This window comes from Arcticibacter sp., from assembly GCF_045629565.1.
Classification (GTDB): Bacteria; Bacteroidota; Bacteroidia; order Sphingobacteriales; family Sphingobacteriaceae; genus Arcticibacter.
Genome location: NZ_JAZQRL010000115.1, coordinates 1 through 57,671, shown reverse-complemented (window position 1 = coordinate 57,671; position 57,671 = coordinate 1). Strand labels below are relative to the sequence as shown.

At 44.5% G+C, this 57,671-nt stretch carries 49 protein-coding genes (1 of these 49 running past the window's edge); 40 read left to right on the top strand and 9 right to left on the bottom strand.

Annotation, left to right across the window (positions count from 1 at the left end; translation table 11 throughout):
* From ACKI5J_RS16145 to ACKI5J_RS16120, 6 genes are all read left to right on the top strand, one after another.
* On the top strand, positions 1-2,958 hold the 3' portion of the coding sequence (locus tag ACKI5J_RS16145; RefSeq protein WP_407430520.1) for a SusC/RagA family TonB-linked outer membrane protein. It extends 219 nt beyond the left edge of the window; 2,958 of the gene's 3,177 nt are visible here — the last part of the coding sequence; its start codon lies off the left edge, out of view; the stop codon is at positions 2,956-2,958.
* Between the two features lie 13 nt (positions 2,959-2,971).
* Positions 2,972-4,744 carry a RagB/SusD family nutrient uptake outer membrane protein gene (locus ACKI5J_RS16140; protein ID WP_407430519.1) on the top strand — a complete coding sequence of 591 codons (1,773 nt, stop codon included), beginning with the start codon at positions 2,972-2,974 and terminating at the stop codon, positions 4,742-4,744.
* A 73-nt stretch (positions 4,745-4,817) separates the two neighbouring features.
* A complete protein-coding gene (locus ACKI5J_RS16135; protein ID WP_407430518.1) occupies positions 4,818-6,071 on the top strand; it encodes a polysaccharide lyase family 1 protein in 1,254 nt (417 codons plus the stop codon).
* Between the two features lie 54 nt (positions 6,072-6,125).
* Positions 6,126-8,267: a hypothetical protein gene (locus ACKI5J_RS16130; protein WP_407430517.1), complete on the top strand. Its 2,142-nt coding sequence runs from the start codon at positions 6,126-6,128 to the stop codon at positions 8,265-8,267.
* Positions 8,268-8,592: 325 nt separating this feature from the next.
* The gene (locus tag ACKI5J_RS16125) at positions 8,593-11,820 is read left to right on the top strand and encodes a SusC/RagA family TonB-linked outer membrane protein (RefSeq protein WP_407430516.1); all 3,228 of its coding nucleotides are present in this window, start codon (positions 8,593-8,595) and stop codon (positions 11,818-11,820) included.
* A 12-nt stretch (positions 11,821-11,832) separates the two neighbouring features.
* Positions 11,833-13,647 carry a RagB/SusD family nutrient uptake outer membrane protein gene (locus ACKI5J_RS16120; RefSeq protein WP_407430515.1) on the top strand — a complete coding sequence of 605 codons (1,815 nt, stop codon included), beginning with the start codon at positions 11,833-11,835 and terminating at the stop codon, positions 13,645-13,647.
* 24 nt (positions 13,648-13,671) lie between these two features.
* Here the strand turns inward: ACKI5J_RS16120 and ACKI5J_RS16115 are convergent, their stop codons facing one another.
* Together ACKI5J_RS16115 and ACKI5J_RS16110 are read right to left on the bottom strand one after the other, a co-directional pair.
* Positions 13,672-14,112, bottom strand: a complete 441-nt coding sequence (locus tag ACKI5J_RS16115) for a hypothetical protein (protein ID WP_407430514.1) — start codon at positions 14,110-14,112, stop codon at positions 13,672-13,674.
* A 55-nt stretch (positions 14,113-14,167) separates the two neighbouring features.
* On the bottom strand, positions 14,168-14,899 hold the full coding sequence (locus tag ACKI5J_RS16110) for a DUF481 domain-containing protein (protein ID WP_407430513.1): 732 nt from the start codon (positions 14,897-14,899) through the stop codon (positions 14,168-14,170).
* Between the two features lie 159 nt (positions 14,900-15,058).
* On the opposite strand from ACKI5J_RS16110, the gene ACKI5J_RS16105 reads away from it, so the two are divergent.
* The gene (locus ACKI5J_RS16105; protein ID WP_407430512.1) at positions 15,059-15,511 is read left to right on the top strand and encodes a hypothetical protein; all 453 of its coding nucleotides are present in this window, start codon (positions 15,059-15,061) and stop codon (positions 15,509-15,511) included.
* Here the strand turns inward: ACKI5J_RS16105 and ACKI5J_RS16100 are convergent.
* Positions 15,508-15,681: a hypothetical protein gene (locus ACKI5J_RS16100; RefSeq protein WP_407430511.1), complete on the bottom strand. Its 174-nt coding sequence runs from the start codon at positions 15,679-15,681 to the stop codon at positions 15,508-15,510. The genes ACKI5J_RS16105 and ACKI5J_RS16100 overlap by 4 nt on opposite strands.
* A gap of 269 nt (positions 15,682-15,950) precedes the next feature.
* Here ACKI5J_RS16100 and ACKI5J_RS16095 point away from each other — a divergent pair, with 269 nt between their 5' ends.
* The 3 genes from ACKI5J_RS16095 to ACKI5J_RS16085 are packed head-to-tail and all read left to right on the top strand — an operon-like array spanning position 15,951 to position 20,076.
* A complete protein-coding gene (locus ACKI5J_RS16095) occupies positions 15,951-18,437 on the top strand; it encodes a TonB-dependent receptor domain-containing protein (RefSeq protein ID WP_407430510.1) in 2,487 nt (828 codons plus the stop codon).
* Between the two features lie 31 nt (positions 18,438-18,468).
* Entirely contained in the window at positions 18,469-18,963 is a 495-nt protein-coding gene (locus tag ACKI5J_RS16090) for an ABC transporter substrate-binding protein (RefSeq protein ID WP_407430509.1), read from the top strand.
* 42 nt (positions 18,964-19,005) lie between these two features.
* Positions 19,006-20,076, top strand: coding sequence for an NADH:flavin oxidoreductase/NADH oxidase (locus tag ACKI5J_RS16085; RefSeq protein WP_407430508.1), 1,071 nt, complete (start codon positions 19,006-19,008; stop codon positions 20,074-20,076).
* A 3-nt stretch (positions 20,077-20,079) separates the two neighbouring features.
* On the opposite strand, the gene ACKI5J_RS16080 is transcribed toward ACKI5J_RS16085, so the two are convergent.
* Positions 20,080-20,910 (bottom strand): murein L,D-transpeptidase catalytic domain family protein, encoded by an 831-nt coding sequence (locus ACKI5J_RS16080; RefSeq protein WP_407430507.1) that lies wholly within the window; start codon positions 20,908-20,910, stop codon positions 20,080-20,082.
* A 579-nt stretch (positions 20,911-21,489) separates the two neighbouring features.
* Here ACKI5J_RS16080 and ACKI5J_RS16075 point away from each other — a divergent pair.
* Positions 21,490-23,991: a glycosyl hydrolase 115 family protein gene (locus ACKI5J_RS16075; RefSeq protein WP_407430506.1), complete on the top strand. Its 2,502-nt coding sequence runs from the start codon at positions 21,490-21,492 to the stop codon at positions 23,989-23,991.
* 125 nt (positions 23,992-24,116) lie between these two features.
* On the opposite strand, the gene ACKI5J_RS16070 is transcribed toward ACKI5J_RS16075, so the two are convergent.
* Both ACKI5J_RS16070 and ACKI5J_RS16065 read right to left on the bottom strand, forming a co-directional pair.
* A complete protein-coding gene (locus tag ACKI5J_RS16070; protein ID WP_407430505.1) occupies positions 24,117-25,349 on the bottom strand; it encodes an exo-beta-N-acetylmuramidase NamZ domain-containing protein in 1,233 nt (410 codons plus the stop codon).
* A gap of 181 nt (positions 25,350-25,530) precedes the next feature.
* The gene (locus ACKI5J_RS16065) at positions 25,531-27,009 is read right to left on the bottom strand and encodes a glycine--tRNA ligase (RefSeq protein ID WP_407430504.1); all 1,479 of its coding nucleotides are present in this window, start codon (positions 27,007-27,009) and stop codon (positions 25,531-25,533) included.
* Between the two features lie 141 nt (positions 27,010-27,150).
* Here ACKI5J_RS16065 and ACKI5J_RS16060 point away from each other — a divergent pair, with 141 nt between their 5' ends.
* The 11 genes from ACKI5J_RS16060 to ACKI5J_RS16010 all read left to right on the top strand — a co-directional run bounded on the left by ACKI5J_RS16060 (position 27,151) and on the right by ACKI5J_RS16010 (position 36,818).
* The gene (locus ACKI5J_RS16060; protein WP_407430503.1) at positions 27,151-27,867 is read left to right on the top strand and encodes an ATP-binding cassette domain-containing protein; all 717 of its coding nucleotides are present in this window, start codon (positions 27,151-27,153) and stop codon (positions 27,865-27,867) included.
* Between the two features lie 70 nt (positions 27,868-27,937).
* Positions 27,938-28,522: a hypothetical protein gene (locus tag ACKI5J_RS16055; RefSeq protein WP_407430502.1), complete on the top strand. Its 585-nt coding sequence runs from the start codon at positions 27,938-27,940 to the stop codon at positions 28,520-28,522.
* Positions 28,523-28,619: 97 nt separating this feature from the next.
* Complete coding sequence (locus tag ACKI5J_RS16050; protein ID WP_407430501.1) at positions 28,620-29,243, top strand: sterol desaturase family protein; 624 nt, start codon at positions 28,620-28,622, stop codon at positions 29,241-29,243.
* Between the two features lie 68 nt (positions 29,244-29,311).
* Positions 29,312-29,821, top strand: coding sequence for an outer membrane beta-barrel protein (locus ACKI5J_RS16045; protein ID WP_407430500.1), 510 nt, complete (start codon positions 29,312-29,314; stop codon positions 29,819-29,821).
* A 3-nt stretch (positions 29,822-29,824) separates the two neighbouring features.
* Complete coding sequence (gldF, locus tag ACKI5J_RS16040) at positions 29,825-30,553, top strand: gliding motility-associated ABC transporter permease subunit GldF (RefSeq protein WP_407430499.1); 729 nt, start codon at positions 29,825-29,827, stop codon at positions 30,551-30,553.
* On the top strand, positions 30,547-32,226 hold the full coding sequence (gene gldG, locus ACKI5J_RS16035; protein ID WP_407430498.1) for a gliding motility-associated ABC transporter substrate-binding protein GldG: 1,680 nt from the start codon (positions 30,547-30,549) through the stop codon (positions 32,224-32,226). Before gldF ends, gldG begins: the two co-directional genes overlap by 7 nt.
* Before the next feature lie 128 nt (positions 32,227-32,354).
* Complete coding sequence (gene dnaN / locus ACKI5J_RS16030; RefSeq protein WP_407430497.1) at positions 32,355-33,479, top strand: DNA polymerase III subunit beta; 1,125 nt, start codon at positions 32,355-32,357, stop codon at positions 33,477-33,479.
* 298 nt (positions 33,480-33,777) lie between these two features.
* Positions 33,778-34,467 (top strand): DUF4397 domain-containing protein, encoded by a 690-nt coding sequence (locus ACKI5J_RS16025; RefSeq protein WP_407430496.1) that lies wholly within the window; start codon positions 33,778-33,780, stop codon positions 34,465-34,467.
* A gap of 140 nt (positions 34,468-34,607) precedes the next feature.
* Positions 34,608-35,327: a DUF4397 domain-containing protein gene (locus ACKI5J_RS16020; protein WP_407430495.1), complete on the top strand. Its 720-nt coding sequence runs from the start codon at positions 34,608-34,610 to the stop codon at positions 35,325-35,327.
* Positions 35,328-35,435: 108 nt separating this feature from the next.
* Positions 35,436-36,113: a DUF4397 domain-containing protein gene (locus ACKI5J_RS16015; protein ID WP_407430494.1), complete on the top strand. Its 678-nt coding sequence runs from the start codon at positions 35,436-35,438 to the stop codon at positions 36,111-36,113.
* 69 nt (positions 36,114-36,182) lie between these two features.
* The gene (locus ACKI5J_RS16010) at positions 36,183-36,818 is read left to right on the top strand and encodes a DedA family protein (protein WP_407430493.1); all 636 of its coding nucleotides are present in this window, start codon (positions 36,183-36,185) and stop codon (positions 36,816-36,818) included.
* Here the strand turns inward: ACKI5J_RS16010 and ACKI5J_RS16005 are convergent.
* Positions 36,742-37,680: a zinc dependent phospholipase C family protein gene (locus ACKI5J_RS16005; RefSeq protein WP_407430492.1), complete on the bottom strand. Its 939-nt coding sequence runs from the start codon at positions 37,678-37,680 to the stop codon at positions 36,742-36,744. The two genes, ACKI5J_RS16010 and ACKI5J_RS16005, sit on opposite strands and share 77 nt — an antisense overlap.
* A gap of 187 nt (positions 37,681-37,867) precedes the next feature.
* On the opposite strand from ACKI5J_RS16005, the gene ACKI5J_RS16000 reads away from it, so the two are divergent.
* The 13 genes from ACKI5J_RS16000 (at position 37,868) to ACKI5J_RS15940 (ending at position 52,140) form a co-directional block, all read left to right on the top strand.
* On the top strand, positions 37,868-38,101 hold the full coding sequence (locus tag ACKI5J_RS16000; protein WP_245925502.1) for a zf-TFIIB domain-containing protein: 234 nt from the start codon (positions 37,868-37,870) through the stop codon (positions 38,099-38,101).
* Positions 38,102-38,196: 95 nt separating this feature from the next.
* On the top strand, positions 38,197-38,451 hold the full coding sequence (gene rpsT, locus ACKI5J_RS15995; protein WP_106293664.1) for a 30S ribosomal protein S20: 255 nt from the start codon (positions 38,197-38,199) through the stop codon (positions 38,449-38,451).
* Between the two features lie 175 nt (positions 38,452-38,626).
* Positions 38,627-39,325: a DNA repair protein RadC gene (radC, locus tag ACKI5J_RS15990; protein ID WP_407430491.1), complete on the top strand. Its 699-nt coding sequence runs from the start codon at positions 38,627-38,629 to the stop codon at positions 39,323-39,325.
* 54 nt (positions 39,326-39,379) lie between these two features.
* Entirely contained in the window at positions 39,380-41,779 is a 2,400-nt protein-coding gene (gene pheT, locus ACKI5J_RS15985) for a phenylalanine--tRNA ligase subunit beta (protein WP_407430490.1), read from the top strand.
* Between the two features lie 42 nt (positions 41,780-41,821).
* Complete coding sequence (locus tag ACKI5J_RS15980) at positions 41,822-42,130, top strand: hypothetical protein (protein WP_407430489.1); 309 nt, start codon at positions 41,822-41,824, stop codon at positions 42,128-42,130.
* A gap of 23 nt (positions 42,131-42,153) precedes the next feature.
* Positions 42,154-42,444 carry a cell division protein ZapA gene (locus tag ACKI5J_RS15975; protein WP_407430488.1) on the top strand — a complete coding sequence of 97 codons (291 nt, stop codon included), beginning with the start codon at positions 42,154-42,156 and terminating at the stop codon, positions 42,442-42,444.
* Positions 42,445-42,664: 220 nt separating this feature from the next.
* Complete coding sequence (gene rny / locus ACKI5J_RS15970; RefSeq protein ID WP_407430487.1) at positions 42,665-44,218, top strand: ribonuclease Y; 1,554 nt, start codon at positions 42,665-42,667, stop codon at positions 44,216-44,218.
* 57 nt (positions 44,219-44,275) lie between these two features.
* The gene (locus ACKI5J_RS15965; protein ID WP_407430486.1) at positions 44,276-44,791 is read left to right on the top strand and encodes an Mpo1-like protein; all 516 of its coding nucleotides are present in this window, start codon (positions 44,276-44,278) and stop codon (positions 44,789-44,791) included.
* Between the two features lie 95 nt (positions 44,792-44,886).
* Positions 44,887-47,727, top strand: a complete 2,841-nt coding sequence (locus ACKI5J_RS15960) for a TonB-dependent receptor domain-containing protein (RefSeq protein ID WP_407430485.1) — start codon at positions 44,887-44,889, stop codon at positions 47,725-47,727.
* Between the two features lie 76 nt (positions 47,728-47,803).
* A complete protein-coding gene (locus ACKI5J_RS15955; protein ID WP_407430484.1) occupies positions 47,804-49,156 on the top strand; it encodes a hypothetical protein in 1,353 nt (450 codons plus the stop codon).
* 320 nt (positions 49,157-49,476) lie between these two features.
* Positions 49,477-50,352 (top strand): LiaF transmembrane domain-containing protein, encoded by an 876-nt coding sequence (locus tag ACKI5J_RS15950; protein WP_407430483.1) that lies wholly within the window; start codon positions 49,477-49,479, stop codon positions 50,350-50,352.
* Between the two features lie 10 nt (positions 50,353-50,362).
* Positions 50,363-51,400 carry a sensor histidine kinase gene (locus ACKI5J_RS15945; protein WP_407430482.1) on the top strand — a complete coding sequence of 346 codons (1,038 nt, stop codon included), beginning with the start codon at positions 50,363-50,365 and terminating at the stop codon, positions 51,398-51,400.
* A complete protein-coding gene (locus ACKI5J_RS15940) occupies positions 51,397-52,140 on the top strand; it encodes a LytR/AlgR family response regulator transcription factor (protein ID WP_407430481.1) in 744 nt (247 codons plus the stop codon). The genes ACKI5J_RS15945 and ACKI5J_RS15940 overlap by 4 nt, the downstream gene beginning before the upstream one ends.
* Positions 52,141-52,195: 55 nt before the next feature.
* On the opposite strand, the gene ACKI5J_RS15935 is transcribed toward ACKI5J_RS15940, so the two are convergent.
* A complete protein-coding gene (locus ACKI5J_RS15935) occupies positions 52,196-52,720 on the bottom strand; it encodes an NADPH-dependent FMN reductase (protein WP_407430480.1) in 525 nt (174 codons plus the stop codon).
* Between the two features lie 166 nt (positions 52,721-52,886).
* On the opposite strand from ACKI5J_RS15935, the gene ACKI5J_RS15930 reads away from it, so the two are divergent.
* The 5 genes from ACKI5J_RS15930 to lepB are packed head-to-tail and all read left to right on the top strand — an operon-like array spanning position 52,887 to position 57,496.
* Positions 52,887-53,693 carry a ParA family protein gene (locus ACKI5J_RS15930; RefSeq protein ID WP_407430479.1) on the top strand — a complete coding sequence of 269 codons (807 nt, stop codon included), beginning with the start codon at positions 52,887-52,889 and terminating at the stop codon, positions 53,691-53,693.
* Complete coding sequence (locus ACKI5J_RS15925) at positions 53,690-54,589, top strand: ParB/RepB/Spo0J family partition protein (RefSeq protein ID WP_407430478.1); 900 nt, start codon at positions 53,690-53,692, stop codon at positions 54,587-54,589. The genes ACKI5J_RS15930 and ACKI5J_RS15925 overlap by 4 nt, the downstream gene beginning before the upstream one ends.
* Complete coding sequence (locus ACKI5J_RS15920) at positions 54,590-55,282, top strand: DUF5683 domain-containing protein (RefSeq protein WP_407430477.1); 693 nt, start codon at positions 54,590-54,592, stop codon at positions 55,280-55,282.
* Between the two features lie 21 nt (positions 55,283-55,303).
* The gene (gene dapB / locus ACKI5J_RS15915) at positions 55,304-56,047 is read left to right on the top strand and encodes a 4-hydroxy-tetrahydrodipicolinate reductase (RefSeq protein ID WP_407430476.1); all 744 of its coding nucleotides are present in this window, start codon (positions 55,304-55,306) and stop codon (positions 56,045-56,047) included.
* Positions 56,048-56,059: 12 nt separating this feature from the next.
* The gene (lepB, locus tag ACKI5J_RS15910; RefSeq protein WP_407430475.1) at positions 56,060-57,496 is read left to right on the top strand and encodes a signal peptidase I; all 1,437 of its coding nucleotides are present in this window, start codon (positions 56,060-56,062) and stop codon (positions 57,494-57,496) included.
* Between the two features lie 69 nt (positions 57,497-57,565).
* On the opposite strand, the gene ACKI5J_RS15905 is transcribed toward lepB, so the two are convergent.
* Positions 57,566-57,671: IS3 family transposase (locus tag ACKI5J_RS15905; RefSeq protein WP_407430524.1), on the bottom strand; the 106-nt coding region annotated here is incomplete at its 5' end.

The following is a 57,671-nucleotide window of genomic DNA, read 5'->3' as shown; positions in this document are numbered from 1 at the left end:
GAGTTTAAAATCAACGTACCTCATCTTGAAAGCGTATTATTCGTTTCAGGAGCAGGGTACCAGTCGAAACACAGCCCACTAAAAGGAAGGAGCAACCTGACCATTTCCTTAAATGAAGGAGCATTCAAATCGATATATGACGAAGCATCTGGTTCTCTTGTTGCCGGCAAGACTTCAAAAGTCTATCTGACGGGCGCCGCTTCAAGTATGAATGTGAACGATACCTGGAATCGTTCCTTTGAAACTGTAGATAATTATCTCCAGGGTCAGGTGGCAGGCTTAAATGTAGTCAGGAGATCCGGTACTCCCGGCATCGGAGCCAATATGTCTGTCAGAGGGTTCTCTTCTTTGTATACATCCAACCGTCCGCTTATAGTGGTAGACGGGATGATCTACGATTCGGAGACCTACGGAACCTCATTGATAAACGCTCATGTAAATAACCCGTTGTCGCTTCTGGATATTAAAGATATTGAAAACGTAACGGTTGTTAAAGATGCTACGTCCCTTTACGGTACAAAGGGAGCTAACGGAGTGATTTTCATCACGACCGCGCATGCCAGCGAACTGGCTACAAAAATCGATTTTTCGGCATATGGTGGAGTTAATTCAGCACCAGCAGACCTCCCCGTGCTGGATGTATCTGGTTACAGACTTTATCTTTCAGAGCTGATGAGAAGCTCCGGTATACCTGCTTCCCAGATCGCGTCACTTCCCTATCTGAATGACGACAAGTCATCCCCCGACTATTACCGGTACCACTATAATACCAATTGGCAGAATAAAACGCTGTCAAACAGTTTGGATCAGAACTATTATCTTAAAGTATCAGGGGGAGATAATATTGCGAAATACGCACTTTCCATCGGATACCTCGATAATAAAGGTGTAATAGACAATACTAATCTGAATCGCTATACCGCACGCTTTAACGCTGATTTCCATCTAAGCACAAAGCTAACTGCTGTGACTAATATTGCTTTCACATCGAGTGAGCAATTGTTGAAGGACCAGGGCTTGAACACGCGTACCAATCCGGTGCTATTAGGCCTGATTAAATCTCCGTTCCTGCCTGCCTATCTGGTAGATGATAATGGTATAGAATCCCCTAACCTGGCTGATACGGATATTTTCAATATCAGCAACCCTGCTGCTGTTACCGAAACAATGAGCGCCAGTAATAAAAACTCCAGGTTTTTTGGCTCTGTCCGATTTAACTACGAGCTGGGTAAATATGGTAATGTAGGATCATTGATAGGCCTGACCTATGACAAGGTTCGGGAAAATACATTTCTTCCGCGACTGGGAGTGGCGCCTGAAACATTAAACAATGCAGTGGCGTACAGCACCCTCGGAAGCAGGGTTCAACGCTATCGCTCTTTGTACAATGATACCTACTATTCATACAAAAGAAAATTTACAGGCGATCATTCATTTGAAGGCAATATAGGATTCCGCTATCAGGATTCCGAAAGTGAGCAGGACCGCGCGTTGGGATATAACTCACCATCTGATGATTTTGTGACGATAGGCTTTGGTACGAATTCTTTAAGACAGATTGGTGGAGATATTGGAAAGTGGCGGTGGCTCAACACCTACCTGGGCATGAACTATGCATTCAAAAGTAAATATCTGCTCTCTTTTAATCTCTCGGCCGATGGATCTTCCCGCTTTGGAAAAAATGTGGAGGACGTATTGAACATTGCCGGTAATAAATATGCTGTGATGCCTTCTGCAGCCGCGGCCTGGCTTATCTCATCGGAGAATTTCATGGCCGATCTGGATGCTGTTGAACTTCTGAAAGTGAGAGTGAGCTATGGCTTAACCGGAAATGACGATCTGGGAAACTATTCGGCAAGAAGATACTATGTATCACAGAACCTGCTTGGAGCGCAGGGCTTCATACGCGGCAATATCGGTAATCCTTATTTGCGCTGGGAGACCGTAAAAAAACTGAATGCCGGCATAGACCTGAGCCTCTTCAACGAACGTCTTTCATTCAGTGTAGACGCTTACCGGAATACGACATCAAATATGGTTGTTTACGATGAACTGCAAACTGGGGCCGGCTTTGATTTCGTTGTATCCAATGGAGGCGGAATGAAGAATGAAGGTGTGGAGGCATCTTTAAACGCCCGGTTGGTTAACAAGAGCATAAAGTGGGACATAGGAGCAACTATTTCATCTTACAGAAATAGAATAACTTCTCTCCCTGGAAATAGAAGTTTAGTGACCAGCATCGGCGGCGCCACTGTCTTAACGGAGATGAACGGCCCCGCTAGTCAATTCTACGGCTTTAAAACAGAGGGCGTATTTGTATCTGACGCCGAAGCAGCAGCTGCCAATCAGCGGGTGAGGACTGCTGATGGAAGCTTGATGACCGCTACAGGAGGCGATATCCGCTTCGTTGATCTGAATGACGATGGAATAATTGATGATCAGGACAGAACAGTGATCGGCAATCCGAATCCCGACTTTTTCGGAGGCGTCAATACCAACTTATCCTGGAAGGGATTGTCGCTGAACGCGCTGTTTACCTTTAGCGTAGGGAATGATCTGTATAATGGTACACGAGCTATACTCGAGTCGGTGTCCCAGCCCATGAACCAAACGCAGAATGTGCAAAACCGTTGGCATTATGACGGGCACATTACGGATATGCCCAAAGCAAGCTATGGAGACCCGCTGGGAAACAGCCGGTTTTCAGACAGGTGGATCGAAAAAGGATCGTATCTGAGACTCAGAACGGTGTCGCTTTCCTATAGCCTTCCTATCAAACCACAGTTTATGAAATACGCGACACTCTATGCGACGGGAAACAACCTATTCACCATCACCAAATATCTGGGTTATGATCCGGAAATGAGTTCTTCAGGAAGTGTGCTCTCTCAAGGATTTGATACTGCACAAGAGCCACAGTTTAAATCAGTTCAGTTAGGTGTACGTATCGGCTTGTAATAGTTCTAAACATATGAAAAGTAAAAAAATATCAATATCTGTCAGAGTTCTGGTACTCGTATTTTGTCTGTTGAACATCACAGCCTGCCGGGACATGTTCGATGTTTTGCCGGAAGACACGATCGACCATACGAAAGCTTACCAGAACATTTATGACGCAGACGCAGCTGTCCTCGGCGTCTATGGTCAGTTGCTGAACATAGCCAAACAATATGAAGTGTTAAATGAGCTGAGAGCCGACCTTGTAGACGTAACAGGAAACGCTGACACTTATCTCAAGGAGATCAATAACCATCAGGTAAGCAGTGCTAACCCTTATGCTAATCCGAAGCCTTTTTATGCCGTCATCCTGAACTGTAACGACGTATTGAAAAATCTTCAGATTATGTATGAAAATAAGAGGATCAATAAGTCGGAGTTCGATCAAAGGTATTCTGATATAGGGGCATTGCGCAGCTGGATCTATTTTCAGGTCGGTGTCCACTACGGAGAAATTCCTTATGTTACAGAAGCAATCGAGAATATCGACGATGTGAAAGACGCTTCTAAGTTCCCAAGGATAAAGCTCGATGAACTGGTAAGTAAACTAATTGCGTTTATGGAGTCTCTTCCTTACAAGGATGTTTATGCAGTGGGAAATTCGCTTAACACGCAACTTGATGGCTATCCCAGCAAACTTTTCTTCGTTAACAAATATTGTGTGCTGGGTGATTTATATCTGTGGAGTGATAACTACGCAAAGGCCGCTCATAATTATAAGAACGTTCTGGAGACTACTACACCATTAGGTGAGTCGGCGGGAGACAACTACTATAACGCGTATGTAGGCAGTAGCGGTGATGTAGACGAAATAAAACCGGGATCATGGCAAACTTTCTTTTCCCGCTCTCCGCAGGATAATCAGTACCAATGGGAGTGGGTATGGAGTATGGTATTCGATTCACAATTTCAACCTAAAAATCCGTTTATAGATCTGTTCTCTAATGCAGGCGGCAGCTATCTGCTGAAGCCTTCAACTGCTGCCATCTCCAACTGGATGCAGCAGGACCAAACGGATAATACTCCTTACGATCTTAGAGGTTTGGATAATAGCTATAAGATTATAAACGGGCAACCTGTAATTATGAAATTCCTTTATAACTATCTGAATGCCACAACAGGAGTGCCGGGTAAGTTGCTCGAAAGGAATGGTAAATGGTTTCTGTACCGTGCAAGCCTGGTACATCTCCGTTATGCAGAAGCTGCTAATCGCGAGGGTCATGACAAGATTGCCTATGCACTTATCAATCAGGGAATAAAAACCACTTACGCATATAATCCAAACACCACGGACGCGACTCAAAAGCAGGCTACCTTTCTTGACTGGCCTTACGATCTGGATGCCCGAAAAATTGATGCTCCGCGATTGAGAGGTAAGTATCACAGGAATCTCGGAATCAGGGGCAGGATGAGAATTAAAGTATCCGGCCTGTCTAAGAGTGATTCATCTGCATATTTCAATGGTGTTGATGAAAATGCAAGTGATTTCGAGCCCTTGTACACCAACCGCACCGTTAAAGACCGCGCCGGATTGACCCAATTCATGGAAAACAAGATCATCGATGAAGCTGCTCTTGAACTGGCGTTTGAAGGGAACCGGTGGCAGGACTTGTTCCGTATTGCCAGGAGAATGGAAAAAGAGGGAAAGAACGGATTAGGTTTCCTCAACGGAAAATTGAAAACTAAAAATCCGGGCTTCTCCGCAAAAGGATCGATGAACGACTGGTTTCTGCCTTTTACCTGGTAGAAAAGATGACTTAAATAGATGCTCTAAGAATCCACACGCACAGACACACTTAACATACTAAACAACATTACCAATGACACGATCATTCATTATTGCCACTCTTATAACTGCGTTTCTGTCCTCCGCCTCCGCTCAGCAGCTCGCCTTTCCCGGCGCTCAGGGCTTCGGAAAATACGCCTCCGGGGGCAGAGGAGGAACAGTTTACCATGTCACAAACCTCAACGACTCCGGTGCCGGCTCCTTCAGGGATGCGGTTAGCGCCCCAAACAGAATCGTCGTTTTTGACGTGGGAGGGGTCATCAAAGTAAATTCGCGAATATCGGTGTCTTCTAATATTACTATCGCCGGGCAAACTGCTCCTGGCGAAGGTATCGCCATCTACGGCCACGGACTGTCGTTCTCTAAGCAAAAAAATGTCATCGTCAGGTACCTCCGGCTCAGGGGTAGCATCGGTATGGCCAGGGGATCGTGTACTTTGACCGCCGATGATGCGGATAATATGATCTTTGATCATGTCTCCGTTCAATGGGGGCGTTGGGATAATCTTCATATCCAGAACAGTACCAATATGACCCTGCAGTACTGTATCATTGGCGAGGCGATTGATCCTCAACGTTTTGGAGCAATTCTGGAACGTCCGGAAAAACTCACCATCCATCATAGCCTTTGGATAGATAATCAGAGTCGTAATCCCAAGGCCAAGGCCGGAATTGAATACGTCAACAACGTAGTCTACAACTGGGGAAAAATTGGCTTTGTAGGCGGACACTCAAGTGCGCATCACAGACAGGATATCATCAATAACTACTTTATTGCCGGACCGATTTCATCAGATGATTTCATCGCCATGTTTTCTGCTACAGATCATGTCTACCATAGCGGGAATAAGGTTGACCTGAATAAGGACGGCGTCCTCAACGGTCGAGTCGTTACTGATGAAGATTTTATTAAGAGAAAAGCGACCCTTGAATCAGCCCGACAGAATGTTTCCATGACGGCAGAAGAGATCCAGAGTGCTGATGAGGCTTACGAAGTAGTTCTGCGCTCAGCGGGTGCCTCTTTGAAGCGCGATGCCGTGGATAAGCGGCTTATAGGTTATCTTGCCAGCTTAGGCAAAAAGGGTGAAATCTTCCATAAGGAAGAAGATGCAGGAGGCCAGTTACCTTTAAAGGGAGGAAAAGTATGGAAAGATACGGATCAGGATGGTATGCCCGACAAGTGGGAAAAGAAAAACCGGCTTAACCGACGCACGCAGGACGGCAATACGTTGAGAAGTGACGGTTACAGCAACCTGGAGTATTATCTGAACAGTCTCGTCCCCCAGTAACGGATTCCAGGATTAAAACAGTTTCGCCATTGCCTATTTTTTTAATAAAGGAGAATGAAAAGAAGTCTAATATTATCAGCCATATTAATAACAGGGTTTGCTGCATCGGCGCAGCAAACAAGCCCTAAGCAAGTACCCATCAACCGGAAAGAACTTGTAAGCAGGCATAATGTGATGCTTGATAAGGCGGATGCTTTCGCGCCACTTACAGTAGGTAATGGTGATTTTGCCTATACTGCTGATGTAACAGGAATGCAGTCTTTTGGAGATTACTACCATCAGCATGGCATTCCCCTTGAGACACTCTCTACCTGGGCATGGCATTCCTTTCCTAACAGCAAAGGCCTCAGAATGGAGGATGCAACGAAAATAAGCGACTTCCACGGCCGGAAAATAGCATACGCCAGTATAGAAAAGAGTGAGGCAGGTGAGTATTTTCGTAAGAATCCTCATCCCGTAGCACTCGGACAGATCGGCTTACGAAGGAAAAACGGAGAAGAACTTCAGCTGAAAGAAATTGCTCATATCCAGCAGAAACTGGATCTATGGACCGGATTAATAACAAGTAAGTATGAGGTCGACGGTCAGCCTGTATCGGTGGAAACCGTTAGTCATCCGGAATTAAGTCTTGTCGCTTTTAAAATAAAGTCGCCTTTGATAAAGTCGGGCAACCTGAAACCAAACTTTCGCTTTCCATATTCCTACGACCTCCGTGTAAAAAACAAACCTCCCTTCGACTGGCAGAGTGTGAAAAAGCATCAGACAAAGGTTGTAAGCCAGGAACCCGGCAAGGTACTTCTCGAGCGTACTATCGACGATACCCGTTATCATGTAGACGTTCAGTGGGAAGGCCACGCAAAATGGGAAGATAGGGGTGCCCATCATTATTCAGTTGACGGCACGGGATCTGACAGTTTGTTGCTCATTGTGCGCTATACCCAGGATGCAAAGAGTGATAAATCGCCTGACTTCGCCGGTACAAGAGAATCAAGTGCCCGCTCCTGGAAGAACTATTGGACAAAAGGGGGCGCAATTGAATTAGCGGGGAGCAAAGATCCGAGGGCATTTGAGTTGGAAAGGCGAATTGTCTTGTCCCAGTACTTGATGAAAGTACATTATGCAGGATCTTTTCCTCCACAGGAAACCGGACTGGCTCAGATAAGCTGGTATGGAAAGCACAACTCAGAGGTTTATTGGCTACATTCCGCTCAATTCTATTTATGGAACCGAACCGAATTACTGGAAAAAGGTTTTCAGTGGTATAACAAGATATTGCCGGTGGCTGTTGCGGATGCAAAATCAAAAGGATTTAAGGGCGCGCGCTGGCCAAAGATGGCTGCGCCCGACGGAATAGAAAGCCCTGGAGGGATCAATCCATTCATCATCTGGAACCAACCAAACCCTATATATCTTTCGGAACTGGTATACAGGGCGAATCCCGATAGCCACACGCTTAGCAAATACAGGGATATAGTATTCGAGACTGCTGAATTTCTGGCATCCTATGCTTTCTATGATGCTTCCACAGATCGTTACATACTGGGCCCTCCTATAAAGAGCGTGAACGAATCTACCGAGGAAAACACCACGCAAAACCCCAGTTTTGAGCTTGCCCAATGGTATCACGGGCTGAGCATTGCGCAAACCTGGAGAGAAAGGCTCGGCATGGAACGGGACCGGCATTGGGATGACATTCTGAAGAAATTATCCAGAATTACCATCAGTGATGGAAAATATGTGGAAATAGAAACAGATCCGCAGATGTATACACGTGAAGGGGGATATCCCTCAGCGATCATCATGGCTCTCGGTTATCTCCCTCAAACCCCGATGGTGGATAAGAAGATTATGGAAGCAACGTTCGACGCCATTGTTAAGAGAAACGGCCCCGGTACTTTCAGTAGCTGGAGTATGGGTAAATGGGCGTTGGCTGCTGCTCGGCTGGGCAAGCAGGCGACTGCTGTTGACATCATATGCAATGAACTTCCCGCGGCCAGGTTCCACAAAAGCGGGTATGTCCAACGACCAAAAGAGCCTCTTGGATGTCCGGCCTACCTGCCTGTAAACAGTTCTTTCCTTGCGGCGGTTGCTTTAATGGCAGCAGGCTGGGATGATGCCCCGAAGATAAATGCACCCGGTTTTCCGCAGGACGGTTCCTGGGATGTGCGCGTGGAGAATCTGAACAAACTCCCCTGACGAAATTGTAAAAACGACTCTCATAGCCGTTTTTAAGCCTATACCGTCAATATTTGAAAGATTTCTGACAATTATTAGAACTATCCTGGACCTATCTTCAAATACATTTGCAAGCAAAGTAACCAAATCATTGACAGATATTATTAAGGGAAAAGTACTAATAGGCCTGTTCCTCGGGATAGTTTAAAAGGAGTTCCGATCTCGGAGATATCACCTCCCAGAGCCTGGACACATCCCGGAATAGCGATCAAACTGATTCGGCCTGAAAAAAGCGCATGAGCAGCCTTGCTCTTGACTAAGCAATTATTAACTAACAAATTTCATTATGGTAAAAATTAATTTACTAATCTGTTGTCTGCTTTTCTGTTTGTTTAACACCTCCGTGGGCCAGGTCAAAGAGGTCACAGGCGTTGTAAAAGAGAAGAGCAATGGTATGCCCATGGTGGGAGTAACCGTTATGGTAAAAGGTACCAAACAGGGAAGTCAGACTGACGTACAGGGAAGGTATAGAATTCCTGTGGCGGGTAATTTTCCAGTGGTAGTTACTTTCAGTTCCCTCGGTTTCAAAACAATCGAAAGGACTGCCACTTCCCCTCAAATTATAAACGTTACGCTTGAAGAAGATATCAGTAGTCTGGAGCAAGTAGTCGTAATAGGCTATGCCAACGTCAAGCGTAAGGATCTGACCGGCGCGTCCGTCTCAGTAGGTGCCGACGAACTCAGCATTGCTCCTGTGACCACTGCCGCGCAGGCCCTTACCGGAAAAGCCGCCGGTGTAAACGTCGTCACTCAAAGCGGTGCACCAGGAGCGGATATCAACATCACGATCAGAGGGGGTACTTCCATTACACAAAGCACCGAGCCGCTGTATATCGTCGACGGATTTCAGATGGACAATGCACTGCGCAATGTTGATATTAACGATATAGAAAGCATCGATGTGATGAAGGATGCATCTTCAACGGCTATTTACGGTGCCAGAGGTTCAAATGGAGTGGTGCTTATAACTACAAAGTCCGGAAAATCAGGTAAAACCGAGGTTAACTACAACGCTTATATGGGTGTTGAAAAGCTGGGCAAAAAGCTTAATGTCCTTGGACCTGAAGATTATGCAAAGTATCAGTATGAATTCCAGTCTTTAGCTGGACGGGAATCAAGCTGGGCTAATTATTTTGGCGGAGATATGGCCTCTCCCGACTTCTATACCGGCGCCTATAGCCGCATAGCCAGTGAATATGGTAGCAGAGAAGGCATAGACTGGCAAGATATTGTCTTTGGCGGCTCTGCAATGAACCAGAACCACAATATCAACATAAACGGAGGTAATGAAAAAACAAGGTTCATGTTAAGCTATAATAATACCGGTCAGGATGGTATTATGGAAAAATATGGCTATAACAAAAATGGCGTGCGCCTTAAACTAAACCACGAACTTTTCAAAGGAGTGAGGTCAGATTTTAGCCTCAACTTCCAGGATACACGTATTGATGGTGGCGGCTCACTGGGAGGTGCGTTAAAAATGACTATTCTGCAACCTTCTACCGGTGGCAGTATGTATACCAATGACCAATTGATTGGGACAGATATCAGTGAGGATATGCTTGCCTATGATTCTCAATATGATGTGTACAACCCGATCATTACGAATGATGCCGTTACTAATATTAACAGAAACCGTCAGTTTACAGGAAACGCCGGGTTGGAGTTCGATCTTGCAAAAGATCTGACCTTCCGCACAGCGGGTAGTTACCTGTGGAGGCAGGTGCGAAGGGATGTTTGGGATGACGGAAGAACCAGAAGCGCTCAGAATAACGGCGGGCCTTATGGATCAAGGGACAACAGTGAGAGATTCACCTGGCAGATCACCAATACATTAAACTGGGGACATGATTTCAACGATCACCGGGTCAATGCGTTAGTAGGTCAGGAAACCTATTACAATGAAGGGATGAATCTGGATAATACCTACTATGAGTTCCCGCGGAACAACTTCGGCCTAAACGATGTGGGCATGGCGACTAAGAACAAAAATGCGTATGACTCCGGGCTAAGTTCCAATGGTCTGTTATCTTTCTTCGGTCGCGGTTCATACAGTTATAAAGGAAAATATATCGCGAACTTTACGCTCCGCGCTGACGGATCCTCTAAATTCTCAAAAGGTAATAAATGGGGTTACTTCCCATCGGCCTCTGCCGCATGGCGTATCTCTGACGAGAATTTCATGGCCGGGCAAACAGTAATCAACAATCTGAAACTTCGCGTAGGTTTCGGTACGTCCGGAAACAACGCGATCGACAATAATATGTACGCTACAGATTATGGATCTGGTTTCTATGCGATCGGTAATAACACATTTCCGACCCTCGTTCCGGGAGAGACTGTGGGCAATCCAAGGTTGGTTTGGGAGAAGACAGTCTCCACTAACTTAGGTCTCGACATCGATTTATTCAAAAGCCGCATCAGTATGGGTATTGACGTTTATAACAATGAATCAAACGATCTTCTCATCAGGAACAGCATTCCTACATCAACCGGTTACCGTTACCAGTTCCAGAATATCGGTGCGGTAAGGAACCGGGGTTTGGAAGTAGTGTTGAACACTGCAAACGTTCGGTCTAAAAACTTTAGATGGAATACCAATTTTAACATCGGTATGAACCGCTCCAAAGTTCTTTCCATCTATGGCAGGGAAGAAAATGATTACTTCTACCAAAATTATGATAGCCGTATCGATTTTAAGCTTGAAGCCGGAAAGCCACTTGGACAAATGTTCGGCTATAGGTATGACGGAGTTTACACCACAGATGACTTCATTCAGAACGCCAATGGAACCTACACACTTAAAGACGGAATACCTCGCCTGAAAGGTGGGAATGTCGCTAATATCAAGCCGGGCGATGTGAAGTATAAAACGTCAGGAGAAGCTGTTGACGCAAATGGTAATCCTGTCTGGTCAACTGACGACCGTACGGTTATCGGAAATGCTCAACCTAAGTTTCAGGGTGGTATGTCCAATACTTTCGCATACAAAGGCTTCGACCTGACTGTGTTTATGAATTTTACAGTTGGTAACGATATCTTCAATATGAGTTCTCAGCGTTTTATCGGTCCGTATCTTCCTAACCAGAATACTATGGAAGTGATGAACAGCAGGTTCACCCTCATCGATCCTCAAACCGGGCGTGAGACCACGGATCTGGCCAGACTAGCAGCGATAAATCCTCAGCAAAATAATGCCGATGCGATGTGGAGCCTCCATTCAACGAACAAGATCGCTATCACCGATGCGCTGGACTATTATGTTGAAGACGGTTCGTTCCTGCGGCTCAGTACGGTAACCCTGGGTTATACCCTACCCAAGCTGACCCTTAGCAAAGTCAAGATCAAGAATGCCAGGGTTTATTGCACAGTAAACAACCTGCATACTTTTACCAACTATAGCGGTTATGATCCGGAAGTTTCCGCAACATCCAGTCCGCTAACCATGGGCGTCGACAACTCGGCTTTCCCGCGTGCAAAAAGCGTTGTATTCGGTGTCAACTTAACATTTTAATCAAGCCCGATCATGAAAAGAATATTAAACATTACCTGTATAGCCGCGGCAACACTCCTTGTATCTTCTTGCAAAGATTTTCTTGAGATGCCGTCTGAGACCAAATTTGATAGTGAGACCATTTTTGAAACAGTAGACCGGGCCGAGATGGTCGTTGTGGGAGCTTATTCCCAAACGTTTAACCGGGAGTTTTACTACCAACTGGGTATGGGAACGGATGAGTGTTACTCTACAGAAGGCGAAACAAACAGTAAAAACCAGGTGGCAAACTACGTTTACACCACATCGAACACACCGACGTCGACTTATACAGCCATGTATACCGGCATTGAATATGCAAACGTGGCTATCAAGGGTCTTCAGGGCATGGATGTCTCTTCTGATGCTGAAAAACGAAAAGTCAACATGTTGCTAGGAGAGGTTTACGCTATTCGTGCGATGAACTACCTGAATGTGGTCCGTTTCTTTGGCGATGTACCCTATTCTACAGAGCCTGTTGCCGAGACGGGAATTTTTACTTCTTCACGGGTAAGTCGCGATACCATCTACGACGGCTGCGTAGCCGACCTGCAGAAAGCTATTGAACTGTTGCCATGGAAAAGCGAGGGAGCAGTAAGCACTCCTGAGCGATTTACCAAGAATGCGGCTTACGGTATGCTTTCCAGGGTGGCGCTGTATGCTGCCGGTTATTCATTGCGCTGGGATTTGAACAGCTATGCACCAGGATCGGTAACCATTTCAAGGCGCTCAGATGCGGCCCGCGTAAAGGAGCTTTATAAAATAGCAGCAGATGCTGCAAAAGCAGTAATAGATAGGGGAGAAAATGCCCTTGTGCCCAGCTATGAAGCTGTTTTCAGAGATCTTATTAATGGACGGTATAATTCGGAATCTATGCTCGAATATGGCCAGTATGGTGCCGACGTCAATGGATCCGCAGCTGGATACACTAACGGTATTTTCGCGCATACAAACGCCATGTTTGGTAAAAGTCAACCAGCTATGGCGGTCACGCCAACCTATTGGTTTGACTTCGGAACGGGAGATACCCGTCGGGATGTAACGATCTGTAACTATGGAATTGGCGCTGATAATAGCCGCCAGATGAATTCTTATACCAGCAATACCATTGGCAAATTCAGGGTAAACTGGGCAAGCCAGGTAGGCACGGCAATCAACAAACGCGATATTAACTGGCCTGTCTTACGCTACTCGGATGTCCTGCTCATGTATGCCGAAGCCCTTAATGAATACAATAACGGTCCTACCACCGAGGCAATTGCAGCCTTTGAAAAAGTACGGGCACGCGGATACGCAGGAAATACCACCGCTATGGGGGAAACGCCCGGTGACTATAAAGGGTTCAAGGACGCGATAATTAACGAGCGGAAGCTTGAACTTGGTTTTGAGTCATGGAGAAGAACAGATCTGACACGCTGGGGAATCTTGTACGAAACGCTGTCTGAAACAAAGAAAAAGCTTATAAAAATGGCAGGAAGGACAGACGAATTCGCAGATATAGACGCATATCGTGTGTACAAACCATCCGTGGCTACTTCTTTCCAGGACCCCGTGGTCGCCGTGCCGTTTACGGGCTACAAACAGATCACTAGTGCCGACTCTACTCAGCTGGTAAAGGATGGTAACGTCGTGCTTCGCATGCATGGCGCCTCACCGCTTGGATCCCAGGGAGTGCTTACGCCGAATGCCGCACTGGTGACGAATCTTTTCCGCGGCCTTGAGAAGAATAAAGTCGAACTTCTTCCTTTAGCTATATCCATCATCGATGTCAATTCAGGCCTTCAGGGGCAACAACATCCTGGTTACTAATAGTCTTGAGAGCTAGAGGCCAAATCAGGCCTCTAGCTTTTTTTGCATTTCCGCTAGTGTGATGGCATATATGATATGTGCCAGCAATAGTTGCCCATAAAACCGTTTGTACGGTATCACAGGCTCGCGCGGATGTAATCTAAACGTCAATTCCCACACCATGATTCCGCCCAGGCCTGCAACGGTGCCTGCCAGGATCCCGTTCCAGACAGACCGCTTCTTTCCGTTTTTCTTCCAATAAGCCTCCAGCGCTAAAGCGAGCCCGATACCTACCTGATAATGAGCTATCCATCCCACGGGAATCGCCAGATCACGGGCTGGCGCCGGCAAAAAGTCATCAGCGAGTTCTGCAAGTAACTCCGGTTCCCTGAAATTTTCATCTTTCGTTCTGGAAATAGCATAGCTGTATAGTGTCATCGCCGTTGTGGCGGCAATTCCGGACAAAATTGTTTTGACGACGTTCATATCCATGTTTTTTTAAATAAATTCACATATTATGCCAGTTTCGGGAGAGTAACGTTCAAAACCATTTTTCAAGTTTCAGTCCGTAGGTCAACAGCAGGTTCTCGCTATCGGTCACCGAAATCTTATTATATGCGAGAGAGCTGCTTAAACTAAGCCAGGAGTTAAGTTTCAAACCGAGACTAAAGGTTGACCGAATATTATAATCGTGTTTGCGGGTTAGCGATGGCTGCCAGAAGGTGCCGCCGTCAAACGTGACCAGCTCTTTAAGGATAAACCGGAATTGAAGCCGGAGCGAATTCCGATAGGTGTGGTAATTTACCCGGGTAGTATCATTCAGATGTAAATCACTCAGATCATAGAGTATTCCGTCGCTGATATTCAAATAAGCATTCGGGCGGTCGATAATGCTGTATGCAACACCAGCCCCCGCAAGCAACTGATTGTTTATCCGTAATGAGTAACTGGTGTTATAGGTGGCGAGGCCCCAATAGTAAAAGTTACGGCTCTTTCCATAAAGATTAAAGTCGAGTGATGATGAAAAATCATTGTTAGTGAGTGTGCTATTCGACTTGCCATAAGCCCAGTTGTTCCCAAAATTCAATAGAACTTTCTTCTTTTTTATTTCAAATCGCACCTGATTGTTCAGGAGATATGAACTTCCATCTTGCGCACGGTTGACTGAACCTGTTGAGTTGAAGAGCGCATGATATTGCGTGGAGTCGTTGAACTGTGCCAGAACAAGATTTTGAATGGATAGAAAGAACAGCAGGCATAAAAGTTTGTACATATTTCATGAGGGTATGTAACTAATAGCGACAAATAAATTAAGGCATTGTTTGATTCAGGTAGTATACGCAGAACCTTGCGGAAAATATCCTGAAATGCAGTTATGATACCTGATTTCAAGTTTCTGCCAACCATTTTCTGCCGAAAGTGTTCGTTAGATATGATTCCACAAAAGAACAATGATGAAACCTCGAAAGAACTTTTGCCTATCGAAAAGCTGCTCTCTTATTCTCTTGAGGAAGTAAGCATTTTCGATGAGCTTGCCGAGGATAAAACGAGCGGAAAGTTCCGCTCCACATTTGCTAAATACTCGTTCCTGCGTGAACAGCATGCGATGAGCATCAAATTTTACCTTCGTTCAAAAGGTTTGCGTCTTACCAGGATGTCAGACGGAGGTACAAAAAAGAGCGGGCAGTCCTGGAAAGAACTGAAAGCTGCACTTGAACGTTCTGATTATGAAGCGATAGCCCGAATAACGGGAAAAGCAGCTAGCACTACCGTAACGTTGTATGAGGATGCGCTGAAGAATGCGTCTGCTACGGATGCCTCTATGCACAAGATGCTTACCGAACATCTGACGCAAATCCGGAAAATCAATACCTACCCGTCTTAGTACAAAAAAGCTGATTTCTGCTTTGCCGCCTGGAGATAAACAGGCGGCTTTTTCCTACCTGCCTTCAGATCTTTCCGTGTTCCATGCATAATAACTCCAACATGAGTCCATGTTTGCTGATTAAAACATGGACTCATGTTGGTATGTTCTTCGTTTGGTGCTGTTTTCATAGGCCGGAAGTCTTAAATATTATTTCAGGTAAACCCAAACTATATCCGCATTACTCAGCAGCTGGAGCTAAGGACCGCAGATCAGGGCTACTGACGAAGAGCCGAAAAGATGATCTTACCATTATAAAAGGTCAGAGAATTAGTTTTTAGAAAAGTGTAAGTTTGCGGCCTGCTGAATGGGCCCCGGCTTGCGAAGGGATGACAACGTTATCTTTTTTGTAACATATTGGCGTTTTCTGCTACTAATTACAAAATTATAACGCAATCAAATGAAACTCTTACCTCTCCTATGTACATTTTTTATTTCTGTTAGCATCTTTGGGCAGATGCCACAGGCGCCGGCAGGGCAAGGACGGATTTCCGGTACGGTAATCGATTCGTTAACAAAAAAGCCCGTCGAATATGCTTCCGTAGCGTTGACTGTTGCCGGTGGCACCAAGAGCATCAATGGCGCACTTACTGATGCAAAAGGAACATTCGTAATGGATAAGGTGGCACCAGGGAAGTATAAGGTTAGCGTGAGCTTCATGGGTTATAAGCTGAAAGAGGTAAACGATGTGGTTACTACCGGAGATAAGCCTGATAAGAACGTAGGCAGGATCATTCTGGCGCCATCAGCCAACCTGCTGAAGGAGGTAGCTGTCACCGGCGAAGTGCCTATGATTGAAAACCGCGTGGATAAAGTGGTATACAATGCCGAAAAGGATGCAACTGTTTCCGGCGGAAACGCAGGAGATGTGCTACGCAAGGTGCCGATGTTATCTGTTGACCAGGACGGAAACGTCTCCCTGCGTGGTAGCCAGAATGTACGGATTCTGATCAACGGAAAGCCATCAGGAGCGGTCGCCGCGAGCACAGCCGATGCCATGCGAATGCTGCCGGCAGATCAGATTAAGAATGTGGAGGTAATCACCAGTCCATCGGCTAAATATGACGCTGAAGGTACCGGTGGTATCATTAATATCATCACTAAAAAGAGAGAAATATCAGGGGTAAGCGGTTCGGTCAGTGGAGGTGTAGGTACCCGTCAGAACAATGGAAACGCCAACTTGAATATCAATAAGAACCGGCTGAGTATAACAGCCAACCTGGGAGGAAACGGATCATGGCCGCAGACTACCCGGACAATGAATAACAGTTTCTCACCTCTAACCGATACAAGATCTATGCAGCAGGGTGAGAGTAACACTAACCGTTATGGCGGGATGGGGTCTGCTAATGTAAGTTATGATTTCAATGATAATAACAGTGTTTCCACCGGGATCCGTGTAAATCAGGGACGTTTCAAAACCGACGGGTCGTCTCTCAACAGCAGAACCTTCCTGCAGGAAGGTGTTATGCTAAGCGAGGACTATAGTTTTGCGAATAAGAACGAAACAACATTCAGTGGGTTCGACTGGAATGCTGACTATACTCATAAATTTAAGACGCAAGGTCACGAATTCAGCATTGCCGGACAGTGGAGCCATAGCAAGAACGAGACTGATTTTTCGTCATTATACTCCATACTCAGCCGGGACGACCAGATGGGTAATAACGACGCGTCGAACGACGAATATACTGTTCAGGCAGACTATAGCCTGCCGCTTAACAAGGTGTTCAAGCTGGAGCTGGGAGGAAAGACCATCATCCGCGAGATCACCAGTAACTCGCTGTTCAACACTGCAGTGAATGGTGGTGCCTTTGAGTACAATCCGCGTTTGTCTAATATTTATGATTACAATCAGGATGTTGTTTCAGGATATTCGGTTTTGAGCATACAAGCTAGTAAGAGTGTAGGAATACAGGTCGGTGGCCGTTTGGAACATACCAGGATCGAGGGACAGTCGGATGGCGGTAATTCGGAGCAGCTTTCGGTTTCGAATGACTATACGAACTTTATTCCAAGCTTTGCGATTTCCAAAACGTTTGAAAACCTGCAGACGCTTCGCCTGAGTTATAGCAAGCGCATTCAGCGTCCGAGCCTGCAGTATCTGAATCCTTTCCGCGATATTAGCAATGACCAGTTTCAGAGGCAAGGTAACCCGGCTCTATCACCGGAAGTGTCGCAGACCGTAGAACTTGGTTTCTCTAAGATGATCAAGACATCCATGATCAATACCTCGGTATATTTCAGACATACAGCAGACATTATCGAAAGTATCATTCGTCCGGATGTATATGACGGCCGTACTGTTAACTTAACATCTTATGATAATATTGGAAGCAACAACTCCGTGGGAGCAAGTTTTTTCGGATCTGTGAGTCCGGTTAAAGGAACCACCTTCAGAGGGAACTTTGACATATATTCGTATAAACCAAGCACTAACCGCTCTTTTTCAGAGCTTGCCGGTGAGGCTAAGACATACGCGTTGTACAAAGCGTATATAAGCGGTTCGGTTACGTTGCCCAAAGATTTGATTGCCGAAACCTTCTATATATTGAATTCGCCACGCAGAACCTTCCAGGGAGAAAGCCCGTCTTTCAGCATGTGGCAGGTATCGTTCAGTAAGCAGATTTTGAATAAAAAGGCTAAAATTGGTGTGAACGTAATTGATCCGTTTAATGAAACGAAACATTTTAAGACGAACATCAACAGTGCTGAGCTGGTACAGGTACAGGACTTCGGTATTCCTTTCCGTTCTGTCGGTATTAATTTTAGCTATTCGTTTGGCAAAACCAACTTCAATCCGCAGCCACGCAAGAAGAGAGGAGTGAGCAATGATGACCTGAAACAAGACGGCGGACAAACTGGTCAGGGTGGTATGACGAATTGATTTTTCGTAACTTCGCGCAAAATTAATTTTCATGTCTGAGCTAAGCATTTTATCATATCTACCAGGGGAAAACGCAGATGAGTTGGAGCAGCTTCAGGAAAGGGTTGAGCTTGTCAGGCACAAGCTGAAGTTTGTGGAGCTGAAGCCAACGGTTGCTTGCATAAGCAGCCTGTCGCCACTTAAGCTGACCGAAGGGCTGGTTCCCGAGTTGATCAGGCTGGCAGGCGGAACCCCGGTTCATGGTGATGATCTTACCTTGCTAAATCCGCAATATATTATCGTTGCACTCGAGGGTTCTCCTATTAACGCCGCCATGAGTCAGGTAGATACCCTGATGGCTTTGGCCGGATGGGAGTCTTTAGATGCCGTGCAGCATGGCCGGATCTATCTTGCTAGTGGAGATACGCATTTTAATGACTCGGCAGAGGGCATTGTGGAAACGGTTGAGATGATAGCGGAGATACTTAACCCGAAGCAATTTGCGTTTGGTTATGAAGGTGAGGGTTGGATAAAGTTCGGCATCTAAAAACAGATTTCTGGCCGGGCTGTTCATAGAAAGAAAACGTCCATGGCTATATTATTTGAACCTATCGGGATCAGGAGCATCGAGTTCAGGAACCGCATTGTCGTGTCTCCGATGTGCCAATATTCAGCAGAAGAAGGTTTTGCGAATGATTGGCACATGGTACATCTGGGAAGCAGGGCAGTAGGAGGCGCAGGGCTAGTCATCGCTGAAGCGACGGCGGTATCTCCGGAGGGCAGGATCTCTCCTGGAGATCTTGGTATCTGGCTTGACGACCATATTCCCGCCTTGAGCAGGATTGCAGCATTTATACAGGAGCAAGGTGCTGTAGCCGGCATTCAGATCGCGCATGCGGGACGGAAAGCCAGTCACGATGCACCCTGGCATGGTGGAAGGTTTCTCTCTGAGCAGGAAGGGGGATGGAAAACAGTAGGTCCATCAGCACTTCCTTTTGCTGCAGGCGACTCGTTGCCTCATGCATTGACACCTGAAGGGCTGGAAAATGTTATTATTGACTTTCACTCTGCCGCCAAGCGAGCGCTGGAAGCCGGGTTCAAAGTTCTTGAGATACATGCAGCGCATGGCTATTTGCTTCACGAATTCCTTTCACCTTTGTCCAACTTCCGGTCAGATGAGTATGGCGGGTCATTCGAAAACCGCATCCGCTTATTGGTGGAAGTTACCGAAGCCGTTCGCAAGGTGTGGCCGGAAGAGCTTCCGCTGTTCGTGCGCATCTCAGCAACCGACTGGGTTGAAGGGGGCTGGACTCCCGGGGACTCGGTTGAGCTCGCTTCGGTTCTGAAGGATAAGGGGGTGGATGTTATTGATTGTTCTACGGGGGGTAATGCCCCTAATGCGCAGATTCCCGCAGGGCCCAACTATCAGGTTCCCTTTGCGGAAAAAGTGAAGCGGGAGGCCGGGGTGATGACTGGTGCTGTAGGCATCATAACAAGTGCTCAGCAGGCGGAAGAGATCATACAAAAAGGGCAAGCAGATTTTGTCTTGCTTGCCCGTGAGATGTTAAGGGATCCTTATTTCCCCATGCATGCTGCGCAGCAGCTGGGTGTGGAAATAAAGTGGCCCGTGCAATATGAAAGAGCTAAAAGATCGCGCTAGATCTTAAGCACCCGCGGCCAGAATCTGCTGGTCGGCGGATATAAATTTATTCAATGCAGATTCCAGGTTCAGATAGTCTGACGCATATTCTACTTTGGCAGGGCCATTAATGAATAAGGTCGTCTGGTTCTTGATGGTGTTAATAATCGCAGGGGTCAGTTCCTGCGGTAAAGCCGGGCAACCTAAACTGCGTCCTAAACGGCCATGCTGCTTCACAAAGTCATGACTTACATAAGATGCGCCGTGGATAACTACCGCACGGTTCAAAGCGTTTGAATTGTACGCACCGTCCATGCCGTTTATCTTCAGTGACAAACCATGTTTACCGTGGTAGGTATTAGCGGTTACGTAGAAACCCAGGCTGCTTTGGTTTGACTCAGAAATGTTAGAAAAGCTGGTGGCGTAATTATCGCCGCTTCCCTTCCCGTGAGCGACAAGGGTGTTGAAAAGTAACTTTCTGGCGTTCAGGTCAATAATCCACATTCTTTTTTCGGAACTAGGCTTATTAAAGTCTACGATCGAAAGTATCTGTTTGGCCTTAGATAGGCGGCCTGCATCTTTCAGGTTGTAATACCCTGTGATAGCTTTCGCAAAGACAGCATAGTCAAGAGATGCGTCAGCAAGGCCGGCAGCGGTATAAACACCAGAGATATACTGGTCGAATAGACTGGCAGCAGAGATTACCTTCTCTTCTTTTACGGCAGATTGACTGATTTCTTTCTTGATTTCGGGATGGTTGCTGATGTCAGTGTCTGACTTTAAACCCCATCCGATTGCTGGAATGCTTAGTGCTAAAATGATGTAAGTTGCCCCTCTTAAAATCCTGTTCTTCATAAATTTCCCCCGTTGTTTAAAAGTAAGGTTTTCTTTCTATAAGCAGATGAATTAGGTTGTGTGTGTAGCGGTTAACAATACAAATATAAGGAAATAAATTTGGATGTCAAATAGTTAGGGTCAGGGAAGGGTCATGAAGGGGAGGGCAAATTCAGTAACCGTTCCAAGTGTTTTGAATTATCCTGACCGTTATTGCCATAATCCTCGGCTTGGTGATTTACTTGAAATAGCGTAAGACCTAGATGTCATGAATTACCCGACGTTTTCTGGGCGAGCAGATAAGCTATGACCAGATAACTGATAGAGCTAATCTGGTTAGGGGGGCGGAACGGGTGATGGTACCCTTAGCTAAGCAATCAGCCAGAGCGAGCCGACTCGTTATTGCATTCGAAGAAGAAAAAAAGCCTCTCAGTTAACATTTGTTCTATGAATATATCATTAACAGGCAGCCTAATAATCAAATAAACCCGTTTTTGCATACCGTAAACTAATATGAACAACTCTGCCGTCTGAAGCTCATCAGCAGCAGCGTATAAAAAGGGTTTTATAGCCAATTTAGACCATTTAATTTTGAACGTTTTGAACTGCAAATTTTTACTCTCAATCCTGTTTCTTCTAGCCCATTTGGTTGCGGTCGGAGGTGATCGGGAAAATTCCAATTTCGTTTATTTCAAAGATCAGGGAAATTATTTTCCGCTTACGGAAGCCGGTGTCCCCATTCCTATCGTAGTGGATGATCTCGACTTCAAAGGTGTACACCATGCTGTAGATAATCTTCGGGAAGACTTTAAAAGGGTCACGGGCAATGTTCCTCAGCAGACGGCCGGTAAGTATAAGATTATCATCGGCACGATGGGCAAATCGGCTATTGTTGACCGATTGATTAAGGAGGGGAAGGTAGCCAGAAAGGATCTGGCAGGAAAAAATGAGAAATTCATCATTGAAGTTGTAAAGAATCCAACACCGGATACGGAAGCCGCACTTCTTATTATCGGCAGCGACAAGAGAGGAACCATATATGGAACTTACGAGCTTTCCACTCAGATGGGTGTTTCTCCATGGTATTATTGGGCGGATGTACCTGTTAAGAAGCATACCGAACTCTATGTTAAGCCCGGAAAATACACGCAGGGGGAACCAGCGGTAAAATACAGAGGAATATTTCTTAATGATGAAGCACCGGCCTTAAGCGGCTGGAGTAAAGCTACCTTTGGAGGTTATAATAGCAAATTTTACGAAAAGGTATTCGAACTCATCTTAAGACTCAAAGGAAATTTCCTCTGGCCTGCTATGTGGGGGAACGCTTTCTATGATGATGATCCGCTGAACGGTCAGCTTGCCGACGACCTCGGCATCGTGATGGGAACCTCTCACCACGAGCCGATGGCGAGGGCTCAGCAGGAATGGAAGCGTCACGGCAATGGGGGTGCATGGGATTATAGCAGTAACGCTTCCGGACTCAGGGAGTTCTGGAAAGGGGGAATGGAACGGGCAAAGAACTGGGAGAGCCTGATTACCATTGCGATGAGAGGGGATGGTGATGAACCGATGAGTGAGGATCAGAACAAAGGCTTGTTGGAAAAGATCGTCAAAGATCAGCGGCAGGTTATAGAAGAAGTGACCGGAAAGAAAGCGGAAATGACTCCTCAGGTGTGGGCCTTATACAAAGAGGTACAGGACTACTACGACTCAGGCATGCGCGTTCCGGACGATGTAACGCTCCTGTTTTGTGATGATAATTGGGGTAACGTGAGGAAGTTGCCTGAGTTGAATGCTAAGAAGCGGAAGGGTGGTTATGGAATGTATTATCATTTCGACTATGTTGGTGCGCCAAGGAATTCCAAATGGGTGAACGTTAGTCAGGTACAACGCGTGTGGGAGCAAATGAACCTGACCTATCAATATGGAGTTGACCGTATCTGGGTAGTCAATGTCGGGGATCTGAAACCAATGGAATACCCTATATCCTTTTTCCTGGATATGGCCTGGAATCCAAACCGTTTTAATGCCAATAATCTTCTGCAGCATACCGAAGAATGGAGTGCCCAGCAATTCGGTGATCAATATGCTAAAGAAGCTGCCAGGTTGATCAATTTGTATACAAAATATAACAATAGGGTCACTCCTGAACTCCTGGATGATAAAACGTTCAGCCTCGCAAATTACAATGAGTTTGAAACGGTGGTGAACGATTATCGTAATCTGGTGATTGATGCCATGCGTTTATATTATCTGATACCTAACGAGTACAAAGATGCTTTTGATCAGCTCGTGGTTTTCCCGATCAATGCTTGCTCCAATGTTTATGAAATGTACTATGCTGTGGCAAAAAATAAGGTTTTTGCGGCAAAAGGAGATGAGCAGGCGAACTTTTGGGCGGATAAAGCGAAAGAGCATTTCCGTCAGGACTCTGTTTTAACCGTTCATTATAACAAGGATATTGCCAATGGGAAATGGCCTCATATGATGGATCAGGTTCGCATTGGCTATAGGAGCTGGAATAACCCGCCAAAAAGTATTATGCCAAAGGTGGAATACGTAGCGGCTAAGAAGCCGGCTAAGAAGATATTCGCCGAGGAAGATGGCGTCGTATCTATTGAAGCTGAAAATTTTAAGACTTCAAGCAATAGTAAAAAGGTGACGTGGACCGTGATACCTGATCTGGGAAAGACACTTTCAGGATTAACCACGATGCCCGTGACGGAAGTGCCGGATGAGAGTGTTTATGTTGAGTATGAAATGGATGTTAAGACGGCAGGAAAAGCAAAACTTGTGGTGCTAACGTCGCCGACTTTAAACTACAATGCGAACAAGGGCCTGCGTTATGCTGTTTCGGTGAACGGAGGCAAGGAACAGATTGTCAATATTAACGGTCATTACAGGGGGGAGCTGGGACGCTGGCAGGCGAGGAGGATTATCGAGTCGAGTACCAGCCACGATATTGGAGCTGCCGGTTTGCATACCATTCGGATTCGACCTCTTGAGCCTGGAATCGTATTTCAGAAAATCATGCTGGATCTGGGAGGGTTGAAACCTTCGTATCTCGGCGCTCCGGAAAGCAAAATCGTGTCGTCACCCTGATATACGGCTATATCGCTGTGATTGTTCCCGGAGATAAATGTGGAATGCAAAAGAGCCGACATCGAAAGATGGCGGCCCTTTTTATAGGTGTTCTCAGCAATAATGTATGCTGAGGCAAGTCATCATTATTTGTCTGCGTATAGCAGGTATTTTTTCCTCATCTGTTTAAATGCTTTCAGGCCAGGTTCCCATCTTTTACGAATCTCTGTTTCTGATTTCCCGGCAATAATATCTTCTCTCAGACTCGCATTGCCAGATCTGAAGTCGAAGCTGCCAACTGCAGGATGGAGGGTGTGATCGAAAAATTTCTCCTTGTCAGGGAAAGCATTGTACATTTCGATTAGCCAGGACAGGTTGATTTGTCCCGTCTCCCGAAGGATGTTGGTATCGTAGTTTCTGAGATCTATTCCGTAGCAAACAGTGTCTTTATACAGTGGATTTTCACTCATGCCTTTTATGCCAACGGGTTTGAATGAGAACGTGTACTTCCCTTTTAATTCAGGTGCGCCGAGAACAGTGAAGGGCATGTATGTTCCTCGTCCGTAGTTGATCATAGTGCCCTCAAATAAGCACATGGAAGGATAGAGGAGAATGGATTGCTGTGTGTTAAGATTAGGGGAAGGATTTACCGGAAGATTATAAGGCATGCTATGGTTGTAGTTTGCCACCTTGATGATGTTGAGCTTGCACTTTGGGTATTTGTCCATATATCCTTCGCCGTTGAGCATCAGGGCGAACTCCCCGATAGTCATGGCATGGGTGATAGGGATCTTATGCTGCCCGATACCTGATTTGAATTTATCTTCGAGAATCGGCCCATCAATGAAATATCCGTTTGGATTCGGGCGGTCAAAAATCATCAGCTCTTTGCCGTTCTCTGCGCAGGCTTCCATAACGTCTTCCAATGTATTGAGGTTGGTGTAGAACCTGCAGCCGACGTCCTGAATGTCAAAAATTACCAGGTCGACATCTTTCAATTGTTCTTTTGAAGGCTTCCTGGCTTTTCCGTATAACGAAAAGATGGGAATGCCGGTTTTTGCGTCTACTTCGTCATCAACATGATCTCCATTACTGGCATTTCCCCTGAAACCGTGTTCTGGTCCGAAGACCTTAACAATCTCTATGCCGTGGCTTAGAAGGCTGTCGACACTGAGTTTGTTGCCGATGATGGATGTTTGGTTGGCCACCATAGCTATTCTCTTACCTTTCAGGTAGGGGAGGTATTTTTCGGTTTGGTCTGCGCCGGTGATGATGTTTTTAGCTTCTTTCGCTTTGAGGGTCTTAGTTTGTGCAAATGACCCTGAATTGAAATTTAGAAAGAGGCTTAAGGCGAATAAGAGTAAGTTGATTTTTGCCATGTCGTGAATTGATCTATTCTTCGGTATAAGTAATTGACTGTATATACTAAGCTACGTAATTAAGATGAATATAGCAATGTGATGCCGGTTTTAGATAGATAACGCATAAACCTGCATTTGTGGATAATAAAATGGGCCTGGTACAATCGTCACAGGCCCATCAAAATGTGCTTCGTATTGGTTACGAAAGCAGGTTTCTCCAGCTTACGCGCTCTCCGATAATCCTTTCGAGTTGATCAGCCGGAACCCGCTCTTGCTCCATAGAGTCGCGGTGACGGATCGTTACGGTGTTGTCTTCCAGAGACTGGTGGTCTACGGTGATGCAGAAAGGAGTACCGATGGCATCCTGCCGACGGTAGCGTTTTCCGATGGCGTCTTTTTCTTCGTAGGTCACATTATGCTCCAGCTTAAGCAGGTTCATGATTTCCCTGGCTTTCTCAGGCAAGCCGTCTTTCTTTGTTAGCGGGAAGATAGCCGCTTTGACCGGCGCAAGGGCAGGGTGAAGTCTTAGAAGTGTACGGCTGTCTTTTTTCTCTTCTGTGCTGATATCTTGTTCTTCAAACGCGTTGATCATGGTCAGCAGGAACATACGGTCAAGACCGATGGAGGTTTCAATCACGTAGGGAACATAGTTTCCGTACGGTTTGCCTTCTTCGTTCAGGTCATTATCGAAGTACTGCATCTTTTTGCCTGAGAACTCCTGGTGTTGGGTCAGGTCGAAATCAGTACGGCTATGGATACCCTCCACTTCTTTGAATCCAAACGGGAATTCAAATTCAATGTCGGTAGCTGCGTTGGCGTAATGCGCCAGCTTGGTATGGTCGTGGAAACGGTACTTCTCGGGTGAAGTGCCCAGTGCCTGGTGCCATTTCAGTCGAGCTGTTTTCCAGTAGTCGAACCATTTTTTATCTTCTCCCGGACGTACGAAGAATTGCATTTCCATCTGTTCAAACTCACGCATGCGCATGATGAACTGACGGGCAATTACTTCATTACGGAATGCTTTTCCGATCTGTGCGATGCCGAAAGGAATTTTCATGCGGCCTGACTTCTGCACGTTCAGGAAGTTTACAAATATTCCCTGAGCCGTCTCCGGACGAAGGTATACTTCTTCACTTCCTTCGGCCATAGCGCCAAACTGAGTGCTGAACATCAGATTGAACTGGCGTACTTCTGTCCAGTTGCGGGTTCCTGAAACCGGACAAGCGATTTCATGGCTGATGATCAGGTCGCGCAGCTCGCTCAGGTTTTCTGATTTTAGTGCGGCGTCCATATCAGCCTGCAGCTGATCGGCTTTATCTTGTTTGCCGTCTTTTTCATAACGGGCAATTTTGTCTTCTAAAAGCTGATCGGCGCGGTAACGTTTTTTGGAGTCTTTGTTGTCGATCATCGGATCGTTAAAGCCATCCACGTGTCCGCTTGCCTTCCATACTTTTGGATGCATGAAAATTGCGGCGTCGATGCCTACAATGTTTTCGTGCATCTGCACCATGGCTTTCCACCAGTATGTTTTAATATTGTTTTTTAACTCAGCGCCCAGTTGCCCATAATCGTAAACAGCACTTAAGCCATCATAAATTTCGCTGGATTGAAATACGAAGCCATATTCTTTGGCATGGGAGATCACATTTTTAAAGATCTCGTCGTTATTTTTACTCATGATGCTACAAACTTAATTTATTTATACGATTTTCATATACGGACCGAAATGTTTGTTTAGCCGCAAAACCCGCCGGGTTTACTAAATTAGCGGGATATCCGTGGATCTCGTGCCGACGGTATATGATTTTCCTAAATATATATGAGTATTGTAGTTAAGGATCTCACGAAGGTTTATGGTGAGCAGAAGGCGATAGATAGTATTTCATTTTCGGCGAACAAAGGAGAGATCCTGGGGTTTCTGGGGCCCAATGGCGCCGGTAAGTCCACGACGATGAAGATACTTTCCTGTTTCCTGCGGCAGACTTCCGGAATTGCGGAGGTTAACGGGTTTGATGTAACTACGCAGGGGACGGAAGTGCGTCGCAGCCTGGGATATCTTCCGGAGCATAATCCCCTTTATCTGGATATGTATGTGAAGGAGTCGCTGGGCTTTATTGCCCGCATTCATAAGGTTGAACCCAGGCAAAGCCGGATAGGGGAGATTATCGGGATGGTTGGACTGGGGCGGGAACAAAATAAGAAGGTGGGACAGCTGTCTAAAGGTTACCGCCAGCGGTTGGGAATCGCGCAGGCTTTGATCCATGATCCTGCAGTGCTGATATTGGATGAACCTACATCGGGGTTGGATCCGGCACAGCTCGTTGGGCTCCGTGCTTTGATACGTGAACTGGGAAAGGAAAAGACCATTATTTTCTCGACACATATTATGCAGGAGGCTGAGGTCTTATGTGATCGTGCGGTTATCATTCATGAGGGCAGGATCGTCTGCGATTCCATTCTATCTGACTTGTTAGCGCGTTACTCAGGACTTAAGTTAGAGGATATATTTCTTAAAATCATTGCACAGGGCGCTTAAAAACGTCAACAATTCAGGAGTAGTTGTGTTAGTAGTGTGACATCTATATTATTCACTAAATAACTACACTATGAAAAATCTATTTCTATCTATCGCCTTAGCATTGGTTACCAGTTTGGCGACCGCGCAAATTACGACACCTCAAACGTCATCAGCCTCTCAGGAAGCAGCAATTTCTCAAGGGAACTGGATGATAGGTGCGGGCCTCGGATCAACTAATTATAATTTTGATACCGAAACATTTAATATTAGCGTGGAGCCGAGAGCGGCTTACTTTATCACAGATAATATTGCTGTGGGTGCGCAGGTGAAGTTGGGGCTAACTGCTTATGATGGTGGATCTACGTTTGAGTACGGTGTGGCACCATTGGTAAGATATTATTTTCCGGAAGGCGCAACGCCAACGAGCAGATGGTTTGCTGAAGGTACTGTAGGAATAGGTGGTAGCCATATGAAAGATAATGATAGTGACGAACCGGTTTCTCTCCTTATCGGTATCAGCGGCGGTTACGCACACTTTGTGAGTCGTACTGTTGCGTTGGAGGCTGCACTTGGTTATACCTATAACAAGTCAGACGTCGGGGCCGATTCGGGAATGTCTGGGCTTGGTCTGACACTCGGCTTTAATATTTATCTTCCGGGACAATCCAGATAATTGGCATCATTGTTTTTGCATGATAGTCCCGGTCTTTAATGATTTGGGCTTAGCTTTTAATTTTGCCTGAATTTGTATTCACAGCGAATGGAGTTTCATGAAAAAGAATTTTGTATCTAACTCGCCGGAATCTGTCCGGATGTTTAAAAATGGATTTTTGGAGAGTGCTTCGAAAGTCCATTTTTATGTACCATTATTGATTTATGTTCCCGCTATCGCGATCCTTTCATGGCAGTCTTTTGATGCGAAAAGACTGCCATTGTCTTCTTTTACATGGTGGTTTATCATTGGGCTGTTCGTCTGGACGCTTACTGAATATGTGCTGCATCGTTTTGTGTTTCATTTTCATCCCAGATCGGCACTAGGGCAACGACTACACTTTATTTTTCACGGTGTGCATCATGACTACCCGAATGATCGCAAAAGACTGGTAATGCCGCCTTCAGCGAGCATACCCATGGCCTTGATTCTGTACTATTTATTTGCCCTGGTGATACCGAACCAGGCGATGTTTTCTTTTTTTGCAGGCTTTCTGCTGGGATATCTGATTTATGATATGTCGCATTATGCGCTTCACCATGCGAACTTTAAAAGCCCTTTCTGGTTGAAATTAAAGAAGCACCATATGCTCCATCACTACTCTGATCCGACAAAAGGTTATGGCGTGAGTTCTAAGATCTGGGATAAGATCCTTGGATCTGACTTTGTGAAAAAGAGGTGATTGCTGATGCTTCAATTTTAAATTTTGTCTGCGTTTCAGATAAGATTGATTTACTTTGTACTACAGATATGAAAAGATTAGTCATTGGCTTGTTGTTTGGATTTATAGCTCAGGTTTCAACTGCCCAGCAAACTTCGAATACTCCGTATCCTGTGAGGCCGCGTGTTAATCTCGATCTGGAGGTTTCGTTTCCTGGCGGTGATTATGGTGATCTGTTTGATGTAGGTTTTGGAGGAGCGGGCGGACTGGATATTCCTGTAACCAGGGCTCTGTATGCAACGGGTAGCGCCGGGGTTACCTCTTTTTACAGAAAAGATTCTGAAACGCGGACATATATACCCATGAAGGTCGGTGCCAAATACTACTTTTCAAGGATGATTTACGGCCAGGCCGAAATTGGCACCAGCGTAGGTGTACAGCAAGGTGCGGGAACTGCATTCATTTTTGCGCCGGGGGCCGGAATATCTTATCCTGTTACGGAGCGTAGCTCTGTGAATATGGGTGTGAGGTATGAATCGTGGTCTCGCGACGGAGGAAATATCGAGCAGCTGGCTCTTAAAGTGGGCTACCAATTCTAAACGATGCTTGCTGTATTCATAAAAGAGTTTTCAGCTTTTTTTAGTTCCCTTGTTGCCTATATCGCTATAGGTGTGTTTCTTGTGATGACGGGTTTATTTCTTTGGGTTTTTCCAGACTCCGGGATCCTCGATAATGGCTACGCGACGCTGGATAGCCTGTTTGCCCTTGTCCCTTATCTTTTTATGTTTTTGATCCCTGCCATTACCATGCGCTCTTTAGCAGAGGAGAGAAAAGATGGGACTTTTGAGCTTCTTGCCACCCGTCCATTAAGTGATGCCGAGATCATCAGCGGGAAATTTCTGGCGTCTCTGGGTGTAATTGTTTTTACGCTCCTGCTTACGATCATTTATTATTTTACCGTGAGGACGCTCAGTGTGCCGTCTGGCGAGGTGGACTCTGGTGCTATAGCAGGGTCTTACATTGCGCTTGTCCTTTTGGGCGCTTCTTTCGTGTCAATAGGGATTTTTGCATCTTCAGTGAGTAAAAATCAGATTGTTTCTTTTTCACTGGCTGTGTTTCTTTGTTTTTTTTCTTTCAGTGGATTCGATTCGTTGAGTAGGTTAATTTCCATGCAAGCCGTAGATGCCTTTGTAAGCTCACTCGGAATCAGTGAGCATTATCAGTCATTGGGCAGGGGCGTGGTCGACTCCAGGGATGTACTCTATTTTGTATGTTTTAGCGCCTTTTTTTTGATGTTGACTAAGACGGTTTTGGGAGGCAGGAAGTGGTAAAGAGGCGTCAGAAAGATATAGTCAGTCTATTTGGGCTGATCGCTGTTGTCCTGGTTTTATCCCTTGTCTCTTCGCGATATTTCGTACGTCTGGATCTTACCTCCGACAAGCGGTTTACGCTTTCTGATGTTACCAAATATGAGCTCGATCATCTTGATGATCAAATGCAGGTGTTGGTCTATCTGGAGGGTGATTTTCCGGCGGGATTCAAGCGGTTGCGGAATGCTATCAACGATCTGATGATCGATTATCGTTCATTTTCGGGCAGGAAGCTGAATTATGCGTTCGTTAACCCGACGGAAGGAGGCGAACAGCAAAAGAGCAGCTTGATGCAGGACCTTAGCGCCCGTGGTTTAATGGCGACGAATTTAAGTGTGAAGACAGAAGAAGGGTTTTCGCAAAAGATTATTTTTCCGTCTGCCCTGATACGTTACCAGGGAAGGGAAATAGCTGTCAACTTTTTGCAGTCGCGGATGGGAGCGTCGCCCGAAGATGTATTGAATAATTCGATACAGAATCTTGAATATGCTTTTACAAGTGCTATCCGAAAGTTGAAAAAGAACGGCCGGCAAAATATTGGTTTTACAGAAGGACATGGCGAACTAAGCGATCTGCAATTGGCAGATGCGATGGGTTCGCTGCAAAATGCCTTCCAGGTGGGAAGAGTTGACCTACGGGATATCAGTCTGCAGGGAATCGAAAAGCTTTCTTTATTAATCATTCCTAAGCCACAGACGGCTTTTACAGAGGCCGAGAAGTTTAAGCTCGATTATTTTATTGGTCGTGGCGGAAGTGTTTTGTGGGCGATAGATCAGGTAAATGCGGAGCTTGACAGTCTCAGAGGACAAGGGACGCAGCTGGCGTTTGTTAAGTCGCTGAATCTGGATGATATGCTTTTCCGGTATGGACTGAAGTTGAATTACAATTTGCTGGCGGATATGAACTGTGCTCAGATTCCGCTGAAGGTTGGAGGAAGCAGCGGGGGGCAGGCGCAGATGCAAATGGTTCCCTGGATGTATTATCCGCTGTTTGTTTCGGTAAGCCAGCATCCGGTTGTGAAGAATATTGAGGCTGTGCGATCTGAATTTGCCGGTACGATTGATACGCTACCTCTCAGGGGAGTGAGGAAAGAGGTGTTGCTAAGCTCATCTCCATTCAGCAGGGTGCTCCAGGTTCCTGCGTTAATATCCCTGCAGCAGGTGGAGCAGGAGCCCGATCCGGAGCAGTTCAGGGGAGAGCCTCTTATCACGGGTATTGCGTTGGAGGGAATTTTTCCGCAGGTCTTTGAGAACAGGGCGGTCCCGGAGGGCGTGAAGGGAAATATTTCGGGGGAAGTGGCTTTACCCGCTAAAATGATCGTGCTCTCTGATGGTGATATTTTAAAAAATCAGGTCAGTACGCAGGATCAATCGCCCTTTCCACTGGGTTTTGACCGGTTCAGCCAACAGCAGTTTGGGAACAAGACTCTTTTGATGAATATGGTTGACTATCTTACAGATGATCCTTCGATCATTGCGCTGCGGAGCAGAGAAGTGAAAAGCTATCTGTTGGACCGGGCGAAAATAAAGTCTGAAAAGGTCAAATGGCAAGCCCTGAATGTCGGATTACCGCTAATCATACTGTCCATGACGGGGCTGATGGTACACATCTATCGTAAAAGAAAATATTCCTGATAGAAGGCGTTGTTTGAAGGTTTAATTTCTTGTTTCATGGAAATTCTTTCCTATTTTTGATGAATGCTGGTGTAGCCTCTTTGTGCTAGATGTTCCGGCTATAAAAATTAAAAATATCCAATCAATATATGAGATTTATAGTTTCGACTTCGACCTTATTAAAGCAATTACAGGCAGTAAATGGCGCATCAAGCAGCAGCACTGTTCTTCCGATACTGGAAAATTTTCTTTTTGAGATAAAAGACGGAATTTTAACCATCTCCGCGACCGATCTGCAAACCAGTATGACCACGTCTCTTCCTGTTGAGTCGAAAGAGGAAGGCAAGATTGCCATCCCGTCAAAGATTCTGCTGGAAACATTAAAGACTTTACCGGATCAGCCTATCGCGTTTAATATTGATGACTCTACTTTCGCTATTGAAATTAATGCGGGAGACGGGAAATACAAGCTTAGTGGTGAAAATGGCGATGATTTTCCGAAAATCCCGAGCGTTGAAAACGCCTCTTCGGTGAGCTTGTCTGCTTCGGTACTGGCGGAGGCGATCAATAAAACCATATTTGCAGTGAGCAACGACGAGTTGCGTCCGGCTATGACAGGCGTATATTGCCAATTGACACCAAGTAACTTCACTTTCGTTTCTACTGACGCACACAAACTGGTAAGGTACCGTCGTTTTGATGCGAAAGCTGAGCAGGCAGCGTCGTTTATTTTGCCAAAGAAAGCGCTTACGTTGTTGAAGTCTTCTTTGCCGACTGAAGATGTTGCTGTTTCGATTGAGTATAACAATACAAGTGCTTTTTTCCGTTTTGGGAATATTAATCTGATCTGTAGACTGATAGATGAGCGTTATCCTGATTACGAGGCCGTTATTCCGCAGAACAACAACAACCGTATGACGATTGACCGCGCTTTGTTCTTGAGCTCTCTGCGCCGTGTGGTGATCTTTGCGAATAAGACCACGCATCAGGTCCGTTTGAAAATTACCGGAAGTGAGCTGAATATATCTTCGGAAGATATCGACTTCTCCAATGAGGCTCACGAGCGTTTGAGCTGTCAGTATGAGGGCGAAGACTTGGAAATCGGTTTCAATGCGCGGTTCCTGATCGAGATGCTTAATAACTTGAGCGGAGAAGAAGTTACTCTTGAGATGAGTACCCCTAATCGTGCGGGACTGCTTGTTCCGCAGACGAATGACGAAAATGAGAACGTGCTGATGTTGGTGATGCCTGTAATGCTGAACACTTATGCATAGTTTTATATACATTTCAACATGTTGCGTTAATCTGGCAAGGAACGGCTGCCGAGACTTGTAGAGATTGTCAACGGAAATTGTTGAATAACAAAGCGTTTAATGTAAAAAAACGGAAATGGGAAACTATTTCCGTTTTTTTTATGCTTCTGATTATCAGTACGAATGACTTGGGCAGGAAGGTGCATCTGCGGGTTGTGGTCTGATAATTGAATAATGCGGGTATTTGATAACCTGCAATGGGACTATATGGCGGGAAAGATAAGACGCACAGCAGTTCCGGAGCATAAAATGTACAACTATGAAAAAACAGAACACATTAGGTAAATTTTTACTATTCGCTGCGGCGGGCATCACATTAGGTTTAAGCTCATGTTCGGATGATGATATTTCAACAGGAGAATCAGTAAACGTAAAGATCGTTAACGCTGCTGAGTCGTCTCCGGCACAGGATGTATTCATTGAGGATGTGAAGGTCAATAGTTCAGCCTTAGGATATCTGGAGTCTACCGACTATATTACGACTACCAATTCGGGCAATAACAGAAAGATCGAGGCTCGCACATCAGGTTCTGCGGATGTATTCGCTACAGAAGAAGAAGATTTGAAGTCAAACAGAAATTATACTTTCTTTTTAACCGGAACCGGTTCTTCAGCCGACATTGAGGTTACAGAAGATGATCTGTCTGTGCCAGCTTCAGGTAAAGTGAAGGTTCGCTTCGTACACGTAAGCAGCATGAGTACTGTTTCAGAGAAAGTTGATATTTATAGCGGAAATACGAAGATTGCAGCAGGCGTAGAGCGTGGCGATGTGTCCAGGTTCCAACAGATTGACGGTGGTATCACAACTATCGGTGTTTTGACAGCTGGAAGTACAGATATGAGTGCCATTAAATCTTTAAGTATTCAAAACCTTACTGCCGGTAAGATTTATACCATATTGATCTACGGAAGTACGGAGGTTAACGCAAGAGTGATCTCTCATAATTAATTTTTATTCATCTATCTATTTCAAGGTCCGGCCACAAAAAGTGGTCGGACTTTTGATTTTATATAGCCGGCTGTATCGTTTCTTATATAGCGTGCGTACTTTAATTAACATCAATAGCGTACAATAAAAAGGATTATACTATGAAACTTTTCGATTTACTACCTAAGAAAAACAGGTTTATGTCTATGGGCCTGACGTTGCTTGCTTCGGCAACATTATTATCTTCGTGTTTGAAGAATGATTCTGATGATTATCAGGGTCCTATTTCAGCGGTTAGCTTTGTGCATGCAGCGGCGTCTCAACCCTCCGTAGAGGTATTCGTTGACGGCAGGCCATTTTTTAACTCAGCGGTTCTTTATGGCGAATATTCCCCATACTACACTGCAGGGTCAGGTAACCATCTCTTCCAAACTGCAATCGGCGGGACAAATCAAAAGTTGTCGGACAAGACTTATGCTCTGGAAGAAGGGAAGTATCACACTATATTCTTTGCTAATAAAGTTGAATCTGATTCTTTGGAGACGGTAGTGACTGTCGATGATCGTACGGCTCCTGCAACCGGTAAGGTGAAAGTCAGGTTCGTACAGCTAAGTCCAACTAATGAGGAATATGACCTGTATTTACAGGGAGGACGCTTGCTTTCTGACGCCAAAGCCTATAAGGAAAGCAGTGAGTTCACTGAGATAGATCCTGCCAAGTACAAGTTCGCCGTGCGCCTTGCCGGTGCTGCTGAGGATAAAGTGGTGACCGCCGAAGTGGACGCAGCGGCTGGAAAGTTCTATACCGTTGTATTAGCTGGAAAAGCATCGATACCGGCAGGTACTACTGGTGCTTTGAAAGCATTCGTTTTGGTGCAATAAGATGGTCAAATGTTAAAAGGAAAGGGCGAAAGCCCTTTTTTTATGAATTTTTATTCTAATCTGCGGCCCTGTCCTTACCTTTATTGAATGAGGTACAATGCGTTCCCTATGAAATATGTCACCTTAATTCTCCTGGCGATAACATTAACGTCCTGTCTGGAGGGAGATGATGATTCTTTCCGTACGACATCGGATGTTCTGTTTGTGAATGTTTATAACGACGCTGCTGGTGGGGTAGAGTTCCGGGTAGATAATCGTGAATGGGCTTACGGCTATAGGTCTTATGATAATGATACGGTTGATGGCTATCATGCTTTCTATTCTGGTGATGTGACGTTTTCGGCCTTTGCTTCGGGATCTGGCTCGGATCAGGCTATTGCCAGTAGTAGCCAAACGCTGAACAGGGATACTGATTACACTGCTTTCCTGACAGGAAAGTCGGGTGATGGGAAGATGGTATTCCTGACAGACACGCTTAGTACGCCTGCTGGCGGAAAGGCTTTGATCAGATTTGTGAACCTGAGTCCGGATTTATCCAAGGCAGATATCAAGGTTGCAGATAGCGGAGTTATTTCTAATCTGGATTATTTGACTGCCGGTTACGCCATAATTGACACCGGTGCTACCGTTGTACGGGCATATCGGGCTGGTGAAACGGTAGCGGCTGCAACGCTCAACTTTGAGCCATTGCCACTTGGCATTTACACGATGTATACGAGAGGACTGTCGGGTAGGAGCGGAAGAGATTCACTTGCGATAAGTTATTTTTTACAGCCCAGGAGATAGCGTAACAAAATCAAGCAGACAGGAGGATAATACAGACATATTTATACTTTTGCAAAAACATATAACACTTTGGAACTTATTCAGACCCTAATAGACTTTATCCTTCACATTGACAAGCACCTTGTAGAAATAGTAAGTGAATATCAGACCTGGACATATCTGATTCTATTCATCATCATCTTTGCGGAAACCGGATTTGTCGTCACTCCCTTTCTTCCCGGAGATTCGTTGTTGTTTGCTGCGGGAGCTATCATTGCCCGCCCTGAAAGTGGCTTGAATATCGTGCTGATGATGGGCTTATTGATTGTTGCAGCTATCTTGGGTGACTTGGTAAATTACCATATAGGTGACTATGTAGGACCAAAAGCGTTTAGCGGAAAATATAAATTACTTAAAAAAGAGTATCTGGAGAAAACCCAGAATTTTTATATCAAGCACGGTGGTAAGACGATTATCTACGCACGTTTTGTACCGATCGTTCGCACATTTGCCCCTTTTATAGCGGGTATTGGCACCATGAGTTATGGTCGGTTTGCGTCTTACAACGTGATAGGCGCTTTTGCCTGGGTCTGTAGCTTTTTGCTCATCGGTTATTACTTTGGTGGATTGCCGATTATCAAGCAAAATTTCACTTACGTGATTTTCGGAATAATCGTCGTTTCTCTGATTCCTCCTTTGATTGAGATTTTGAAGAAGAAAAAGTAAGATCTGGTTGGCCTGCATCTACCCAGGCGGAGAACCAATAACTTCCCGTTTTTTTAATTGCGGCCCGCATTTGTTGTTCTACCATGCCGTTGAGTGCGTTGTGAAAGGCTTCTGAGTACTCGCTGGAGTATTGCTTGGTGACGATTCCGTTGCGTTCAGAGAAGCTGTGTTTTTTATCTGAAGGAAATGAGTTACTGAGAGTTGCTTCGATTGAAAATACACTATCCTTGTATTTGTGAGAACTTCTGGCGATGATCCAGGCTTCCTTAAGTGGATCGGCAATATATTCAGCGCGACCGACAAAATAATTATATTTCTCGCTGAACAATTCGGGTAAGCGGCTTTCCCAAAAACCATGTATCCCCGTTTGTTTGGTAAGCTGGCCGTTATAGTTCCATGTAACGTGTAAGGGTACATGAGCATCTGCTATGTAGTGTCCGAGATTCGCGGAAATGCGGAGGATCGCGATGGAATCTTTACGCTCGAATGCCTTGACGAGAGAATAGTATGTTCTTTCAATTTGCCAGGGAACGGTGCCGTAGGTGGCCAGGGTGTCTTCGGTGTACTTGGCTACAGCATCCTTCCATCGTTGAGGTAAACTATCGAAGGGAGAGTCGCCATAGCGTTCAGTGTCGAGGAAATGGCGGGGACCCTCGTGGACATCGGCATACCGCCGCTTGTCGGGATCTGTGGAATGTTCAGCAAGATAGTCTGCGTTGTTCTTGTAGAAACGGATCATCCCTGCAGGCAGGGTAAAGACTGCCATGCGGTTGATACGTTTATGAGCGAAGAAGCCCCAGGAGGTGCACAACGTCAGTATAAGGGTACAGCATACGAGCGACAAATACGGTTTGCGATTCATGTAAGAAGTTCAAATCCCCGTGTACGTTTTATGCGATGATGTATGCTGTTAAAGGTAAGAATTCTCTTATCGTATTTTAATCGTTACAGGGTACGAAGGATTATTTCTTTGCGTTTCTTTCTTTAACATTTACACCAAATAACCAAAGATTACGATGAAATGTCCTAGTTGCAATGAGACTCTGCTAATGAGTGAAAAGAATGGCGTCGAGATTGATTATTGTCCGAAGTGCCGTGGAATATGGTTAGACCGCGGAGAGTTAGATAAGATCATTGAACATTCGGCGAACCATTATTCCAGGAAAGATAATTACGAAAGTGACTACAAACGGTATGGCTATAATGAGTATGATAAGGACTATGATAAGCGGTATCCGCACAAGAAGAAGAAGTCGTTTCTGAATGATTTTTTTGATTTTTAACAATAAACCCAAGAAAATTACTCAGCCTGTTTGATTATTAAATATATACGGTTATATTTGCAGTCCCAAAAACAGGAACGGAAAAAAGCTTACAAATGGCAAATCATAAATCATCGATCAAGAGAATCAGATCAAACTCAGCGAAGCGCTTACGTAACCGCTACCAGGCAAAAACTACCCGTAACGCTATAAAGACATTACGCAGTGCTACAACAAAAGAAGACGCAGCTCCTCTTTTGTCTAAAGTAATCTCTATGCTGGATCGTCTTGCTAAGAAGAATGTTATTCACAAGAACAAAGCGTCAAACAATAAATCAAAGCTTACAAAGTTTGTTAGCAAACTAGCTTAAGTTTTATATAGGCTATTCTTCTTTAAATAGTAGTTGAAACCACAGAAGCTTGAATGTTGTATTCAGGCTTCTGTGGTTTTTGTGTTTCTCTCAGGTTTGTGTGTTTTATTCTATGCGGATCTGCTATTATGCTTAAGATCATTTTTTCTTAGAAAGTGTATATCTAGTTTTCGCTATGGAAAGCTACGATACAAAGATCACGATCAAGTCATGGGCAGAAGAAGACAGGCCTCGCGAGAAACTTGTTGCGCAGGGAAGGAGAAGTCTTTCTGATGCGGAGCTGATTGCTATTTTAATAGGGTCAGGAAGTAGATCGGAGACGGCGGTAGAGCTGAGCAGGCGAATCCTTGCATCCCTGGAGAATGATCTGGAGAAATTGGGGAAGCTGTCTGTTTCTGAGCTTTCCAAGTTTAAAGGAATTGGCGAGGCTAAAGCCATCAGTATTATTGCTGCTCTTGAGCTCGGGAGGAGAAGAAGGGAAAGCAGCACCAGCCGTCCCGATCAAATATCGTCCAGCAGGGATGTGTATGAACTTTTGAAGAGGCAATTCTCTGATCTGAACCACGAAGAGTTCTGGATTGTGCTTTTGAACCGCTCGAACAAAGTGTTGTCCAGGCATCTGATCAGCAAAGGAGGACAGGCCGGAACGATAGCGGACCCGAAAATAATATTTCAGACAGCGCTGGAGAATCATTCTGCCAGCATCATACTCGGTCATAACCATCCTTCGGGCAACGTCAAGCCGAGTCAGGCGGATCTTCAGCTTACAAGGAAGTTGAAAGACGCAGGCGATCTTCTTGATATATCTGTATTGGATCATCTCATATTCACAGACTCCGGTTATTTAAGTTTCGCTGATGAGGGTTTGATGTAATTACGGTTATTTTGCTGTATTTTCTATCTTTGTGCTTTATTAGTCGATAATTAAATGAAGATTTCATATAACTGGTTAAGTCAATTTATTCAAACATCCAAAACGCCTGAAGAGATATCACTGATTCTGACGGATATAGGTCTGGAAGTGGAGAGCCTGGACAAAGTGCAGGCCATTCCCGGGGGACTGGAAGGGCTGGTGGTTGGATATGTGAAGGATTGCGTTCAGCATCCGAATGCTGACCGGTTAAGGATCACCAAGGTGGACGTCGGGCGAGCTGAAGATCTGCAGGTGGTATGCGGCGCTGCGAATGTTGCTGCGGGGCAGAAAGTGATCGTGGCTACGGTAGGCACAACGGTTTATCCCGTAACGGGAGAGCCTTTCAAGATCAGCAAGTCGAAGATACGCGGTGAGGTTTCGGAAGGTATGATATGTGCGGAGGATGAGATTGGGTTGGGGCACTCACATGAGGGAATTATGGTGCTGGACGAATCAGCGGTTCCCGGAACGGCAGCAGGAGTGTTTTTTGAAATTAAAGACGATTATCTGTTTGAAATAGGTCTTACGCCTAACCGGGCGGATGCGGCTTCTCATCTGGGAGTTGCACGGGACCTGGCAGCATATCTGCGTAAAGAGATTACGATGCCGGATGTTTCCGGATTTAAGCCGGATAACCTTAAGTTGCCTATACCTGTTGACGTGATGAATGACGAGGCATGTCCGCGTTATTCTTCTTTAACAATCACCGGCGTTCAGGTAACTGAATCTCCGGAATGGCTGAAGGAAAAACTGCAGGTCATAGGTGTACGTCCTATAAATAATGTTGTGGATGTAACCAATTATGTATTACATGAACTTGGACAACCTTTGCATGCTTTTGACTCATCCGCTATTACAGGCGGGAAGGTGGTAGTAAGGAATGCGGAGGATGGGGAAGAGTTCGTTACGCTTGATGGAGTGACGCGGAAGCTGCACCAGGATGACCTGATGATCTGTAATGCAGAGAGACCGATGTGTATTGCCGGGGTTTTCGGAGGAGCTGAATCGGGTGTTAAGGAAACCACCACTTCGGTATTTTTGGAAAGTGCGTACTTCAACGCTGTGTCTGTGCGTAAGACATCAAAGCGGTACGGACTGAAGACAGATGCATCTTTTCGTTTTGAGCGCGGCACGGACCCTGAAATGACGGTCTATGCACTTAAGCGTGCGGCTATGCTGATCAAAGAAGTTGCAGGTGGGGAGATTTCATCAGAAATCGCCGACTTTTATCCGAACACGGTTAGTCCTTTCGCTGTTTCTCTGAGCTTCTTGCGTACGAATCGACTGATCGGTGAAGAAATTCCGAAGGAAACTGTGAGAGATATCATTGAAGCTCTTGGTATTCGTGTGGTTTCGGAAAGCTCAGACGGATTGGAACTGGAAGTGCCTTCTTACAAAGTAGATGTTACCCGGGAGGTGGACGTGATTGAGGAGGTTTTGCGGATCTATGGTTATAACACTATTGCTATTCCAACCCAGATCAGGGCGTCAATGAACTATGGAACCAAGCCTGATAAGGAAGCTGTCAGAAATCATATTGCCGAGTTGCTGAGTTCTAACGCATTTTCGGAGATATTGACCAATTCGTTGACTAAGTCTGCTTATTCGGATTCGCTGGAAACTGCAGTGAAGATATTGAATCCTCTGAGCAGTGATTTGGACGTCATGAGGCAAAGTTTGCTTTATACAGGATTGGAGGCGATAGCATATAACCAAAACAGACGAAATGCTGATCTGAAGTTTTATGAATTCGGTAAAGTCTATGAACAGCAGGCGGCAGCCTTTTCGGAGACTCAGCGCCTGTCAATCTTTATGACGGGTGCGAGACAGTCTGCACAGTGGAATCACGATTCGAAACCAGTGAGTATATATAACCTGAAAGCGGTTGTGGATGCTGTCATGAGAAGATTGAATGTAAAAGGGCTGAGTGAAGCGGAATTCAGCTCTGCGTTCTTCAGTCAGGCTTCACAATATAAGAAGGGCGACAAAACGCTTGTTTCCTTTGGTTCAGTCGCCAAGAATGTACTGAAGAAAATGGATATTGAAAATCCGGTTTATTATGCTGATTTTGACTGGGATATGGTTCTGAAGGCGATTCGTAAAAACAAGATCAGCTATCAGGAGGTTTCTAAGTTTCCGGCAGTAAGGAGAGATCTGTCGCTTCTTATAGACCGGACTGTAACTTTTAGTCAGTTGAAGCAACTGGCCTTCAGGACGGAGAAATCCTTACTGAAAGAGGTAAATGTGTTCGACGTATATGAGGGGGATAAGCTTCCTGCGGGAAAGAAATCATACGCGATTAGTTTTATGCTGCAGGATGAAGAAAAAACGCTTACCGATAAACAAATAGATTCGGTAATGAATAAATTAATCTTTACTTTCGGGAAAGAAGTTCAGGCAGAAATCAGAAAGTAGCGAGGTTTGATTCTGAATTAATTTTAAAAGTTAAATTGAAGTATGTCGCTTGCCGGACAATTGAATAGTGTATTAGACAGGACTCAGCGGTTGATTGAGCTTTGTGAGGCTTTGCAGGAAGAAAATGACCTGTTAAAGCTGGAAAACCAATCACTGCAGGTAGCTGTAGAAACAGGCAAGACCAAGGCTGTGGAGATGGAAGAGAAGATGAAAGTGCTGAAATTAGCACGGTCATTGGAGGGGATAACAGTAAAAAAGATAAGTCCCGATGAAAAAACGCTTGACATAAAGCAAAAAATTAGCGAATTTGTGCGGGAAATAGATAAGTGCATTGTATTACTGAAAAAGTAATGTAATCGTGAAACAAAAGCTCAATGGGAGAGATCTCCATAAAAATAAATATTGCTGACCGTGTTTATCCTTTAAAGATAAATATGGAAGAGGAAGAAATAGTGAGGAAGGCAGCTAAGATGATTAATGACCGTATAAAGGAATATCAAGACAATTATGCGGTTAGGGATAAACAGGATTTGCTATCCATGAGTGTGCTGCATTACGCGACAGCGACATTAAGGGCAGAGAAGAAATTATCAGAGGGTGATACGGAGGCTTCTGAAACTGTTTATAAGCTAGATCAGTTGCTTACCAATTTCTTTTCCAAGTAATATTCGTTCTTTATATAATACAGGGCATTAAGACTTAACCGCAGTTAATTCTTGAGTTTCACTATTGTATTAAACTTAACGCTTCAATATCAAAAGAGTTAAAAAATGTAAATCACCTGGCAAGACCACTTGATTATGATTAATACTCTAATCTTAAATTGATGAAGTTTTACAGTACATGAGGTTCAAGTTTAACTGCGGTTTTTTTATTTAAAAGAATATGGATATAGTACTTTACATTTTATTAGGTGTTGCTGTAGGGATAGTGATAGGGAGATATATGCTCCGGAAATTGTTGAAAAGTCAGGAGCTTTCAGCACAAAACAAGGTAAAAAAGATTCTAAAGGACGCGGAAAATAACGCGGAGATATTAAAGAAGAATAAGCTTCTTGAGGCTAAGGAGAAGTTTTTGCAGTTGAAAGCGGATCATGAGCAGGAAGTTAATGCCCGCAACAATGCCATCAATCAGCGCGAGAATTCTATCAAGCAAAAGGAGCAGTCTCTGAACCAGAAGCTGGAGAACGCAAACAGGAAAGATCAGGAACTTGATAATTTAAGGAAGAATCTGGAAAAACAGATTGAAACTTCGAAGGCTAAACAGGAGGAAGTGGAGCAGCTTAAGCTCGAGCATATTACTAAACTGGAAGCAATTGCCGGTCTTTCTGCAGAGGAAGCGAAGAATCAGCTGGTAGACAGCCTCCGTGAGGAAGCGCGTTCTAAAGCCATGATCCAGATTAAAGATATTGTGGACGAGGCCAAGCTGACCGCGAGTAAGGAAGCTAAAAAGGTTGTTATTCAGACGATACAACGTACGGCTACTGAGTCGGCTATAGAAAATACGGTTTCAATTTTCAATATTGAGAATGATGAAATAAAGGGACGTGTTATTGGCCGTGAAGGACGTAATATACGTGCGTTGGAAGCCGCTACCGGAGTGGAGATTATTGTGGATGATACGCCTGAGGCGATCATTCTTTCAGGATTTGATCCTGTTAGACGGGAAATTGCCCGGTTAGCATTACATCGTTTGGTTACTGACGGGCGTATTCACCCGGCTCGTATCGAAGAGGTAGTGGCAAAAACTAAAAAGCAGATTGAGGATGAAATCGTCGAGATAGGTGAACGTACGGTTATTGATCTGGGGATTCATGGTTTGCATCCGGAATTGATCAGAATGGTCGGGCGTATGCGTTACCGTTCATCTTACGGACAGAATTTATTACAGCACTCCAGGGAGGTTGCGAACTTCTGCGCGACAATGGCTTCTGAACTCGGCTTGAATGTGAAGCTCGCGAAGCGTGCCGGATTACTACATGATATTGGTAAGGTACCTGATGATAATCCGGAATTACCACATGCTATCCTGGGAATGCAGCTTGCAGAAAAATATAAGGAACATCCGGAAGTATGTAATGCGATCGGAGCTCACCACGATGAGGTGGAGATGACTTCAATGATCTCACCGATCGTACAGGCTTGTGACGCGATTTCAGGTGCTCGTCCGGGTGCCCGCCGTGAGGTTGTTGAAAGCTATATCAAACGATTGAAGGAACTGGAGGCGCTGGCGCTTTCATACCCTGGTGTTGAGAAGACTTTTGCTATTCAGGCTGGGCGTGAGTTACGTGTTGTGGTAGAAAGTGAGCGTATCACAGATGCGCAGTCTGAGATACTTGCTACCGATATTTCAAACCGTATACAAACAGAGATGACTTATCCTGGTCAGATTAAAGTTACGGTTATCCGCGAAACACGTTCTGTTTCTTACGCGAAATAGTATTAGTTTTGAGCCAGTCTTTCCTCGTTGAGGGAAGACTGGCTTTTTTATTGATACATGAGCAAGAAAAATACGATAGATTCGAGTCCAATCGGCAGCATTATCAGCCGCTTTTCTGAAAGTCATACGACTGCTACGAATAAGCTCATCCATTATATCACCATTCCGCTTGTTAGCTTTTCTGTGCTGGCCATAGTCTGGGCTATTCCTTTTCCCCATTTGGATCTTCTCGGAAAATTTAACGGTTTTCTGAACTGGGCTTCGTTTCTGATAGCGGGAACGTTTTATTATTATTACCGGATGTCGCCGTTTCTAACTTATGGCCTATTGCTATTGGTATTTGCATTTTCTGTAATAATCGTTTCTTTGGAGAAGTTTCATTTACAGGGCGGTCCGGAATTACATATTATTCCGATGGCCATACTACTGCCAGCCCTACTGGCGCAGGTAGCGGGACATCGTGGTGAACGTACGACTCCTGATGCTTCATCAAGCTTGAGATCATTGCTGGATGGGCCTCTGTGGCTGATGGATATTATTTTCAGAAAGGTAGGGCTGTTGAAAAGTCGTTAACAATAAGTTAATGTTATGCTTACGCATTGGTAATTAACCTCTAACACGGGGTTAACATTGTGGTAATACTTTTGTGATGATAAAACAACGCAAAAGTGAAAAGATTATTCGATCTAAAATTTACAGCACTCTTTATTTTTTTAACACTCCATGTGTTTTCGGCTGCTGCACAGTCTGTTGGTAAAATTGCCGGAAAGGTAACTGATAAGAAGACTGGTGAGGCCCTGATAGGTTTGACAGTAAAGGTACAGGGAAGTACTAAGGGGACTTCTACTGACATTGAAGGCCGCTACAGTATTTCTGGCTTAACAGCCGGGAAACATACTTTGATATTCTCTTATATCGGGTATTCCAGTAAAAGTGTTTCGGATATCTTAGTAAAGGCATCGCAGGTTACGAACACGGACATTGTGATGGAAGAGTCTGAAGGGAACAGCCTGAATGAGGTGGTGATTACTGCTTCTGCAAAACAGGAGAGCGTAGGTGCATTGTATGCTTTGCAAAGGGTGAATGTGAGGGTTTCAGATGGAATTTCCGCTGAACAGATCAGAAGATCGCCCGACAGGAATACAAGTGATGTATTGAAGCGAGTAAGTGGTGCGAGTATACAGGAAAATAAGTTTCTTTTAATACGTGGCTTAAGCGACCGTTATAATACAACGCTTCTGAATAACGCTCCGTTGCCGAGTTCTGAGCCGGATCGTAAAGCGTTCTCGTTTGATATTATTCCTTCCAATTTAGTGGATCAAATTGTTGTGAATAAGACGGCTGCGGCCGATCTTCCAGGGGATTTCGCCGGAGGTGTTATTCAGATCAAAACAAGGGATTTTCCTGATAAAGAATTAATTAGTCTAAACTATAGTGCATCATACAACACACAGTCGACCTTCAAAGATTTTAAAGGGGGCAAAAGAGGCGGGCTCGATTTTTTAGGGTTCGATGACGGGTTGAGAGCTATGCCATCATCTTTCCCATCCAATAGAAAGAACTACGTGAACTCATCTTTGGATCAGCGTGTTGCTTATACAAAGGCATTTAAGAATAACTGGGGAGTGGAGGATTATGGAGCAGCATTGCCAAATCAGAGTGTGCAATTCACTTACGGTAATTCGTACATTCTGGAAAATACGAACAAATTTGGTTTCATTGCATCGCTGTCTTACCGCAATGGTAATTCAATTACTGACCAAACCAGAGCAGATATTGAGCAGATTGGTGATGAGTCTTTCAGCTTTACGGATGATGTTTATAGGAACAGTATAAACGTAGGCGGTCTGGCTAATTTTGCGTATGCATTCAAAAATTCCAAAATTGCTTTTAAAAATATCTACAACCGTGTTTTCGATGATGCTTATACTAACCGTGTGGGAGTTGCTCTGGAAGAGCCAAATTTCGATAACCGGAATTCTCAGTTTCAACTGTTACAAAAGTCCTTACTAAGTTCTATCCTGGAAGGTGAACATTCTTTTGGAAACAAGCAAAAGCTAGATTGGAATGCTTCATTCAGCTCCAGTAATCAGGATCAACCTGATCTCAGAAGGGTGTTTTACTCAAGGCCCAGTGGTTCTTCTGAGCCTTTCAAGGCGAGTGTCAACACAGGTTCTGCCAGTACTAAAAACGCTGGACGCTTTTATTCTGATTTGCAGGATTACGTTTATGCGGGTGCTATCAACTATACTCATCCATTTAAACTCGCAGAACTCGATCAAACAATTAAAGTGGGTGCATTATCTCAGTACAGAACCCGCGATTTTTCTGCAAGGGAGTTAGGCTATGTGAGGACAACCGCGAATGCTGAAAGTGAGAGTTATTTATCTTTACCACAGGAACAGATATTTTCGGCCGAAAATATCAGCAGGACGGGATTTATATTTGATGAGATCACCAATCCAAGTAATACGTATGACGCAAATGTATTACTGAATGCTGGTTACGTCATGTTGACTAATGAACTGGCTCCGAAATGGAAGCTTAACTGGGGCTTAAGAATCGAATCTTATCACGAGAAGTTGAATTCGGCAACAGTATTGGGGACACCTATTACTGTGGATAATAGTTATGTTGATTTATTACCATCGGCTAATTTAATCTTCAGCCTCGACGATAAGACGAACGTTCGGGCGAGTTACTCTAATACCGTTGCGCGTGCTGAATTCAGAGAGCTTGCTCCTTTTTCTTTCTTCGATTTCGAGAGTAACAACGTTATTATTGGTAACAATAAACTTAGAAGATCGCGGATAAACAATTTCGACCTGCGATTTGAACACTTTTCTCAGGGCGGTCAAATATTTTCATTGACAGGCTTCTATAAGCAATTTAAAAATCCAATTGAGCAGGTATTTAACCAGGGTACTGTGGCAGCAAGTAAGGCCGCATCATTTCAGAATGCGACGGAAGCCACATTGCTGGGGGTAGAAATGGAGCTGCGCCAGCGTTTGGGTTTTATTAAGGAATCGGATTTTTTCAATAATACATCGGTTTACGCTAACCTGGCTATAATGAAGTCTGACGTGAAGCTTGACAGGCAATTGTTCGCCAATATTAGCGAAAGCCGTGCTCTGCAAGGGCAATCGCCTTATCTGATTAACGGAGGTATTCAGTATAATGATAATAAATGGGGCTTTAATGTGCTGTATAATCGTATCGGGAGACGTATTAATATAGTTGGGTTTGGCAGATATGAGTCCAGTGATTTTGTGTATGAATATCCTGATATCTATGAAAATCCAAGAGACGTGATTGATCTACAGGTATCCCGCAAATTATTTAATAATCGTGCAGATGTTAAAATAAACGTCGGTGATCTGTTAAATCAAAAAGCTGTTCTCTATCAGGACAATAACCATGATAAGAAATATAATCCGGGTTCAGACCAGTCCATACGCACTATTAAGTATGGTTCGAATTTCAGCTTGTCATTGGGGTATAATTTTTAATTAACAATTTGATAATAATGTCTTTAATCTAAGGCAACCTGGAGAGAATATTTTTGACCTATAACGAAACATAAAGATGAAAAAATTGAAATTTTTAGCGATAGCTATGTTTGGCTTTGCTACTATCCTTACTTCTTGTAGTAGCGATGACAATGGAGAAGATCCGATTGAAGTTGAGCCTGCGACACTGTCTGGCGATATCAAAACGAATACTATTCTGACAGCGGATAAAGCCTGGACCCTAAGCGGCCTGGTCCGGGTAATGGATGGTGTTACGCTTACCATTGAGCCAGGAACAACTATAAAAGGCGATAAAGCTACTAAGGCGGCGCTTATAGTTGAAAGAGGTGGAAAGATTAATGCTGCGGGTACGGCAAGCAAGCCAATAGTGTTCACGTCTAATCAATCGGCTGGACAACGCGAAATAGGAGATTGGGCAGGTGTTATTCTTTGTGGAAAGGCTCCCATTAATGTTGCTGGGGGAACCTCTCAATATGAATCAGGTATTTTGGGAGCTGATGTCGCTAACTACGGTGGTACGGATGCTAATGATAACTCAGGTATATTGAAATATGTGCGAATTGAATATGCAGGTATTGCGTATGGTACTGACAGAGAAATAAATAGCTTAACGTTGGCAGGCGTGGGCTCTGGTACAGTTCTGGAGAATATTCAGGTATCTTTTGGTGGTGACGACGGATTCGAATTTTTCGGAGGGACCGTAAATGCTAAGAATCTTATTGCCTACAGATGTACTGACGACGATTTTGACTTTGAGTTCGGATACAGCGGTCGTATTCAGTATGCGATTTCGATTAAAGACCCTTTAGTTTTTGACAACTCATCAAGTGGCGCTTCAAACGGAATTGAGTGTGATAATGGAAGTACAGTTGATGTAACTCCGGTAAACAAACCAGTTTTGTCCAACTTTACTTTTATTGGTCCGGGACCAGGTGCAAACGCTAAGCATAACGCCGGTGTGATTTTCAGGAAAGGAACTGCATTCGTGTTGCGCAACTCGATTATCATTGATCACTTGAAAGGTGGTTTGGAACTTGCGACTCCTAAAGCAGGAGATCGTTTATTCCTTGGTGAATCTGAATTTAAAAACAATTTAGTGTTTGCAAACGAAGCCGCTTTCAAAGCAAATGACGCAGGTGCTAACTTTGCTAATAATGCTGCGCTTGCGACATTTGTTACTTCGGCATCAAATGGTAATGTAGCCTTGACAAACGCCGCGGCTGCAGGAATCATGAGCACCAGCCTCACAGCTCCTAACCTGTTATTGGCAAGCGCTTCGCCTGCTAAAACCGGTGCAAATTTTAATGATCTGACAGGATTTGAAACAGTTGCTTTCAGAGGCGCCATGGATACGACAGACTGGACGTCTGGCTGGGCGAGCTGGACTCCTGGAACTAACGTATACTAATTACGGTCTATAGATTTTAAGAAGGGGTGGTCTTATGACCGGCCCCTTTTTTTGTTAAAGGCTGCCTTCAGAATCGCTCATTTCATCCCGCTGTTTTATTGCCGGCTTTAACAGCACCGCTAAGGAAGTGGCCAATTTCCGTGTAGATGGGATCTTACTGGTGGAAGGTGTTGATTACTCTTTGCGAGATCACTAAGGTGTAACCAGGGATAGTAACTTCACCGATCTTTTTTGGTCTTTTACCGAGTTTTCGTCTGGTTCAACCTATTGGCTATTGCCGGGACCGCCGGTTCCGTCTATATTTGATAAAAAGATTAAGAATGGAAAATTCAAATCCAATATATAATAAGAAGAAGGCAGCGGGGAAGCAGTGGGCAGGGCTCATATTCTTAATTCTGGGAATTGTTCTCTTAATACGTTCATTTGGTGGTTTCATTCCGGACTGGATAACGAGTTGGCCGATGGTTTTGATACTCATCGGGGTGTTTACCGGAAGTCGGCACAACTACAGGAATCCAGGGTCTATTATTTTAATCTGCCTTGGCGTGTTATTTCTCCTGGGAAGGATAATTCCGGGAATCGATCTTCAAGATTTTGTATTTCCGTGTATTATTATCGGACTGGGACTTTACCTGATACTGGGGAAGACGAAGTTTAATAAGCATTTTGTAAATCGGGGCAGAATGCGAAATGATGTGGTTTGGGACAAGCGCGTTAATGTGCCGAAAGAGGAACCTGTTATTGTCGATGGCGTCACTACGGAGGAGGAACCGTCGAAGGATTCGGGTGATAGTTCATTCAGCTCGGCTTCTTCTTCTGAGCAGCAATATCAGGCTGGAATTGCCGATGGTCCGGAAGATTATCTGGATACGGTTTCCATCTTTGGGGGGATCAAGAAGAATATTGTATCGAAAAATTTCAAAGGCGGGGACATCGTGACCATAATGGGCGGTGCAGAGATTAATCTCACCCAGGCTGATATTCACGGTACAATTATTATCGATATTACGCAAGTATTTGGGGGTACTAAGTTGATACTTCCTCCGCAATGGAAGGTTTCTTCTGACCTGGCTGCTTTATTCGGCGGTATTGAGGATAAGCGTCCCATCGTACAGGCTATTCATCTCGCTGACGACAAAGTGGTCATTTTAAGAGGAACATCGGTATTTGGTGGAATAGATATCCGTAGCTATTAATTAGGGAGTTGTGTCAGTATCTTCATTCTCATCGACACGCGTGATTACCTACATCGGTGTCGCATGGCTCGTGTGGACAGCCATGCATGCCGGGTCGTTATATTTGCTTGGTTTTAGTGTAAAGGTTTCGGTCATTGATGCGGTCATCTGTAATACCTTACTGCTGCTGGCTTCATCGGTTGTTAGTAACACACTGCGCTTTTATCAACCAGGAAAGGGGCAGTATTTGAACATCGTTGCATGGTGTGCCCTTCTTGCGGGGATGTGGCTTTTTCTTTCTAGATGGCTATTGCTGTATATTTTAAAGGGAGAAGAGGTTTATGCGGATGTGCTGAATAGCTCACTGCTCATGAGGGGCAGCACAGGTTTTCTTTTGATCTGCGGATCTGCTTTGATCAGTATGCTGTATTATACGCAACAGGAGCAGAAAGAAAATGAACGAAGGAAGCGGGATGCAGAGAAGCTTGCCCGTGAAGCGGAGCTTTTTAACTTGCGTCAGCAACTTCAACCGCATTTCTTGTTTAATAGTCTAAATTCGATAAGCGCTTTAATTGGTCGTCGGCCCGAGGAGGCAAGGACGATGATTTATCAGTTGTCGGATTTTTTACGAGGCACTCTCCGGAAAGAAGAAAATGAGGTGGTGACTCTTGAGGAAGAGTTTCAGCATCTTCAGCTATATCTTGACATAGAAAAAGTTCGGTTTGGGCACCGACTGAATACCGAAATCATTCGGGATGAGAAATGTGGCAAGCTAGTTCTGCCAGCCATGTTGCTGCAGCCCCTGGTTGAGAACGCGATTAAGTTCGGACTTTATGATACAACTGGGGAGGTAACTATCAGTATAGAAGCGCGTTGCGTAAACCAGTATCTGGAGATCAGTATCCGCAACCCTTACGACGTTGACACCGTGAGACCGAAGAGCGGAACAGGTTTTGGAATAACCGGGATCAAAAGACGACTATATTTACTTTTTGCACGCACCGATCTGCTGGAAACAAGCGGAGAAAATGATATTTTTACAACAGTAGTAAGAATCCCACAAATATGACCAGGGCAATATTGATAGATGATGAACCCTTAGCAAGGGAAGTAGTTAAAGAATATCTTGAGGACTATCCGGAAATTGAAGTAGTGGCTGAATGCGGGGACGGCTTTGAGGGTGTCAAAGCTATAGCTCAGCATCAACCTGATCTGATTTTTCTGGACATCCAGATGCCTAAAATAACCGGTTTCGAGATGCTCGAGCTTCTGGATTCGCGACCAGCTGTCATCTTTACATCCGCTTTTGACGAGTATGCGATCAAGGCCTTTGAAACATATGCTGTAGACTATCTGTTGAAACCTTTTGCTAAGGTGCGCTTTAAAGTAGCTGTAGACAGGTGGCTGGAAAAGCAGCACCTCGAAGAGACAAAGCAGCATGTTCAATCTTTAATGGATAGTAACGCGGCTGCGCCTTCTTACAACGAACGTATTGTTGTGAAAGTAGGTAGTACTATCAAGATCATTCCGTCAACTGATATTATCTTTTTGGAGGCCTACGATGACTATGTGAAGATCAATACAAAAGATGGTACGTTCTTGAAAAACAAAACGATGCAGTTCTTTGAAACGAATCTTGACGACAAGCAATTTGTTCGGGTGCATCGCTCGTTTATCGTTCAGGTATCGTTTATTACAGGACTGGTTCCTTATGAGAAAGAGTCCTATAAGCTTATTTTAAAATCGGGAGATAAGCTGCCTGTAAGTAAAACAGGTTATACCAAGCTGAAGAAGCTTCTTCAAATATAGCGGTCTGTTGGCTGCTGAAAGTCTCCAATTAGAGGTATGATGTGTGTTAAATTTATTAGAAGGCGATAAACTGATCTATTTGCTGTTTTGTGAACTTGAGTGTATCCGGTTGAAAGAAATTTCCTTCAGCGTCAAGTTCTTTATGAATATAGGGGATGTGAATCTTTAATGGCAGCAATGTAATATTCAGGTAGTGACAAATGCCTGTGAAATGATCTAATCCGCGAATGTTACCATACTTTCCGGTAGAAACCCCCACTAAGCCCGCCTTTTTACCATAAAAACTCTCGGGAAAACGACAGGTATCGACCATCACTTTAAGGATACCCGGAAAGCTGCCGTTATACTCGGGTATGACGAAGAGAAATTTATCAGTCTTGGTTATGATAGATTGAAACGGTTCGAAGCTTGCAGGCTTTTGTTTGTCATACATGTCTGCATGTATAATATCATCAGGAAGCAAATCAAGTGACATAATGGAAGCTTCATGTCCATTTTTTTCAATCATTCTTTGGTAGTACTGCGCTGTTTGAAGGCTATAGCTATTAGCTCGATTTGTACTGGCGATAATAGTGATCATCTGTGGATAATATGTTTAAAAGGAGATATAGCCTCTCTAATTAAATTGTTTAAAGTTCGTATCTTAGGCGATTGGTATGAAAACCAGGCTGAGGTCAAAAATAGTAATTTAAATCACTATTTCCGAAGTGTGTAAATTGTAAAATAGGTTAGAAACAGGACAAGGAATGAGTAAGATTATAGCTTTAGCTAATCAAAAAGGGGGAGTCGGTAAAACCACATCATCCATAAACCTTGCGGCTAGTTTAGCTGTGCTGGAATATAAAACGTTATTGGTCGATGCAGATCCTCAGGCCAATTCAACTTCTGGAATAGGCTTCGATCCACGTACAATAAAATCAAGTATATACGAGTGTATTATAAATGAAGTCGATCCGCGGGATGCGATACAGGCAACTGAGACACCGAATCTGGATCTTCTTCCTGCCCATATCGATTTGGTGGGTGCTGAAATTGAGATGATCAACCTAACTGATCGTGAATTCAAGATGAGGACGGTTCTGGAAAAGGTGAAAGATGACTATGATTTTATCATCATTGACTGTTCTCCATCACTGGGACTAATTACAATCAATGCCTTGACTGCTGCAGACTCTGTTATTATTCCGGTTCAGTGCGAATATTTTGCGCTAGAAGGTTTAGGTAAGTTGTTAAATACTATCAAGATTGTGCAAACTCGTTTGAATCCCAATCTAGAGATTGAAGGAATATTGCTCACAATGTATGACGTGAGGTTGAGACTTTCAAATCAGGTGGTTGAGGAAGTCAAGGTTCACTTTAACGAGTTGGTCTTCGACACAATCATACAGCGTAATACACGTTTAAGTGAGGCTCCGAGCTATGGCATCTCGGTAATTATGCATGATGCGAATTGTAAGGGGTCTATCAATTATCTTAATTTGGCTCGTGAGATCATCAAGAAGAACGGTCTTACAAATGGTAAAGGTTTAAAAAAAGCAACAGTTAATTCATGACGCAGATAAGAAAAACAGGATTAGGGAAGGGATTAAGTGCGTTACTAGATGATAATGACCGTGTACAGCCGGTCCGTACTCCGGTTGCTGAATCAAATGCTTCTCCAGGAAATATATCGCAGATCAGGATTTCCCAGATCGAAGTAAATCCATTTCAGCCAAGAACGGAATTTGATCCTGCATCTTTGCAGGAATTGTCCGATTCTATTGTTTTGCAAGGCTTGATTCAGCCAATAACAGTCCGGAAGTCGGGTTCCGGCTCCTATCAGTTGATATCAGGAGAAAGAAGGTTGAGAGCTTCGAAGCTTGCCGGATTAACCGAGATACCTGCTTATATACGTACAGCTAACGACCAGCAAATGTTGGAAATGGCGCTGATTGAGAATATTCAGCGTGAAAATCTAAATGCGATAGAAGTGGCTCTGAGCTTTCAAAGGATGATTGACGAGTGTAATTTGAAGCAGGAAGAGCTTGGAGACCGTGTTAGTAAGAACAGGTCGACCGTTACCAATTATATTCGTTTGCTTAGACTCCCTCCGGTTATTCAGGCTTCTATACGCGATAATCATGTTTCTATGGGACATGCGAAAGCTATACTTGGCTTGGAGGATGTGGATAAGCAGCTCTATGTTCATAATGAGATTTTAAAGAATGGCTTGTCTGTAAGGAAGACGGAGGAGTTGGTAAGGGATATTCAACGTTCTGGGGTGAAGAAGACAGGAACGGCAAGAAAAGAACCTGTATCATTCCAATTGCAGAAGATCCAGGATGACTTAGCATCTAAATTTGCTACGAAGGTTCGCTTGAAGGTACAGGGGAAAGGGAAAGGATCTATTGAAATTCCTTTTATGTCAGATGATGATCTGAGCCGCATACTTGAGTTATTAGACTGGTAAATGAGTTTTTACAAGATATTCCTTTTGCTATTGTGCATGGTGATCACCGGATCAGTCTTTTCGCAGACAGATACTGTGGTGATTAAAGTGGATTCCGCAATGGCTAATCCTGACTCCAGACAACCTAAAACGGTAGTACCCAAAGATACTGTGGTGAGGGTTGCGGGAGAGACACCTGATAAGCCGGCTGTTGTGAAAGATTCAGCCAGGCTGGCGATTGAAAGGATGCCAGGCCAGGCGGCGAGACGTTCTGCAATCGTCCCGGGGCTTGGTCAGATCAAGAACGGAAGGTGGTGGAAAGTGCCTTTTATTTATGGGGGCCTTGTGGGTACTGCACTTGTATTTGAATTTAATCAACGTTATTACAGAGATATTTTGACAGAGCTTCAGGTAAGGTATAATCGGGATAATAATATACCTGACGACAGAAAGGAAAATCCCCAATATCAGAATTTGGATGATACGGCACTGCAGAGCGGGAAAGATTTCTATAGAAGAAACCGGGACTTAAGTGTGCTGGTAGGTCTTGGCGTATACGCAATCAATATTATTGACGCATATGTGGATGCAAAATTCTTTAGGTGGGATGTTTCCGACGAGCTTTCATTTAGAGTTAAACCATCCCTGCAAAGTTTACCTGCTCATGCGTCTCTTGTTCCTGTACCTGGAATAAAAATCTCGTTAGCCCTTTGATTATTAAATAATTATACTCCGATGAAGATAGCCCTCTTAGGTTATGGAAAAATGGGACAGATCATAGAGCAGTTCGCTCAGAATCGTAACCATGAAATTGTATTAAAGATTGACGAACACAGCCTTGATCAGCTGACTGTAGAAAACCTTCGGAATGCTGATGTAGCCATTGACTTCAGTACTCCTCACTCCGTAATGCAGAACATTGACATCTGTTTTGAGGCACATGTACCACTTGTGGTGGGTACTACAGGCTGGTATGGTCAATTGCAAAAAGTTAAAGATAGATGTATTGAGAGTAACAATACGCTGCTTTACGGGTCTAACTTTAGTATTGGAGTGAATATCTTCTTTTATGTGAACCGAATGCTGGCGAAGGTCATGAATCCATATCCTCAATACGAAGCACAAGTAGAGGAAATTCACCATACACAGAAGCTTGATTCTCCTAGCGGCACCGCAATTACGATTGCTGAAGGAATATTGGAGGGTCTGGACAGAAAGGACGAGTGGGTAAATAATCTTGTTGATGAGGGCGAGCAAGTAGCCAATCAGCCTAATCAATTATTAATCGAGTCGCTTCGAATTGAAGATGTTCCAGGGACGCATACAGTAATTTACAGCTCGGAAGTCGATGAGATTGAGTTTAAGCATACGGCACACAGTCGCGCAGGCTTCGCTCTCGGCGCAGTTATCGCTGCCGAATGGCTGAAGGGTAGAAAAGGCTTCTACTCTGTAGAAAATATATTTGACTTTAATAACTAACATACACACTGCATGGAAAATACTGGAATATGGTTGCTTATCGTAATTCTCATCATTCTGACGCATGTTGGATTGTGGAAACTATTTGAGAAAGCTAATCGTAAGGGCTGGGAAGCTCTTATTCCCATTTACAATATGGTCGTGATGCTGAGAATTACTGGCAGGCCGCTATGGTGGATAATCCTGCTCGTGATTCCCGTAATAAACTTGATTGTCTGGCTCGGACTTGCTGTAGACTTTGCTAAAAGTTATGGTAAAACCTCTTTTTTAAGCCATATCGCAGCTGTCGTTTTACCCTTTGTAGTTTTCCCTCTGTGGGGATTCGACAAGAATGTTGTTTACCTTGGGCCGTCTGCTACGGATGAATTCCGAAAGAAATATCCTTACAGAAAGTCCGCTGCACGTGAGTGGGGAGATGCCATCATTTTTGCAGTTGTAGCAGCCACCCTTATACGCAGCTTTTTGCTTGAGGCTTACACCATTCCTACCGGATCAATGGAGAAGTCTTTGCTGATTGGCGACTTCCTCTTCGTGAGCAAGGTTAATTATGGGGCGCGTGTACCCATGACTCCAGTTGCGTTTCCGTTTGCACACCATAGTATGCCTATTACCGGAACGAAGGCATACTGGGAAGGTCTAAAGGTCGGCTATCATAGGCTACCAGCACTTGAGGAAATTGAGCGTAACGACGTTGTCGTTTTCAATTATCCTATGGAAGCTGACTCTCCTTTTTACCGGCCGGTCGATAAACGTGAAAATTACATAAAGCGTTGCATTGGAATAGGGGGGGACACCGTTCGTATTATCAATGCCCAGGTCTACGTGAATGGAAAAAAAGGGATCAATCCGGAATTTGCCCAAAAATACCATATAGTGGTATCTGATGGTACGGACTTTAATCCTCAGCGCTTAGTCGACATGAATATCGAGGCGCAGCGTCAGTCAGACGTTGAGTACCTGTTCAACATGACAGAGGAACAAGCGTCTGAAATCAAAGGCTGGGCCAATGTAAGAGATGTAAAACCATATATTCAACCAACATCGGTGGTTGAAACCGAGGTTTTTCCGAAGGACCCACGCTTTATGTGGAACTTTGACAATCTCGGGCCGATAATTATCCCGAAAAAGGGTTGGACAGTAAAGTTAGACAGTACTACCATTCCTCTCTATAGAAGAGCAATTGAGGTGTATGAGGGGAATAAGATTGACTTGAGTAGTGATAACGCTATATCAATAAATGGGCAGCCTGCTACATCTTATACTTTTAAGATGAATTATTATTGGATGATGGGTGATAATCGAGATAACTCATTGGACTCTCGCTTTTGGGGATTTGTTCCAGAAGATCACATCGTGGGAAAAGCTTTGTTTGTGTGGATGAGTTGGAATGAGCGAGGTAGCTTTCTGAGTAAGATCCGTTGGGACAGATTATTCATGGGCATTAAATAATACCTGATGATGAAGAAGGGCCGGTGATCTATGATTGGTGTGACCCCTAAAAGTTGGACAGATTAATAATTAAGTTTTTAGTACAAGAGCTCGGTATTCCACCGGGCTCTTTCCTTTTAACCTGTTTTTGATTCTTTTATTATTATAATAGTCCAGGTATTCCTTTAAGGAAGCG

Excerpts from the sequence above, each read along its gene's own strand:
- ACKI5J_RS16045 (WP_407430500.1), top strand. The coding sequence starts at position 29,312 with ATGAAAAGATTAGTCATTGGCTTGTTGTTTGGATTTATAGCTCAGGTT.
- dnaN (WP_407430497.1), top strand. The coding sequence starts at position 32,355 with ATGAGATTTATAGTTTCGACTTCGACCTTATTAAAGCAATTACAGGCA.
- ACKI5J_RS16100 (WP_407430511.1), bottom strand. The coding sequence starts at position 15,681 with ATGAAAACAGCACCAAACGAAGAACATACCAACATGAGTCCATGTTTT.
- ACKI5J_RS16085 (WP_407430508.1), top strand. The coding sequence starts at position 19,006 with ATGGCTATATTATTTGAACCTATCGGGATCAGGAGCATCGAGTTCAGG.
- radC (WP_407430491.1), top strand. The coding sequence starts at position 38,627 with ATGGAAAGCTACGATACAAAGATCACGATCAAGTCATGGGCAGAAGAA.
- ACKI5J_RS15950 (WP_407430483.1), top strand. The coding sequence starts at position 49,477 with ATGGAAAATTCAAATCCAATATATAATAAGAAGAAGGCAGCGGGGAAG.
- ACKI5J_RS16070 (WP_407430505.1), bottom strand. The coding sequence starts at position 25,349 with ATGGCAAAAATCAACTTACTCTTATTCGCCTTAAGCCTCTTTCTAAAT.
- ACKI5J_RS16090 (WP_407430509.1), top strand. The coding sequence starts at position 18,469 with ATGTCTGAGCTAAGCATTTTATCATATCTACCAGGGGAAAACGCAGAT.
- ACKI5J_RS16050 (WP_407430501.1), top strand. The coding sequence starts at position 28,620 with ATGAAAAAGAATTTTGTATCTAACTCGCCGGAATCTGTCCGGATGTTT.
- ACKI5J_RS15975 (WP_407430488.1), top strand. The coding sequence starts at position 42,154 with ATGGGAGAGATCTCCATAAAAATAAATATTGCTGACCGTGTTTATCCT.
- ACKI5J_RS16065 (WP_407430504.1), bottom strand. The coding sequence starts at position 27,009 with ATGAGTAAAAATAACGACGAGATCTTTAAAAATGTGATCTCCCATGCC.
- ACKI5J_RS16110 (WP_407430513.1), bottom strand. The coding sequence starts at position 14,899 with ATGTACAAACTTTTATGCCTGCTGTTCTTTCTATCCATTCAAAATCTT.
- ACKI5J_RS15935 (WP_407430480.1), bottom strand. The coding sequence starts at position 52,720 with ATGATCACTATTATCGCCAGTACAAATCGAGCTAATAGCTATAGCCTT.
- rny (WP_407430487.1), top strand. The coding sequence starts at position 42,665 with ATGGATATAGTACTTTACATTTTATTAGGTGTTGCTGTAGGGATAGTG.
- ACKI5J_RS16080 (WP_407430507.1), bottom strand. The coding sequence starts at position 20,910 with ATGAAGAACAGGATTTTAAGAGGGGCAACTTACATCATTTTAGCACTA.
- ACKI5J_RS16105 (WP_407430512.1), top strand. The coding sequence starts at position 15,059 with ATGATTCCACAAAAGAACAATGATGAAACCTCGAAAGAACTTTTGCCT.
- ACKI5J_RS15940 (WP_407430481.1), top strand. The coding sequence starts at position 51,397 with ATGACCAGGGCAATATTGATAGATGATGAACCCTTAGCAAGGGAAGTA.
- ACKI5J_RS16005 (WP_407430492.1), bottom strand. The coding sequence starts at position 37,680 with ATGAATCGCAAACCGTATTTGTCGCTCGTATGCTGTACCCTTATACTG.
- ACKI5J_RS15925 (WP_407430478.1), top strand. The coding sequence starts at position 53,690 with ATGACGCAGATAAGAAAAACAGGATTAGGGAAGGGATTAAGTGCGTTA.
- ACKI5J_RS15965 (WP_407430486.1), top strand. The coding sequence starts at position 44,276 with ATGAGCAAGAAAAATACGATAGATTCGAGTCCAATCGGCAGCATTATC.
- ACKI5J_RS16120 (WP_407430515.1), top strand. The coding sequence starts at position 11,833 with ATGAAAAGAATATTAAACATTACCTGTATAGCCGCGGCAACACTCCTT.
- ACKI5J_RS16140 (WP_407430519.1), top strand. The coding sequence starts at position 2,972 with ATGAAAAGTAAAAAAATATCAATATCTGTCAGAGTTCTGGTACTCGTA.
- ACKI5J_RS15930 (WP_407430479.1), top strand. The coding sequence starts at position 52,887 with ATGAGTAAGATTATAGCTTTAGCTAATCAAAAAGGGGGAGTCGGTAAA.
- ACKI5J_RS16055 (WP_407430502.1), top strand. The coding sequence starts at position 27,938 with ATGAAAAATCTATTTCTATCTATCGCCTTAGCATTGGTTACCAGTTTG.
- rpsT (WP_106293664.1), top strand. The coding sequence starts at position 38,197 with ATGGCAAATCATAAATCATCGATCAAGAGAATCAGATCAAACTCAGCG.
- ACKI5J_RS15920 (WP_407430477.1), top strand. The coding sequence starts at position 54,590 with ATGAGTTTTTACAAGATATTCCTTTTGCTATTGTGCATGGTGATCACC.
- ACKI5J_RS16095 (WP_407430510.1), top strand. The coding sequence starts at position 15,951 with ATGAAACTCTTACCTCTCCTATGTACATTTTTTATTTCTGTTAGCATC.
- pheT (WP_407430490.1), top strand. The coding sequence starts at position 39,380 with ATGAAGATTTCATATAACTGGTTAAGTCAATTTATTCAAACATCCAAA.
- ACKI5J_RS16135 (WP_407430518.1), top strand. The coding sequence starts at position 4,818 with ATGACACGATCATTCATTATTGCCACTCTTATAACTGCGTTTCTGTCC.
- lepB (WP_407430475.1), top strand. The coding sequence starts at position 56,060 with ATGGAAAATACTGGAATATGGTTGCTTATCGTAATTCTCATCATTCTG.
- ACKI5J_RS16060 (WP_407430503.1), top strand. The coding sequence starts at position 27,151 with ATGAGTATTGTAGTTAAGGATCTCACGAAGGTTTATGGTGAGCAGAAG.
- ACKI5J_RS15955 (WP_407430484.1), top strand. The coding sequence starts at position 47,804 with ATGAAAAAATTGAAATTTTTAGCGATAGCTATGTTTGGCTTTGCTACT.
- ACKI5J_RS16000 (WP_245925502.1), top strand. The coding sequence starts at position 37,868 with ATGAGTGAAAAGAATGGCGTCGAGATTGATTATTGTCCGAAGTGCCGT.
- ACKI5J_RS16025 (WP_407430496.1), top strand. The coding sequence starts at position 33,778 with ATGAAAAAACAGAACACATTAGGTAAATTTTTACTATTCGCTGCGGCG.
- ACKI5J_RS16125 (WP_407430516.1), top strand. The coding sequence starts at position 8,593 with ATGGTAAAAATTAATTTACTAATCTGTTGTCTGCTTTTCTGTTTGTTT.
- ACKI5J_RS15980 (WP_407430489.1), top strand. The coding sequence starts at position 41,822 with ATGTCGCTTGCCGGACAATTGAATAGTGTATTAGACAGGACTCAGCGG.
- gldF (WP_407430499.1), top strand. The coding sequence starts at position 29,825 with ATGCTTGCTGTATTCATAAAAGAGTTTTCAGCTTTTTTTAGTTCCCTT.
- ACKI5J_RS16130 (WP_407430517.1), top strand. The coding sequence starts at position 6,126 with ATGAAAAGAAGTCTAATATTATCAGCCATATTAATAACAGGGTTTGCT.
- ACKI5J_RS16015 (WP_407430494.1), top strand. The coding sequence starts at position 35,436 with ATGAAATATGTCACCTTAATTCTCCTGGCGATAACATTAACGTCCTGT.
- ACKI5J_RS16020 (WP_407430495.1), top strand. The coding sequence starts at position 34,608 with ATGAAACTTTTCGATTTACTACCTAAGAAAAACAGGTTTATGTCTATG.
- dapB (WP_407430476.1), top strand. The coding sequence starts at position 55,304 with ATGAAGATAGCCCTCTTAGGTTATGGAAAAATGGGACAGATCATAGAG.
- ACKI5J_RS16115 (WP_407430514.1), bottom strand. The coding sequence starts at position 14,112 with ATGAACGTCGTCAAAACAATTTTGTCCGGAATTGCCGCCACAACGGCG.